The 57,671-nt window shown below is 43.2% G+C and carries 58 protein-coding genes (1 of these 58 running past the window's edge); 36 read left to right on the forward strand and 22 right to left on the reverse strand.

All coding sequences use genetic code 11. The annotated features are described in order from the left end of the window. From FXF70_RS17005 to FXF70_RS17015, 3 genes are all read left to right on the forward strand, one after another. Positions 1 to 1,092, forward strand: a 1,092-nt coding sequence (locus tag FXF70_RS17005) for an isopeptide-forming domain-containing fimbrial protein (protein ID WP_148780812.1), incomplete at its 5' end; no start/stop codon positions are given. Between the two features lie 6 nt (positions 1,093 to 1,098). Beyond that, positions 1,099 to 1,659, forward strand: coding sequence for a class D sortase (locus tag FXF70_RS17010; RefSeq protein ID WP_148780813.1), 561 nt, complete (start codon positions 1,099 to 1,101; stop codon positions 1,657 to 1,659). A gap of 109 nt (positions 1,660 to 1,768) precedes the next feature. Next, positions 1,769 to 2,053, forward strand: a complete 285-nt coding sequence (locus FXF70_RS17015; RefSeq protein WP_041508244.1) for an AbrB/MazE/SpoVT family DNA-binding domain-containing protein — start codon at positions 1,769 to 1,771, stop codon at positions 2,051 to 2,053. Positions 2,054 to 2,091: 38 nt separating this feature from the next. On the opposite strand, the gene FXF70_RS17020 is transcribed toward FXF70_RS17015, so the two are convergent. Genes FXF70_RS17020 through tcyA form a run of 3 tightly spaced genes read right to left on the reverse strand, consistent with a single transcriptional unit; the run spans position 2,092 to position 4,342 of the window. Continuing rightward, the gene (locus FXF70_RS17020) at positions 2,092 to 2,835 is read right to left on the reverse strand and encodes an amino acid ABC transporter ATP-binding protein (RefSeq protein WP_007498183.1); all 744 of its coding nucleotides are present in this window, start codon (positions 2,833 to 2,835) and stop codon (positions 2,092 to 2,094) included. Between the two features lie 12 nt (positions 2,836 to 2,847). Beyond that, positions 2,848 to 3,540: an amino acid ABC transporter permease gene (locus FXF70_RS17025; RefSeq protein WP_017366604.1), complete on the reverse strand. Its 693-nt coding sequence runs from the start codon at positions 3,538 to 3,540 to the stop codon at positions 2,848 to 2,850. Further along, entirely contained in the window at positions 3,527 to 4,342 is an 816-nt protein-coding gene (gene tcyA, locus FXF70_RS17030; RefSeq protein ID WP_007498178.1) for a cystine ABC transporter substrate-binding lipoprotein TcyA, read from the reverse strand. Before tcyA ends, FXF70_RS17025 begins: the two co-directional genes overlap by 14 nt. Positions 4,343 to 4,666: 324 nt before the next feature. Between tcyA and FXF70_RS17035 the strand changes: the two genes are divergently transcribed. After that, entirely contained in the window at positions 4,667 to 6,100 is a 1,434-nt protein-coding gene (locus FXF70_RS17035) for an amino acid permease (RefSeq protein ID WP_008347282.1), read from the forward strand. Positions 6,101 to 6,144: 44 nt separating this feature from the next. Here FXF70_RS17035 and FXF70_RS17040 read toward each other — a convergent pair whose 3' ends face one another. Continuing rightward, positions 6,145 to 7,638 carry a peptide MFS transporter gene (locus tag FXF70_RS17040; protein ID WP_148780814.1) on the reverse strand — a complete coding sequence of 498 codons (1,494 nt, stop codon included), beginning with the start codon at positions 7,636 to 7,638 and terminating at the stop codon, positions 6,145 to 6,147. A gap of 263 nt (positions 7,639 to 7,901) precedes the next feature. Here FXF70_RS17040 and FXF70_RS17045 point away from each other — a divergent pair, with 263 nt between their 5' ends. The 9 genes from FXF70_RS17045 (at position 7,902) to FXF70_RS17085 (ending at position 17,343) form a co-directional block, all read left to right on the forward strand. Beyond that, entirely contained in the window at positions 7,902 to 9,686 is a 1,785-nt protein-coding gene (locus tag FXF70_RS17045) for a right-handed parallel beta-helix repeat-containing protein (RefSeq protein WP_148780815.1), read from the forward strand. A 198-nt stretch (positions 9,687 to 9,884) separates the two neighbouring features. Then, positions 9,885 to 11,210 (forward strand): LLM class flavin-dependent oxidoreductase, encoded by a 1,326-nt coding sequence (locus FXF70_RS17050; RefSeq protein ID WP_148780816.1) that lies wholly within the window; start codon positions 9,885 to 9,887, stop codon positions 11,208 to 11,210. Between the two features lie 17 nt (positions 11,211 to 11,227). Continuing rightward, positions 11,228 to 11,731 carry a GNAT family N-acetyltransferase gene (locus tag FXF70_RS17055; RefSeq protein ID WP_007498165.1) on the forward strand — a complete coding sequence of 168 codons (504 nt, stop codon included), beginning with the start codon at positions 11,228 to 11,230 and terminating at the stop codon, positions 11,729 to 11,731. A gap of 22 nt (positions 11,732 to 11,753) precedes the next feature. Further along, positions 11,754 to 12,548: an amino acid ABC transporter substrate-binding protein gene (locus FXF70_RS17060; RefSeq protein ID WP_007498164.1), complete on the forward strand. Its 795-nt coding sequence runs from the start codon at positions 11,754 to 11,756 to the stop codon at positions 12,546 to 12,548. 24 nt (positions 12,549 to 12,572) lie between these two features. Next, positions 12,573 to 13,247 carry an amino acid ABC transporter permease gene (locus tag FXF70_RS17065; protein ID WP_007498163.1) on the forward strand — a complete coding sequence of 225 codons (675 nt, stop codon included), beginning with the start codon at positions 12,573 to 12,575 and terminating at the stop codon, positions 13,245 to 13,247. 12 nt (positions 13,248 to 13,259) lie between these two features. After that, positions 13,260 to 14,006, forward strand: a complete 747-nt coding sequence (locus FXF70_RS17070) for an amino acid ABC transporter ATP-binding protein (RefSeq protein WP_008347264.1) — start codon at positions 13,260 to 13,262, stop codon at positions 14,004 to 14,006. Positions 14,007 to 14,039: 33 nt separating this feature from the next. After that, on the forward strand, positions 14,040 to 15,197 hold the full coding sequence (locus FXF70_RS17075) for an amidohydrolase (protein ID WP_025206742.1): 1,158 nt from the start codon (positions 14,040 to 14,042) through the stop codon (positions 15,195 to 15,197). Further along, positions 15,188 to 16,522, forward strand: a complete 1,335-nt coding sequence (locus FXF70_RS17080; RefSeq protein WP_148780817.1) for an MmgE/PrpD family protein — start codon at positions 15,188 to 15,190, stop codon at positions 16,520 to 16,522. The genes FXF70_RS17075 and FXF70_RS17080 overlap by 10 nt, the downstream gene beginning before the upstream one ends. A gap of 272 nt (positions 16,523 to 16,794) precedes the next feature. After that, the gene (locus FXF70_RS17085) at positions 16,795 to 17,343 is read left to right on the forward strand and encodes a GNAT family N-acetyltransferase (protein WP_017358525.1); all 549 of its coding nucleotides are present in this window, start codon (positions 16,795 to 16,797) and stop codon (positions 17,341 to 17,343) included. A gap of 89 nt (positions 17,344 to 17,432) precedes the next feature. On the opposite strand, the gene FXF70_RS19310 is transcribed toward FXF70_RS17085, so the two are convergent. Next, complete coding sequence (locus tag FXF70_RS19310; RefSeq protein WP_255201828.1) at positions 17,433 to 17,564, reverse strand: hypothetical protein; 132 nt, start codon at positions 17,562 to 17,564, stop codon at positions 17,433 to 17,435. A gap of 146 nt (positions 17,565 to 17,710) precedes the next feature. On the opposite strand from FXF70_RS19310, the gene FXF70_RS17090 reads away from it, so the two are divergent. Then, positions 17,711 to 18,406 carry a response regulator transcription factor gene (locus tag FXF70_RS17090; protein WP_148780818.1) on the forward strand — a complete coding sequence of 232 codons (696 nt, stop codon included), beginning with the start codon at positions 17,711 to 17,713 and terminating at the stop codon, positions 18,404 to 18,406. Continuing rightward, a complete protein-coding gene (locus FXF70_RS17095) occupies positions 18,396 to 19,823 on the forward strand; it encodes a sensor histidine kinase (protein ID WP_148780819.1) in 1,428 nt (475 codons plus the stop codon). The genes FXF70_RS17090 and FXF70_RS17095 overlap by 11 nt, the downstream gene beginning before the upstream one ends. Before the next feature lie 187 nt (positions 19,824 to 20,010). Here the strand turns inward: FXF70_RS17095 and FXF70_RS17100 are convergent, their stop codons facing one another. The 5 genes from FXF70_RS17100 to FXF70_RS17120 all read right to left on the reverse strand — a co-directional run bounded on the left by FXF70_RS17100 (position 20,011) and on the right by FXF70_RS17120 (position 25,389). Continuing rightward, positions 20,011 to 20,856, reverse strand: a complete 846-nt coding sequence (locus FXF70_RS17100) for a GAF domain-containing protein (protein ID WP_007498153.1) — start codon at positions 20,854 to 20,856, stop codon at positions 20,011 to 20,013. 152 nt (positions 20,857 to 21,008) lie between these two features. Continuing rightward, positions 21,009 to 22,385: an aspartate kinase gene (locus FXF70_RS17105; RefSeq protein ID WP_008347247.1), complete on the reverse strand. Its 1,377-nt coding sequence runs from the start codon at positions 22,383 to 22,385 to the stop codon at positions 21,009 to 21,011. A gap of 174 nt (positions 22,386 to 22,559) precedes the next feature. After that, positions 22,560 to 23,993, reverse strand: coding sequence for an MDR family MFS transporter (locus tag FXF70_RS17110; protein ID WP_007498149.1), 1,434 nt, complete (start codon positions 23,991 to 23,993; stop codon positions 22,560 to 22,562). A 16-nt stretch (positions 23,994 to 24,009) separates the two neighbouring features. Beyond that, complete coding sequence (locus tag FXF70_RS17115) at positions 24,010 to 24,876, reverse strand: TetR/AcrR family transcriptional regulator (RefSeq protein WP_224559208.1); 867 nt, start codon at positions 24,874 to 24,876, stop codon at positions 24,010 to 24,012. 138 nt (positions 24,877 to 25,014) lie between these two features. Next, the gene (locus tag FXF70_RS17120; protein WP_148780820.1) at positions 25,015 to 25,389 is read right to left on the reverse strand and encodes a hypothetical protein; all 375 of its coding nucleotides are present in this window, start codon (positions 25,387 to 25,389) and stop codon (positions 25,015 to 25,017) included. Between the two features lie 123 nt (positions 25,390 to 25,512). On the opposite strand from FXF70_RS17120, the gene FXF70_RS17125 reads away from it, so the two are divergent. Continuing rightward, the gene (locus FXF70_RS17125) at positions 25,513 to 25,824 is read left to right on the forward strand and encodes an ArsR/SmtB family transcription factor (RefSeq protein WP_148780821.1); all 312 of its coding nucleotides are present in this window, start codon (positions 25,513 to 25,515) and stop codon (positions 25,822 to 25,824) included. Positions 25,825 to 25,905: 81 nt separating this feature from the next. Here FXF70_RS17125 and FXF70_RS17130 read toward each other — a convergent pair whose 3' ends face one another. Further along, complete coding sequence (locus tag FXF70_RS17130) at positions 25,906 to 26,457, reverse strand: DUF4865 family protein (protein ID WP_148780822.1); 552 nt, start codon at positions 26,455 to 26,457, stop codon at positions 25,906 to 25,908. Between the two features lie 99 nt (positions 26,458 to 26,556). On the opposite strand from FXF70_RS17130, the gene FXF70_RS17135 reads away from it, so the two are divergent. Then, positions 26,557 to 27,288, forward strand: coding sequence for a LysR family transcriptional regulator (locus tag FXF70_RS17135; protein WP_144679608.1), 732 nt, complete (start codon positions 26,557 to 26,559; stop codon positions 27,286 to 27,288). A 66-nt stretch (positions 27,289 to 27,354) separates the two neighbouring features. On the opposite strand, the gene gabR is transcribed toward FXF70_RS17135, so the two are convergent. Next, a complete protein-coding gene (gabR, locus tag FXF70_RS17140) occupies positions 27,355 to 28,779 on the reverse strand; it encodes a MocR-like transcriptional regulator GabR (protein WP_148780823.1) in 1,425 nt (474 codons plus the stop codon). 108 nt (positions 28,780 to 28,887) lie between these two features. Here gabR and gabT point away from each other — a divergent pair, with 108 nt between their 5' ends. The 3 genes from gabT to FXF70_RS17155 are packed head-to-tail and all read left to right on the forward strand — an operon-like array spanning position 28,888 to position 32,983. Further along, on the forward strand, positions 28,888 to 30,204 hold the full coding sequence (gene gabT, locus FXF70_RS17145; protein WP_017358513.1) for a 4-aminobutyrate--2-oxoglutarate transaminase: 1,317 nt from the start codon (positions 28,888 to 28,890) through the stop codon (positions 30,202 to 30,204). Positions 30,205 to 30,225: 21 nt separating this feature from the next. Next, on the forward strand, positions 30,226 to 31,614 hold the full coding sequence (locus FXF70_RS17150; protein ID WP_148780824.1) for an APC family permease: 1,389 nt from the start codon (positions 30,226 to 30,228) through the stop codon (positions 31,612 to 31,614). Then, the gene (locus tag FXF70_RS17155) at positions 31,589 to 32,983 is read left to right on the forward strand and encodes an NAD-dependent succinate-semialdehyde dehydrogenase (protein WP_148780825.1); all 1,395 of its coding nucleotides are present in this window, start codon (positions 31,589 to 31,591) and stop codon (positions 32,981 to 32,983) included. The genes FXF70_RS17150 and FXF70_RS17155 overlap by 26 nt, the downstream gene beginning before the upstream one ends. A 248-nt stretch (positions 32,984 to 33,231) precedes the next feature. Here FXF70_RS17155 and FXF70_RS17160 read toward each other — a convergent pair whose 3' ends face one another. The 3 genes from FXF70_RS17160 to FXF70_RS17170 form a co-directional block, all read right to left on the reverse strand. Beyond that, positions 33,232 to 33,828 (reverse strand): NAD(P)H-dependent oxidoreductase, encoded by a 597-nt coding sequence (locus tag FXF70_RS17160; RefSeq protein ID WP_148780826.1) that lies wholly within the window; start codon positions 33,826 to 33,828, stop codon positions 33,232 to 33,234. Positions 33,829 to 33,958: 130 nt separating this feature from the next. Beyond that, positions 33,959 to 34,573 carry a YcnI family copper-binding membrane protein gene (locus FXF70_RS17165; protein WP_148780827.1) on the reverse strand — a complete coding sequence of 205 codons (615 nt, stop codon included), beginning with the start codon at positions 34,571 to 34,573 and terminating at the stop codon, positions 33,959 to 33,961. A 16-nt stretch (positions 34,574 to 34,589) separates the two neighbouring features. Then, entirely contained in the window at positions 34,590 to 36,224 is a 1,635-nt protein-coding gene (locus tag FXF70_RS17170; RefSeq protein ID WP_148780828.1) for a copper resistance CopC/CopD family protein, read from the reverse strand. 506 nt (positions 36,225 to 36,730) lie between these two features. Between FXF70_RS17170 and FXF70_RS17175 the strand changes: the two genes are divergently transcribed. The 4 genes from FXF70_RS17175 (at position 36,731) to FXF70_RS17190 (ending at position 41,873) form a co-directional block, all read left to right on the forward strand. Beyond that, positions 36,731 to 38,173: a PTS mannitol transporter subunit IIBC gene (locus FXF70_RS17175; protein WP_148780829.1), complete on the forward strand. Its 1,443-nt coding sequence runs from the start codon at positions 36,731 to 36,733 to the stop codon at positions 38,171 to 38,173. Between the two features lie 95 nt (positions 38,174 to 38,268). Next, positions 38,269 to 38,703 (forward strand): PTS mannitol transporter subunit IIA, encoded by a 435-nt coding sequence (locus tag FXF70_RS17180; RefSeq protein ID WP_019743148.1) that lies wholly within the window; start codon positions 38,269 to 38,271, stop codon positions 38,701 to 38,703. A 1-nt stretch (position 38,704) separates the two neighbouring features. Then, positions 38,705 to 39,826, forward strand: a complete 1,122-nt coding sequence (locus FXF70_RS17185) for a mannitol-1-phosphate 5-dehydrogenase (RefSeq protein WP_148780830.1) — start codon at positions 38,705 to 38,707, stop codon at positions 39,824 to 39,826. Positions 39,827 to 40,124: 298 nt separating this feature from the next. Beyond that, positions 40,125 to 41,873 carry a methyl-accepting chemotaxis protein gene (locus FXF70_RS17190; protein WP_148780831.1) on the forward strand — a complete coding sequence of 583 codons (1,749 nt, stop codon included), beginning with the start codon at positions 40,125 to 40,127 and terminating at the stop codon, positions 41,871 to 41,873. A 45-nt stretch (positions 41,874 to 41,918) separates the two neighbouring features. Here FXF70_RS17190 and FXF70_RS17195 read toward each other — a convergent pair whose 3' ends face one another. Genes FXF70_RS17195 through FXF70_RS17205 form a run of 3 tightly spaced genes read right to left on the reverse strand, consistent with a single transcriptional unit; the run spans position 41,919 to position 44,197 of the window. Next, entirely contained in the window at positions 41,919 to 42,782 is an 864-nt protein-coding gene (locus FXF70_RS17195) for an RnfABCDGE type electron transport complex subunit D (RefSeq protein WP_148780832.1), read from the reverse strand. Continuing rightward, positions 42,740 to 43,717, reverse strand: coding sequence for an FAD:protein FMN transferase (locus FXF70_RS17200; protein WP_148780833.1), 978 nt, complete (start codon positions 43,715 to 43,717; stop codon positions 42,740 to 42,742). Before FXF70_RS17200 ends, FXF70_RS17195 begins: the two co-directional genes overlap by 43 nt. Positions 43,718 to 43,732: 15 nt before the next feature. Then, positions 43,733 to 44,197, reverse strand: a complete 465-nt coding sequence (locus FXF70_RS17205; protein ID WP_007498114.1) for an FMN-binding protein — start codon at positions 44,195 to 44,197, stop codon at positions 43,733 to 43,735. A 350-nt stretch (positions 44,198 to 44,547) separates the two neighbouring features. Between FXF70_RS17205 and FXF70_RS17210 the strand changes: the two genes are divergently transcribed. Continuing rightward, on the forward strand, positions 44,548 to 44,940 hold the full coding sequence (locus FXF70_RS17210) for a RidA family protein (RefSeq protein WP_007498112.1): 393 nt from the start codon (positions 44,548 to 44,550) through the stop codon (positions 44,938 to 44,940). Positions 44,941 to 45,184: 244 nt separating this feature from the next. Here FXF70_RS17210 and FXF70_RS17220 read toward each other — a convergent pair whose 3' ends face one another. From FXF70_RS17220 to FXF70_RS17230, 3 genes are read right to left on the reverse strand one after another with little or no spacing between them, the layout of a single operon-like run. Then, a complete protein-coding gene (locus tag FXF70_RS17220) occupies positions 45,185 to 45,427 on the reverse strand; it encodes a DUF2651 family protein (protein ID WP_148780834.1) in 243 nt (80 codons plus the stop codon). Positions 45,428 to 45,458: 31 nt separating this feature from the next. Next, a complete protein-coding gene (locus FXF70_RS17225; protein ID WP_019743141.1) occupies positions 45,459 to 45,752 on the reverse strand; it encodes a DUF5316 family protein in 294 nt (97 codons plus the stop codon). 25 nt (positions 45,753 to 45,777) lie between these two features. Next, positions 45,778 to 46,155: a VOC family protein gene (locus FXF70_RS17230; protein ID WP_113747478.1), complete on the reverse strand. Its 378-nt coding sequence runs from the start codon at positions 46,153 to 46,155 to the stop codon at positions 45,778 to 45,780. Positions 46,156 to 46,339: 184 nt separating this feature from the next. Here FXF70_RS17230 and FXF70_RS17235 point away from each other — a divergent pair, with 184 nt between their 5' ends. The 8 genes from FXF70_RS17235 (at position 46,340) to FXF70_RS17270 (ending at position 53,014) form a co-directional block, all read left to right on the forward strand. Then, on the forward strand, positions 46,340 to 46,606 hold the full coding sequence (locus FXF70_RS17235) for an excalibur calcium-binding domain-containing protein (protein ID WP_008347196.1): 267 nt from the start codon (positions 46,340 to 46,342) through the stop codon (positions 46,604 to 46,606). Between the two features lie 103 nt (positions 46,607 to 46,709). After that, the gene (locus FXF70_RS17240) at positions 46,710 to 47,489 is read left to right on the forward strand and encodes a Cof-type HAD-IIB family hydrolase (protein WP_370539173.1); all 780 of its coding nucleotides are present in this window, start codon (positions 46,710 to 46,712) and stop codon (positions 47,487 to 47,489) included. A 173-nt stretch (positions 47,490 to 47,662) separates the two neighbouring features. After that, positions 47,663 to 48,421, forward strand: a complete 759-nt coding sequence (locus tag FXF70_RS17245; protein ID WP_007498099.1) for a LamB/YcsF family protein — start codon at positions 47,663 to 47,665, stop codon at positions 48,419 to 48,421. Positions 48,422 to 48,445: 24 nt separating this feature from the next. Beyond that, positions 48,446 to 49,663, forward strand: coding sequence for an NRAMP family divalent metal transporter (locus tag FXF70_RS17250; RefSeq protein ID WP_007498097.1), 1,218 nt, complete (start codon positions 48,446 to 48,448; stop codon positions 49,661 to 49,663). A 4-nt stretch (positions 49,664 to 49,667) separates the two neighbouring features. Continuing rightward, positions 49,668 to 50,459: a putative hydro-lyase gene (locus FXF70_RS17255; RefSeq protein WP_060780776.1), complete on the forward strand. Its 792-nt coding sequence runs from the start codon at positions 49,668 to 49,670 to the stop codon at positions 50,457 to 50,459. A gap of 19 nt (positions 50,460 to 50,478) precedes the next feature. Beyond that, complete coding sequence (pxpB, locus tag FXF70_RS17260; RefSeq protein WP_017366632.1) at positions 50,479 to 51,225, forward strand: 5-oxoprolinase subunit PxpB; 747 nt, start codon at positions 50,479 to 50,481, stop codon at positions 51,223 to 51,225. After that, entirely contained in the window at positions 51,222 to 52,226 is a 1,005-nt protein-coding gene (locus tag FXF70_RS17265; protein WP_046342681.1) for a 5-oxoprolinase subunit C family protein, read from the forward strand. Before pxpB ends, FXF70_RS17265 begins: the two co-directional genes overlap by 4 nt. Before the next feature lie 14 nt (positions 52,227 to 52,240). Further along, positions 52,241 to 53,014 (forward strand): IclR family transcriptional regulator, encoded by a 774-nt coding sequence (locus FXF70_RS17270; RefSeq protein WP_007498093.1) that lies wholly within the window; start codon positions 52,241 to 52,243, stop codon positions 53,012 to 53,014. 34 nt (positions 53,015 to 53,048) lie between these two features. On the opposite strand, the gene FXF70_RS17275 is transcribed toward FXF70_RS17270, so the two are convergent. Beyond that, on the reverse strand, positions 53,049 to 53,684 hold the full coding sequence (locus tag FXF70_RS17275; RefSeq protein WP_024720223.1) for an FMN-dependent NADH-azoreductase: 636 nt from the start codon (positions 53,682 to 53,684) through the stop codon (positions 53,049 to 53,051). A gap of 414 nt (positions 53,685 to 54,098) precedes the next feature. Between FXF70_RS17275 and FXF70_RS17280 the strand changes: the two genes are divergently transcribed. The 3 genes from FXF70_RS17280 to FXF70_RS17290 all read left to right on the forward strand — a co-directional run. Then, positions 54,099 to 54,725: a GDSL-type esterase/lipase family protein gene (locus tag FXF70_RS17280; protein WP_050826966.1), complete on the forward strand. Its 627-nt coding sequence runs from the start codon at positions 54,099 to 54,101 to the stop codon at positions 54,723 to 54,725. Between the two features lie 92 nt (positions 54,726 to 54,817). Beyond that, complete coding sequence (locus tag FXF70_RS17285; RefSeq protein ID WP_148780835.1) at positions 54,818 to 55,900, forward strand: C45 family autoproteolytic acyltransferase/hydrolase; 1,083 nt, start codon at positions 54,818 to 54,820, stop codon at positions 55,898 to 55,900. Between the two features lie 121 nt (positions 55,901 to 56,021). Further along, positions 56,022 to 57,671, forward strand: partial view of a BglG family transcription antiterminator gene (locus FXF70_RS17290; RefSeq protein WP_007498087.1) — the 5' portion only. The gene runs 438 nt beyond the window's last position; 1,650 of the gene's 2,088 nt are visible here — the first part of the coding sequence; it begins with the start codon at positions 56,022 to 56,024; its stop codon lies beyond the right edge, outside the window.

The following is a 57,671-nucleotide window of genomic DNA, read 5'->3' on the forward strand; positions in this document are numbered from 1 at the left end:
AACACGCCACCAGATGAGCCGACAACCGAAACAAACATTGATCCAAGAGATCCAAAGCTTGAATCAGAAAAAACATCTGAGATCTCTCAAAAAGCAAAAGGCAATACAAATGAAAAACAAGTTCAGGTAGGCGACACTCTCCTTTACACGATCAAAACAAAAAATAGTGTAGAAGACAGTGTCATCAAAGATTTAGTCATCGCAGATCAACTGCCAGAAGGTCTTGAATACGTCGAAGGGTCATTAAAAGTAGATGGACAAGCTGTCACAGACGCAAAAGATGATGACAACGGAGACTACACAAAAGGCACAGTGACCGGTCAATTTGGTGATATCAAAGACACGGACTGGCATACGGTGACGTTTGAAGCGAAGGTCGCTAAAGGCCAAGCGGATAAAACCATTCAAAACACAGCAAAAGTAACAGGCGAAAACACGCCGCCAGATGAGCCGACAACCGAAACAAACATTGATCCAAGAGATCCAAAGCTTGAATCAGAAAAAACATCAGAAATTTCTCAAAAAGCAGAAGGCAATACAGATGAAAAACAAGTACAGGCAGGCGACACCCTTCTTTACACCATCAAAACAAAAAATAGTGTAGAAGACAGTGTCATCAAAGACTTAGTGATCGCAGATCAACTGCCAGAAGGTCTTGAATATGTCGAAGGATCATTAAAAGTAGATGACCAAGCCGTCACAGATGCAAAAGATGACGACAACGGAGACTACACAAAAGGTACGGTGACCGGTCAATTTGGAGATATCAAAGACACGGACTGGCATACGGTGACGTTTGAAGCGAAGGTCGCGAAAGGATCTGAAGGTAAAACCATTCAAAATATCGCAGTTGTGAAGGGTGATAATGTTGACGAACCAGACAAACCTGAAAACTCGACAACGGTAGTACCGCCGCATGTGCCAGAGGTGCCAGCAAATCCAGAGCAGCCTTCTCATTCAGAACCGGATACACCTGGTCATCATCTTCCGAACACTGCAACAGAGATGTACAACCTTTTACTAGCAGGATTTGCACTTGTACTAATAGGTGCATCCCTTATTGTATGGAAAAGAAGAAAAAGAAACGGATAATCGTCCATGTTTCAAAAAATCATCTCAGCTCTATTGATTACAGCAGGTATTTGTCTTGTGATTGTAGGATATATGAAAATCGTTGATGGACAAAGACAAGTAGATCAATCATTCCAGTCTGCGCAAGCAGCCATCCAGCAAAAGGGGAAAATGGATTCCTCTTTTGTGCCGGAGGCTGGTGAAACCATTGGGCTCTTGCACATTCCAAAGTTAAACGCTGAGTTACCAATTGTAGAAGGAACAGCGGCGGAGGATTTGGCAAAGGGAGTTGGTCATTATCACGAGAGCTATTTTCCTAACGAACAGGGACAAATCGTTTTATCTGGGCATCGTGATACTGTGTTTAGACGAACAGGAGAACTTGTGAAAGGGGATCAACTTGTCATAGAGCTTTCATACGGTCTGTTTACCTATGAAATTGAGAAAACAAAGATTGTGAAAAAAGATGATCAAAGTATTATTACACTACAACAGGAAAAGGAAGAACTTATCCTCACCACATGTTATCCTTTTTCTTTCATTGGTCCTGCGCCAAACAGATATATTATATATGGGAAGCGTATTTAGCCACTGGATCAGCCTGCAGCTCATTCTTTCATTAACCGATTAGAGCGCTTAATCCCTTGATAAACAGGGAATCTTCTATATCATATCTAGAGATGCAGGGGGGGTCAATTTGTTAAATAAAGAAGATGTAAAGTATATAGATAACGTTGGAAGAATTGTCCTGCCGACAGATATAAGAAAACGGTTGAAAATTCACCCACAAGATTTTATTGAAATCTATCAAGAAGAAAGTCACATTGTGATAAAGCCTTATTGGCAGGATAAACCTTGTATCGTTACAGGGCAAGTCACCTGTTCCAATAAGGCGCTGTCAGGCGGTGTAGTTGTCAGCCCAGAGGGAGCGAGATTGCTCCTGCAAGATTTACTAGCGCTGCGGCTGCAAAAAGAGATATAAAAAAGGCTGTTCTCACATGATGAGAACAGCCTTTTTGATCATACTGGATTCAAAATCCGATTTAAGAATTGTTTTGTTCGTTCTTCCTTTGGTCGTTTGAAGATTTCTTCAGGAGGACCTTGTTCGACGATGACGCCGCCATCAATAAAAATCACTTCGTCTGCTACTTCTTGGGCAAACTTGATTTCATGTGTAACAACCGCCATCGTCCAGCCTTCTTTCGCTAAATCCTTCATGACCTTTAAGACTTCTCCGACAAGCTCAGGATCTAGCGCAGAGGTTGGTTCATCAAAAAGCATAAGCTCTGGCTGAATGGCAAGTGCACGGGCAATGCCGACACGCTGCTTTTGACCGCCTGACAGCTGGAAGGGATACAAATCTTTTTTATCCTCAAGTCCTACCTTTTGCAGGAGCTGAATCGCTTCTTTTCGCACCGCTTCTTTCGGACGGCGCTGGACTTGGACTGGACCTTCCATCACATTCTCAAGAACAGTACGATGCGGAAACAGGTGATAATCTTGAAACACCATGCCTGACTTCCGGCGAAGTTTGAGCAAATCAGCTTGTTTATTTTTTTTAGAAAAATCAATCGAGAAATCATCGAAGGTAAAGGAGCCGGCATTTGGAATTTCAAGTGCATTTAAACAGCGAAGCATCGTTGTTTTTCCTGAACCTGATGGACCAAGAATCGCCACAACCTGCCCTTTGTTGATCGTAAAATCAATCGACTTTAAAATCTCATTTTCACCAAAGGATTTGTTTAAGCCTTTGACTGTTAGCATGTCGTTCCCTCCTTACCTTGCGACATATCGATCAAGTCGTTTTTCAATTTGGTGTTGAACGAGCGATAGAATGAAGCAGAATACCCAATAGATTAGGGCTGCTTCCATATAAATAAATAAAATTTGATCCAAGTTCGCCGCAGCAATTTCCTGTGATTTACGGAACATCTCTGCCACGAGGATTTGGGAGGCAAGCGATGTATCTTTCACCAAACTAATGAATGAATTAGATAGTGGCGGAATCGATACACGCACTGCCTGCGGTAAAATCACGCGGACGAGCGTTTTGCGATGGGTCATCCCAATTGAATACCCCGCTTCCCATTGTCCTTTTGGAACAGATAGGACAGATGCACGAATAATTTCCGAAGCATACGCACCTACGTTTAAAGAAAAAGCGATGATAGCACTAGGATATGGATCAAGTGTGATATTAAATGTCGGAAAGAAATAGAAAATAATAAACAATTGCACAAAAAGCGGCGTTCCGCGAACGGCCGACACATAGATGGAGAAAATCCATCTGAGGGCTTTGATTTTAGACATTCTAGCAAGAGCTGTCACAAGCGCGATAAAAAGACCAATAATGAAGGCAATGATGGCAAGGGGGATTGTATAATAAATCCCCTGCATCACCATTGGCCAAAAAGATTGCTGAAGAAGATCCCAAGGAATGACGACTCCTAGGGTATTACTTTGTAACATCTTCACCAAACCATTTCTTAGAAATCTTAGCAAGTGTACCGTCTTTTTTCATTTCTTTTAATGCGCCATTCACTTTGTCAACGACTTCGCCGCTGCCTTTTCTGAAGGCAAAATACGTTTCTTGTGGATCTCCTGTTTCAAATGCAACTTTTAGGTTTTTGTTACCGCTTGTTTTCAAGTAATTCAAGACAGCTAATTTATCATTAAACGTCAAATCAGCACGCCCTTGCTGAATCAATTGAATGGATTGTGCAAGACCTTCAACCCCTTCAATTTTAGCGCCAGCATCTGTAGCTAATTTGTTGTAGTTACTTGTTAATGATTGTGCTGCTTTTTTGCCTTTCACATCAGAAAGTTTCTTGATGTCATTGTTATCTGATTTTGTCACAACAATGGCTTGAGATGTTGTGTATTTGTCAGAGAAATCATATTGATTTTCACGTCCAGTTTTACCAACTTGGTTCGCTACCACATCAAAACGTTTTGAATTCAGACCAGCAAACATGCTATCCCATTGTGTTTCTTTGAATTCTGGTTTTAAGTCAAGACGTTTTGCGACTTCTGTGATGACCTCGACATCATAGCCAGTTAATTTATCTGTTTTTTTGTCATGGAAGGTGAAAGGAGCATATGTACCTTCTGTACCGATGGTTAATACGCCTTTATCCTGAATGGATTTCCAAAGGTCACCTGATTCCTTAGACCCAGATTGTTTATTTGCGCTGTCATTTGCAGCTGATCCACATGCTGTGATCAATGCAACACAAGCGCCTAAAATAATGGCAAAGAACATTTTTTTCATTTTATTCCCCACTTTTCTTGTTGGTATTTACAACATATGATCTTACAGAGAAGCAACCTAAAAGTAAAGCATTTGAAACTAGCTTGAGCGAATCTCACCAACTTTATGCCTTGAACCCAATTCTTTCAAACCTCCATTCTCTACAATGTCTATTTGCTCTTAGTTGTGCGAACATTACTAAAATAAAGACTTTGTAACAGTGACGATAGAAGGAAGCATATTTATTATAAAAGATGTATAATTAGTAGGTTGTTTTGAAAATGGAATAATCACATGGAGACATGTTTTGATAACAGAACATCTTAGAAGAAGGAGGGCATCATTGTGGATGTTGGACAAAATCAGCCCGAACAATTGAAAAGGGCGATGACCTCCCGCCATTTATTTATGATTTCTCTTGGCGGTGTCATTGGGACAGGCTTTTTCCTTGGAACAGGCTATACGATTGGGCAAGCAGGGCCAGTTGGAGCTGTTCTTTCCTATATTGTGGGCGGATTGATTATGTATTTAACCATGCTGTGTCTTGGAGAGCTCTCAGTCGCGCTTCCTGTGTCGGGGTCGTTTCATACGTATGCGACGAAATTTGTGAGTCCTGCAGCAGGATTTGCTGTTGGCTGGATATATTGGCTTGGCTGGGCAGCCACCGTGGCACTGGAATTTTTATCAGCAGGGCAGCTGATGAGACGCTGGCTTCCACAAGTGGATGTGTGGATTTGGTGTCTCATATTTGGGCTGTGTTTGTTCTTATTAAATGCCAGGTCAGCGAAAGCGTTCGGGGAGTCGGAGTTTTTCTTTTCAACCATTAAGATTGTTGCCATCTTACTATTTATTGGCGTAGGCGGAGCGGCGATGTTTGGTTTTATTCAAACGACGAGCGGGGAACCGGCTCCTTACTTTAGTCATTTTGTGAGTGACGGTCTGTTTCCGAATGGCTTGCTGGCCGTTGTCGTCACGATGATCACGGTGAATTTTTCGTTTCAAGGGACGGAGCTGATCGGGATTGCGGCAGGAGAAAGTGAAAATCCAGAGAAAACCGTGCCTCGCTCGATTCATCAGACGGTTTGGCGCACCCTTGTCTTTTTCGTTTTATCTATTTTTGTCTTAGCGGGCATGGTGCCTTGGAAGGAAGCGAGTGTGCTGCAAAGCCCATTTGTCACTGTGTTTGAGAGAACGGGCATTCCTTATGCGGCAGATATCATGAACTTTGTCATTATCATTGCTTTATTATCTGTGGCGAACTCTGGCCTATATGCCTCTACGAGAATGCTGTACTCTTTGTCGAAGGAAGGAATGGCAGGGAAGGCGTTTAGACGAGTCAATCAGCGGGGCATCCCGATGAATGCCTTACTGCTCACTTTCCTGTTTACAGGTATTTCGTTATTATCAGGATTCTTTGCAGAGAAAACCGTTTTTGCTTGGATCGTGTCTATTGCGGGCATGAGTGCCCAAACCGGCTGGATTACGATTACATTATCACAGCTGCTTTTCCGCAGAAGATATTTGAAAGCAGGCGGAAAGCTGGAAAACCTAAAATTTAAAACCCCTCTTTATCCGGTACTGCCGATCATTGCGATCACGCTGAACTCGATTGTGCTAATCAGCCTTGCCTTTGATGCCGAGCAGCGGATTGGGCTGTATGTCGGCGTACCGCTCATGATCATTGGATATGTTGTCTATCACCGCTATGTGAAAAAACATCAGGTGAAAAGTGAACCGCTCCAGTTGCAAATCCACGGAGATGATGAGATTCGGTTTTAATTCAAAAAAAGAAGCCTTCCCATTTGGGAGGCTTCTTTTTCAATTTAATGCACGCCTTTCATCGCTTTCTTAATCAACGGTGTAAGCAGAAGCATAGCGCCACATAAAATGATGGCGAGCATGCCGATGATCCCGAAATAGACGGTTTCTGGCACTTTATCAAACAGCTTGACCACTTGTGCATTAATGGCTTGTGCCATTGCATTTGAAAGGAACCAAAGGCTCATCGTTTGCGCTGAGAAGGCAGCAGGTGCCAGTTTTGTTGTCGCTGACAGCCCAACTGGTGATAAGCAAAGTTCTCCGATGACGACAAGGAAGAAGCTGAGAACGAGCCATAATGGACTAACAAGTGTATTCGGACCAGACATGTAGGCAGGAATGATCATGATGATAAAGGATAATCCTGCGAACAGAAGGCCAAGTGAGAATTTAATCGGGGTAGACGGCTGTTTCTTACCGAGTCTGACCCATAACCAAGCAAATACTGGTGACAAGAGCACAATAAAGATTGGGTTCAATGATTGGAACCAAGAAGAGGCTAATGTCATGCCAAGGAAATTCAAGTTTGTTCGCTGATCTGCATATGTCGCTAAAATATTTGAGCCTTGTTCTTGAATGGCCCAGAACATCACCGCAGCTAGGAACAATGGAATATAAGCGAGTACCCTCGACTGCTCCACTGCACTCGTTTTTTGACTAAAATACATCACAATAAAATAAACAATTGGAATCAGCACACCAAGGACACTGACAAACCAAGTGAATAGATTAATCGTGAGCGCTCCTGTTTGAATGCCGATGACAGCAAAAACAGCAAGTACAATCAAGATCAATGTACCGAAAATTTTGAAGTTCTTGCGTTCAGTAGCTGATAGCGGATTTGTGACATAAGTGCCAGCAAGTCCAAGATTCGGCTTTTTCGTGATGACAAACGTAATCAGTCCAACAAGCATACCAACGGCAGCGAGTGAGAAACCAAGGTGGAAATTCACTTTTTGACCGAGTGTTCCGACAATTAATGGGGCGATAAAACCACCCATGTTGATCCCCATATAGAAAATACTGAATCCAGAATCCCTGCGAGGGTCTGTTTTTGTATACAGGTCACCGACTATGTTTGAGACGTTCGGCTTTAGGAGACCTGTCCCAATAATAATCAGCCCCATACTAATAAAGAGCGCTGTTGCTCCGCTAGGTAGTGCCAAAATGACATGACCAAGCATAATGAATACCCCGCCATAAAAGACCGTACTGGACGAACCAAATACCCGGTCGGCAAGCCATCCGCCAATAATGCCTGACATGTAGACAAGCGCACCATAGACAGACATGATCGAATTAGCGGTTGTCTGGTCGAAGCCAAGACCGCCTTTTGTCACCTCTGTGTACATATAATAAATAAGCAGTGCACGCATGCCATAATAAGAAAAACGCTCCCAAAATTCAGTGAAAAACAGTGTGTAAAGTCCTTTAGGATGTCCAAAAAACCCTTTTTGAGGAACACTTTTAACAATTTTATCGTGGTCAATTGTAGACATGGCATAGATCCTTTCTTAAAAAAAGAGATATGAGAAAAATGATATTCTTGTATAGTTCTTGTGTCAATATAAAACTATTCTAAAACAGGAAAATGTTAGTTAAATAGGCGTAAAGACTCAAAAAGATAAAAAATTCGCTCAAGTGAAAATCGTCGGAAAGTTATTCTAGAAGAATTTATATAAAATTTGAAATATCGTACAAGCAAATCTTTCCCACATGCATAGGATGACAAGAGGACATGTGTAAAAAGGAGGGGTTTTCATTGGGGGATATAAATGAATCTGATCTGAAGAAACCCATTGTCAATGTATTAGACTTTGGCGTGATTGCTGACGGGAAAACGGACTGTACAGCGAAACTGAACGAATGCCTGGAATGGACAAAAGCACAGGGCTACTCCCACGTCTGGCTACCGAGTGGAACGTATCTAATAGATGCGGTGTACAGGGGGGATCAATTTTTTCCTTTTCGTCATGCCGGCATACGAGTGCCAAGTCATATTTGTATTGAGATGGCATCAGATGCCGTTATCAAAGTGAAACCAAATGATTCGTGGGGATATGCAGCCTTTTATATAGGAGAGGTAGAGCATGTGACCATTCGGGGCGGGAGGATTGAAGGCGACCGTGATGAGCATGTGTACAAGGCACTCCCGCCAGAAAGAAAAACACATGAATGGGGCTTCGGGGTGTGTATTGAAGGTGCTTCCCATGTGAATATCGATCGTGTTCAAATCAACAATTGTACGGGAGACGGCATCATTGTCAGTCCGCACGGTTTATTGACCCATATCGAATCGTACTCGCCTGCTTCGTCTATTCATATTTCTGGCTGCACCATCACTGACTCAAGGCGAAACAATATTTCTATTACAGGCTGTGATGGTGTCATTGTGGAAGACTGTTTGCTTGAAAGGGCAGGGGTAAATGGGGTCGAGCCAAAAATGGGCATTGATATTGAAGGATACGGAGAAAATGCGACCAACTTGGAGGAACCGCTGAATATTCAAATTCGAAACAACATAGTCAGAGGCGGCGCAGCCAGCTCTATCTATAATTTCAATGGCTATGGTGTGATCATTGAAGGCAATCAAACGGACAGCAGTATCTCCTATGGCTTCGCCACTGAAATGATCATTGCGAATAATTTGATTCGTGCAGTGGGTGGGGGCGTGACAAAAGCAGGGATTACGAGCTTAGGCGTGCCGCTTGATCAATCGGAAAACAATGTGATCATTATTGGCAATATGATTGAAGGGTTTGAAAAGGGGATTGATGTGAGGGGAGACAGCGTGCACATCACAGGTAATAAAATTAGTCTTTTTGAAGATGCGGCTGTGTCTGTCTATATGGCCAATCGTATTTTAATAGAAGGAAACCATATTGAGTCAGGGACAAACACACGGCTTAGAAGTACATCGCTGCGTATTTATCAATCAGACAGCATTGTTTTTTCAAACAATACCGTCTACTCTGTCATCGATGCGGCGATGGTCAGAGGAACGAATATTCTCATTCAGCATAATCAATTCAAGGAATTCAGCCGAGGGATATGGGTGCAGGAGGGAGAAGCAGGGATCAACGGCAATCACTTTATTCAAGAAGGACATTCACAGCTCGCATCTTCGTATACGATCAGCGTGACAGGAGCTGCAAAGGCTTTCATATGGCAGAATCGTTTTAAGCACTATCAAAACTATGCCGTCTACAGCAATACGACCGCTCCTTTAGAGATTAAAGACAATTCCTTTGAAGAAACGTCCTTATATGTGGTGATGTATATTAAAAATGGCTCACCCCAAATTGGAGATAACCGCTTTTATTTAAATCGTTCGATCGGACAGCCAACAGCCGTTTTTCTTGATGAGGTTGTCTCAGCACGTGTGCTACGGAATAACATCATTAATCTCTCTCCTCAAAAAGCGATTGCCGTCCGCACCGTATCTTCCACTCATTCGGTGATTGCCCATAATGTACTGGAGCGCAGTCAATTGATGACACACTCCACGGACCGGCTCATCGGAAATATTGAAATTGATCCGCCGTAAACGCCTGTAAATCCCTTTTTTTGGAGGTTCAGAAGGCGGTTGACAATCATGTAAAAAGGGCATATAGTAATAATTATTTTTCATTTTTCACAACATTTGCCCTTTTTTTATGGATAAAACCGATTAATTCAATCAGAAAAATGTATCTTGTAAAATAATCACTTGATACAAGGAAGATATAGAAAGGATGAAGAACAAGTGTCACAGCCGAAACGGAAGCTCAAGCTAGGCGTATTCATCGCAGGAACTGGACATCATGTCGCCTCTTGGAGACATCCGAAAGCAGTACCAGACGCAGCCATGAATCTTGATTACTTTAAACAATTAGCGAAAAAGGCCGAGGAAGGGAAGCTGGATTTGCTCTTTTTAGCCGACAGCTTATCAATTAATCATACATCTCATCCAAATGTATTAACGAGATTTGAACCGCTCACCCTGCTTTCTTCGATTGCAGAGTCTACCTCAACAATTGGTTTAGCAGCAACAGCATCAACTACATACAGTGAGCCGTTCCATATTGCGAGACAGTTTGCCTCACTCGATCATTTATCAGGCGGACGAGCAGCATGGAATGTGGTCACATCTTCTATTGAAGAAACAGCGAAAAATTTTAGCGGAGAAGAGCATTTAGCGCACCACAAACGATACGAGCGAGCTGAAGAATTCGTCGATGTCGTCAAAGGTCTGTGGGATTCTTGGGAAGAGGACGCACTTATCAGAAACCAAGAAACAGGAGAATTCTTTGAGTCTAGTAAGCTTCATGAGCTGCAGCACAAAGGTGAATTTTTCTCCGTACGGGGTCCGCTTAACGTATCACGCACCCCTCAAGGACAGCCGGTGATCATTCAAGCAGGGTCTTCTGAAGATGGTCAAAAGCTTGCGGCTAAAACGGCTGAGCTCATTTTCACGGCACAAAACGATCTCGACAAAGCGAAGGAATTTTACCAAAGCTTGAAGGGGAAAGTAGAGGCTGCTGGACGAGCGAGAGAAGATGTCAGCATCATGCCGGGCATCTTCCCAATTATTGCCGAGACAGTAGAAGAGGCAAAAGCGAAGTATGAAGAATTACAAGAGCTGATTGTTCCAGAGATCGGCCTTAGCATTTTACAAAACTACTTAGGGGGTATTGATCTTTCGCAGTATCCACTAGACGAACCGCTTCCAGAGATTGATCCAAGCGCGTCAAATGCCGTGAAAAGCCGCTTTGACCTTGTGATGAATATGGCGAGAAAGGACAACCTGACCATTCGCCAGCTCTACCAATCTGTTGCAGGGTCCCGCGGGCACCATATCTTCATTGGAACACCAGAGCAACTAGCAGATGTGATGGAGACATGGCTCGTTGAAGAAGCAGCCGACGGTTTTAACGTGATGCCGCCATTATTGCCAGAAGGCCTTGATGCCTTCGTAGACCGCGTCGTTCCGATCCTTCAGGAAAGAGGCCTGTTCAAAACAGAATACACAGGACAAACTTTACGAGAAAATCTCGGATTAAAACAGCCAAAAAATCGCTACACGACATAAAGGTGAGGTGACTAACGTTGGGATATACGTTTCGTCTGGCAACTGAGGATGATATAGAAGCGCTGCTTGAACTGACAACAAGAGCCTATGAGCCGATTCGTGAGCTCGGCATTCAGTTCCAAGCAGCACATGCAGATATCGCCCTCGTTCAGAAAAATGTACAAAAGAACCTTTGCTATGTAATGGAAGAAAACGGAGAGCTTCTCTCCACCTTATCACTCCGTATGCCTTGGGGAGAACAGCCAGGACCATTCGGCGTTCCGCATATATGGTGGTTTGCTTCAGAACCAGCGGCAAAAAAAGGCACAGGCTCAGCCTTGCTTGAGTGGGTTGAAACTGAAGTGCTAAGGGACACACTAAAGGTACCATATGTCTCTCTCGGTACAGCTGATAAGCATCCGTGGCTCATGGACATGTATGAGCGTAAAGGCTATGTCAGAGCAGGTGAAAAGGATCTAGGCAAAGGCCATATCACCATTTATTTTAAAAAACAATTACGATCAGATATTACACAACCATAAGAGGAAAGAAGGGTGTACGAACATGAAAAACAAAAAGTGGCTAGTTGTTTTATTTGCGGCAATGCTTGCGGTGTTAGCGGCATGCGGCGGGGGCAATCAGAGTGAAGGAAAAGATGAGAAAGTGCTTAAAGTGGGCGCTACAGGCCAAAGCTATCCATTTGCTTATAAAGAAAACGGCAAACTAGTAGGATTTGATGTCGAAGTCACAGAAGCCATTGCGAAAAAACTAGGCTACAAACTAGACTGGCAGCTGAGTGAATTCAGCGGACTGATGGGCCAGTTGACATCTGGTAAGCTGGATACCGTATCAAACCAAGTTGCGATTACAGATGAGCGTAAACAAACGTTCAACTTTACAGATACGTATGCATACGCAGGAACACAAATCATTGTCAAGAAGGACAACAAGGACATTAAAGGACTTGACGACTTAAAAGGAAAAACGGTGGCGGCTGTTCTTGGCTCAAACCATGCCAAAAACCTAGAGAGCAAAGACCCAGACAAGAAAATCAACATCAAAACATATGAAACACAAGACGGTGTCTTAAATGAAGTTGCAAATGGCCGTGTAGATGCTTACGTCAACGGACGCAGTGTCTTGTTAGCTCAAATTGAAAAAACAGGACTTCCACTCAAAATCGTCGGCAACCCAATCGTATATGAAGAAGTCGGCTACCCATTTGCCAAAGATGAAAAGCACGACAAGCTAAGAGAAGAATTCAATCAAGCGATCAAAGAATTAAGAGAAGACGGAACACTGAAGAAATTGTCTGAGAAATATTTCAAAGACGATGTCACAGTGCCGATTAAAAAATAACAACAGCGGCGGTGAAAAGCAGACATGAATCACATTGATTGGCAGTATATGGTGACGGTTTTTCCAACCTTGATTCAATACTTGCCGATAACGATCTTCATGGCGATTGTCTCCATGGTATTTGCCATTATCATTGGTGTGGTATTCGCGCTTATAACGAAAAACCGGATACCTGTCTTATACCAATTTGCCAAGCTGTATATTTCTTTTTTCAGAGCGGTTCCAACTTTGGTTCAGCTCTTTCTCATTTATTTTGGTCTTCCGCAGCTATTCCCTGCGATGACCTCAATGGATGCCTTAACAGCGGTCATTATCGGTTTAAGTATTAAAAACTCAGCGTACTTAGCAGAAATTTTTAGAGCGGCTCTTAATTCAGTGGATGAAGGGCAGCTTGAGGCCTGTTTATCTGTCGGCATGACAAGATGGCAGTCTTACGTCAGAATTATTTTCCCGCAGGCCGTCAGAAATGCCATTCCAGCGACGGGGAATACCTTTATTGGTCTTTTAAAAGAAACATCGCTTGCCTTTACCATTGGGGTGGCAGAAATGTTTGCGCAAGGAAAAATGATTGCATCGGCCAACTATAAGTACTTTGAAACGTATTTAGCGGTTGGCATTGTGTATTGGGTGCTCACCATCATTTATAGTTTCCTGCAAGACCTATTTGAACGAAAAATCAGCAAACCTTACCGGAATTAAGGAGGTGTGGACATGATCAAGCTCACCAATTTGAAAAAATCATTCGGCGACCTTGTCGTCTTAGACGGAATTAATCTTGACGTGCAAAAAGGGCAGGTTGTGGCCATTATCGGACCTTCTGGCTCCGGTAAATCAACATTGCTGCGCTGTCTAAATCTATTAGAAACGCCAGATGAAGGTACGATTGAAATTGGCGATGCGAAGCTGAATGCGTCTAAATATACACGTAAAGAAGCCCATCACCTGCGTCAGCAAACGGCCATGGTGTTTCAAAACTATAATTTATTCAAAAACAAAACAGCCTTGCAAAACATTACCGAGTCACTGCTTGTGACGAAAAAAATGACAAAACAGCAAGCAAATGAGATCGGCATGGAGCTATTGAAACAAGTAGGGCTAGAACAAAAAGCGGACAGCTATCCGGTTACACTATCCGGCGGTCAGCAGCAGCGAATTGGGATTGCCCGTGCGTTAGCGGTCGATCCACATGCGATTTTGCTGGATGAACCAACGTCAGCACTAGATCCAGAACTTGTCTCAGGTGTGCTTCAAGTGATTAAATCCATTGCCATTCAAGAAACAACGATGATCATCGTGACACATGAAATGGCGTTTGCAAGAGAAGTAGCAGATCATGTGATTTTTATGGCAGATGGTCATATCATTGAGCAGGGAACGCCAACCGAACTATTTGACGAAACGAAGAATGAACGAACAAAACGATTTATCCAAAAAGAAGCAGCGGCTGAAGAAGCATAAGCTGCTTTTTACTCTTTAGAGGGGTGAGTATCAGTGAAATCATTAGGAAATGAAGCTTTAAACAAACGTTTAATTAACATACGCCGAGCGCTTCATGAGCATCCAGAGCTGGCATTTGAAGAGTATGAAACGACAAAAAAACTACGAGGCTGGTTAGAAGAGGAAGGGATCACTGTACTCGATTTTCCAGATCTTCAAACAGGGGTCGTTTGTGAAATCAAAGGAGAACAAGAGGGACCAACGATTGCTCTGAGAGCCGATATTGACGCACTTCCAATTGAAGAAGCATCTGGCGAACCATTTTCTTCAAAGATACAAGGAAAAATGCATGCATGCGGTCATGATTTCCATACCGCTTCGATTTTAGGTGCGGCCGTCCTATTAAACGAACGGAAACATGAGCTCAAGGGAACAGTGCGCATTTTGTTCCAGCCGGCTGAGGAAGTGGCGCAAGGAGCGAAACACGTCATAGAGGCGGGCGTCTTAAATGGAGTGGATGCGATATTTGGTATGCACAATAAACCTAACCTGCCAGTTGGCACCATCGGGATAAGAGAAAAAGCATTAATGGCGAGCGTCGATCGGTTTGAAATTGACATTAAAGGGACGGGTGGTCATGCTGGAATTCCAAATCACACAATTGATCCGATTGCCATCAGCGGTCAGATCACAAGCGCCCTACAGCAAATTGTCAGCCGCCGCATTAGTTCCTTGCATCATGCGGTTGTCAGCATCACACGTATTCAAGGCGGCACATCATGGAATGTGATACCTGATCGCGTCGAGATGGAAGGGACCGTTCGGACGTTTGAACCTGAAGTGAGAGCGATGATTCCAGGTCTCATGAAACAAATCGTGAGCGGTATCGCAGAAGGGTTTGGCGCAAAGGCAGAAGTGAAATGGCATCCGTATTTGCCTTCTGTGATGAATGACGAGCGTTTGACAAAGGTTGTGGAAGAAACAGCAGGAGCGCTTGATCTCGCAGTAGTAGAGGCAGAGCAGTCACCAGGCGGAGAAGACTTTGCTCTTTACCAAGAGCGCATTCCAGGCTTTTTCGTATGGATGGGGACGAGCGGTACCGAGGAGTGGCATCACCCTGCCTTTACGTTAAATGAAGAGGCACTCCCTGTTGCCGCTGCCTTCTTTGCCGAGCTTGCGGTTCGGGCGTTGGAGTCAAGATCATGGAACTAACGAAACAGCTCGCAGAAGCAGTGCTCTCTGCTGATCCGCTGCAAGATCAACAGGCCGTTCAAATGGCTCGAAATGGTCTGTTAGACGCTGCGGCAGCAGCGCTTGCTGCAAAAGAGGATGAAGGGATTCAGAAGCTCATGACGCTCGTGGAACAAGAAGGCGGCGCGGCTCAAATTCCCGTCATTGGACAAGGGAAGAAGGTCAGCCGTCAATCCGCAGCCATGCTAAATGGCTACCTGATTCACGCCCTTGATTATGATGATGTGCATTCTGATGTGAGAGGACACCCAAGTGCGGTGATCATTCCGGCCTTGCTTTCCCAGCTGACCAACGGGGAGGCGTACGGTGATCGATTTCTAGCAGCCTACATTACTGGCGTCGAAGTGATGGCAAGGCTAGGTGAATCCATCGGCAAGTCGCATTATGAGAGGGGCTGGCATAATACCGGAACTCTCGGAGCCATTGCAGCGGTCTGTGCGATTGGTTATTTGAAACAAGTTTCACAGAAAGAGCTGGCGAAAGCGATCGGCTTTGCAGGTGCGCAATCAGCTGGAATGCGAAAGCAGTTTGGGGCTGATATGAAACCATTACAAGCTGGCCTCGCCGCTCAAACCGCCGTATGGTCCATGGATTTAGCTTGCTCAGGTTTTGGCGGGAGTGAATCGCTTCTAGATGGGGAGCTGGGCTTCTTTTCTCTCTATGGGGATCAGAAACTGGCGGAAAGACGTCTGCTAGAGGACTATGGCACTGCATGGCGTATCGTGTCGCCAGGTCTATGGTTTAAAGTGTATCCGTTCTGTTCAGCGGCGCATCATGCAGCCGATGCGATTGAGTCATTAGTACAAGAACACTCTTCCTTACAGGGGAAGATCGAACAGGTCGACGTCATGTTTCCGCCTGGCGGAGATGCCGCACTAACGGAGCGGGCACCTTTGACAGGAGAAGAGGGACGATTTAGTGTCGAGTATGTCATCGCACTAGCGGTGTTTGGACAACCTTTATCACTGGATGCTTTTACGAAAAAAGCCATTTCACCGGAGCTGCGTACATGGATGAAGCGGGTAAATAGAGTATATGATCAAACGATAAAACCCCATCCAGACGCAGTACCAAAAGGGCGATTTACGATTGTAAAGCTCACCTTATCTGACGGGTCCACCATCAGCAAACGAGTCGATATCCCCCGGGGAGCACCAGGCTGTGCATTATCGACAGAAGACATCATACAAAAGTTAAGCAGCGTCACCAGCACATCACAGGCAAAGCAGCTTTTACAGGCGGTTGAAGAGGGGAATGACGCTGCTTATCTGAAGTTGCTCGTGTGATATGAAAAAAGCTCATCTTTGGAGATGAGCTTTTTAAATGTCCTTATTTTTATAAGAGTGAATATACTCTATGACGTCAAAGAAGATATTCCTTCGTCAGGTGAACAATTGATCTTGATCTACAACAATCACATTTAAAAACGACCCTATTCTATGACAGAGGCAAAACGAGTTTTATCTTTTAGGTTTATTTTTAAAGGTATCAAATCGCAAATCGACGAATTTAGTAGTACGTTCAAAGATTTAAATCATTGAAATGAAGGGAGTATGAAATGTTAACTATTCGTCGTATCTATCAAAAAAATTATCCTAAAGGAAAACAAGTATATTATCAATATACATCTGAAAAATACTATGAAATTCATATGGAAACCAGTCACAATGGTTGGAACATCTCCCTTACAGAAGAAGTATTTGAAGCGCCAGTTAAAAAAAATCTAAAAGAGGAGATTTTCGATCCATATAAAGAGGGTTCAGAGGTTTACGTGTCAGAGATGAATTGTGAAGAAACTGGAATTATAGTCATTCAACACATGAAATGGAATAATACATTACTCATTCATGATTTATATGTGGATAAACAATTTAAAAGAAAAGGTATTGGCAGCACTTTCATTAAAATGGCACAAAAACGAGCTCGTGAATTGGGAGTTAGAATGATTGTATTAGAAACCCAATCATCCAATTTTCCAGCTATCCAGTTTTATTTGAAAAATGGCTTTCAACTGATTGGATTAAATGTCAACTCTTATTCAAATGAAGATATAAAGAAAAAGGAAATTCGCATCGAAATGGGGTGCCTTATAGAAAATCACAATTAACTTCGTTAGGGCACACCGCCCTCGATATGCATGTCCAGTTCCAAACTGTTTTATATAGACCATTTATAACGATCAGGAAGCGTGTCATTTCATTCTTTTACTACAGGGGAGACTTCTTCATCTGAAAGAGTGTAAATGACACTGTCCTCATCTAGACTATCCTCTGCAATCCCTTCATTTTTCCATTCTACTATATTAAAAAGAACAATGTGATTCTCCAAAATTTCAGCTCCATCAAAAAGTATGAATAAAAGATGACCAAAGCATGATAAGTTCATGAAATCGTATCAATCCAATTGAGATTTGAGAAGGAACATGTAAAATAAAGCTACATAAAGAAAAACAAAGGCAACAGCGGAGGCTGATGATGAAAATATTAATGATTGAAGATAACCAGAGTGTTTGTACAATGACGGATATGTTTTTTCAACGAGAAGGATTTCAAGCGGAATTCGTCCACGATGGATTAGAAGGATTGAATCGATTTAAGCAAGAGGAGGACTGGGATCTGCTCATTTTAGATGTCATGCTTCCTTCAATGGATGGTCTGACCATTTGTCAAAAAGTACGGCAGATCAGTGATGTTCCGATTATTATGCTGACAGCAAAGGAAACGGAATCTGATCAGGTGCTGGGCTTCGATCTTGGGGCTGATGATTATGTGACAAAACCCTTTAGTCCGCTCACCTTAATGGCAAGAATCAAAGCAGTGAAACGACGTTTTGCTCAAACAACATCTACTCAAGAAGCAGCGAAAGAGGGTGAACGGCTAGAGACCGAACATTTTCAGTTAGATAAAAAAACGAGAGAAGTGTTTCTAGAGGGGAAACGGATCGAAAATTTAACACCAAAGGAATACGATTTGCTGTGCTTTTTTATACAGCATCCTCGGCAAGTATTTTCACGAGAACAATTGCTTGAGCAAATTTGGGGATACCAATTTTATGGTGATGAACGAACGGTTGATGTTCATATTAAACGATTGCGCCAAAAAATCGGAGACGGACCTAAGCCCTTTCTGTATACGGTATGGGGCGTAGGGTATAAGTTCGATGAAGATTAAATATTTTTACCAGTTGCTGATTAGTCACCTTGGGTTATTGCTCATTGCCATCATTATTATCAGCACCTTGATGTCTCATTTTGTGAAAGATATTGCTTATCAAAATAGGGTAGACGAAATGAGTTCGTATGGGAATGAAATTTTGGAGAATTTTAAACAATTGTCGAAAGCCGAGATGAACTTCCGTTTGCGTCCATTTGAAGACATTCTTTCGACGAGACAAATCCGTTTTTTCGTCTTTGATGAAAAAGGGACTGTGCTATCTCAGCAGCAAGAGATGCCGCCGCATGAAGCGTTACTCACAAAAGATTTGTGGGCCAAGCTCGCAAAAGGAGAAGAAATTATTGTCAAGCGAAGTGATTCACGCCGGCTTGATCAAGAAGCATCACTTGTGGCACTTCCTGTCATGGAAGACGGAAAGCTGAAGGGCGGGGTGGTGCTCATAGCTCCTATTCAAGGAGCAGAAGAGCTGATTGCTCAAATGAACCGGTATTTATATATCATCGTGTTTGTGGCATTGACGATTACCTTTATTCTCAGTCTGTTTCTGTCGAAGTTCCATGTGAATCGTATCAAAAAACTGAGAGAGGCAACTGAGAAAATTGCGCATGGTGACTACAACATTCATCTTGAAAACAAACACCTTGATGAAATTGGTACACTAGGTGAGGATTTTAATATGATGGCCAATCGTCTTCAACGGTCAAGAGAGGAAATTGACCGGCTTGAAAAACGGAGACGCCAATTCATTGCGGATGTGTCTCACGAATTGAAAACACCGCTGACGACCATTCGAGGGTTGGTCGAATGGCTGAATACTGCGGATGTGCCGGCAGAAGAGAAAGAGAAATGCTATGCGCTCATCACTGATGAAACAAAACGAATGCTTCGTCTCGTCAATGAAAATATGGATTATGAGAAAATCAGGTCGAATCAAATCACCCTTCAAAAATTTCACTATCCACTCATTGATACGTTTGAAGTGATTAAGGAGCAGCTGAGCCGAATGGCTGAAGAGAAAAACAATCAGCTCATGGTAGAGGTTCACCCTGAACAAAAGGTATACGCAGATTATGACCGGCTCATTCAAATTCTCGTCAACATCACAAAGAACGCCATTCAATTTACAGAAGGCGGCCGTATTTCTTTGAGAGGGAAAGGAGAGAATGGGGAAACGATCATTGAAGTAGAAGACACGGGAATCGGCATTGCACCTGAAGAAGTCAAACACATTTGGGAACGTTTTTATAAAGCGGATATTTCGAGAACGAATACACCATATGGAGAATACGGACTTGGATTGTCGATTGTCAAGCAGCTTGTGGACTTGCATGACGGACAGATTGATTTAAAAAGCGAAAAACATAAGGGAACAACATTTATCATTCGTTTACCGCTACCACAAGAAAAGGGCTAAACTCCGTTTAGCCTCAGCGTGTAGACAAACCCTCGCATTCGGTGTCAGTCCTGCGTGCCGGTGCTCACGAATGTGAAATTCGCTCCGCGCCGGTACTCGTCTTTCCTAGGGCTGCAAAGGTTTTCTATCACGCTGAAAAGAAGAAAAAGGGCTAAACTCGGTTTAGCCCTTTTTGGTGTATCATCACTTATTCTGTTTTGGAAAACGTTAGGCCGATATGAGCAAGTGCCTGCGGTAAATCCTTACGAATGGTGATGTCTTTAAATGAAATATTCGATTGAATCGCATTTAGCGCAAGGTCTTGCTTTATTCCTGTTAAAACAGCTGAAATGCCTAAAAGTCTTAACGTTTGCGCATAGCTGACCAAGTATTGAATGCTTTGTTCATTGAGTCGTTTTGTCCCTGAAACATCAATGACCAAATGAGAGAGCGACAGCCTGTAGCTTTCCTGTAAAATGGTTTCTAAAATATGCTGCGCACGTGTCTCTTCGATATCACCAAGAAGAGGGAGCACGGCGACACCGTCAACAACAGGTACGATCGGTACAGATAATTGCTGAATCTGCCGATTGGCCTGGTCGAGTTCTAAGACGTAACTCAACAAAGATGCCATCGTTTCAAACATATGAACATGCTCTTCTGTAAATTGCTGCGGCCTTAGATCAAGTCCACAAATGGTTCCATAGTTCGTACCATCAGTAAAATCGATGGGAACCCCAATAAATGATCCGCCTTGCAGCTGTTTCGTGACGTCTAAGTTTTTTGAACGCTCGTCCAAGCGGATATCAGGGATCAACAGCGTATCGCGATGATCGACCGCCAGCTTGCAAAATGTCTTCTCGTAAGGATTTTCTTCCCCTTCTTCAAGAAGCTGCTCGTCGTGATTTAGCACCTTCACAATCTGATTGGTGTTTTGATCATTTTTAGCAATAAACAGTGTATTCACATGAATGAATTGACTCATCATGTTTAAAATACTTGTAGAAGCATCATGAAAATTGCGAAACTGTTTTAATAGTTGTTGACGAGGCATGGATTAGGACTCCTTGTAGCTCCGATCAATGTCCGGAACAATAGTTGATTTGTCTCTATCATACAAAATCAAACGAGAAATAGATATACTTTAATGCGCAAATCGTGCGAGATCAAAAAGACTGCCGATCCGGAGATCTGACAGTCTGCTGATTAAATGGAGACAGGCACCGTGGACATAGAGAAAAATTCCTCATATAAGGCTTGAACGGCTTCTTTTTCTTGAGCCGCTTTGACGCCAAACATCATGCTCACCTCTGAAGAGCCTTGGTTGATCATTTCAATATTCACTTTGGCTTTTGACAGCGCTTTTGCCGCTCTTGCTGTTGTACCAACATTATGACGCATCGCTTCTCCTACGACCATAATAAGCGAGAGGTTCCGCTCTAGAACCACTTCATCTGCATCAAGTACAAGCTTTAATCGGTCTAAAAGCTCTTGTTCAATCTGCTGCTCCTCCAGCTGATCCTGTCTTAAAATAATGGTCATATCATCAATGCCAGAAGGCACGTGTTCATACGTAAGTCCATATTCCTCTAACGTTTGCAACACTTTACGTCCAAAGCCCACTTCTCGGTTCATCAAATACTTGGAGATATAAATACTGCAAAATCCATTGTCTGATGCGATTCCCACAACAGGGCCATTCGTATGATCCCGTTGATTTACAATTTTCGTGCCTTTGGCCGTTGGATTATTGGTGTTCTTAATCTGAACAGGAATGCCTGCCCGAAAGGCTGGAATAAGTGCCTCATCATGAAATACAGAAAAACCCGCATAGGACAATTCACGCATTTCACGATATGTCAGCTCTGTGATTTCCTTTGGTTCATGAACGATCGTTGGATTGACGGCGTAGACTGCATCCACATCCGTAAAGTTTTCATACACATCTGCCTTCAGTCCATTTGCCAAAATGGAACCGGTAATGTCTGATCCACTGCGGGAAAAAGTGACGATATCACCCGCTAGACTAAAACCGAAAAAGCCAGGGAACACAATGATGCCAGAGCGTTCTCTTAATTTGTACAAATGATCATACGATTCTGGAAGGACTTGCGCTTGACCAGGCTCGTCGCTGACAAATAGACCGGCTTCTTTTGGATTCACATAGTGCGCTTCGACGCCTTGATGCTGAAAGTAGGCTGCAATCAGCTTTGCGTTATTATCTTCACCGCTTGCTTTAATCGCATCAAGATAACGCTCAGGATGAGAAGAATCAGCCTGTAATAACGTGTTTACATCTTGCCGGATGGTGTCAATAATGTCATGACCTAACCCCAGCTCATCCGCAATCGATGCATATCGCTCGATGACAGCTTCTTGTAAATCGTGTGCTTCACCTAAACGTAAATATTGTTCACCGCAGCTAATTAATAGATCGGTGACCTTCGTATCCGTTGAATGCCGTTTTCCTGGTGCGGAAACAACGACTGCTTTTCGAGCTGGATCTGCTGTGACAATGTCAAATACCTTTTGCAGCTGCTTGCCAGAAGCAAGAGAACTGCCACCAAATTTAACGACCTTCAATGCATACATCTCCTATAGTAAAAATTTTCTCACAAATTGAATAGTTTCTATTATCAACTCTTTTCTTCAAATTATCAAGGTTTTTCTTCTCTGAACGAACAAATGTATTTTTGGGGAAGACGTTATGTGTGCATAGATGAAAAAAGAGCCGGCGATATGCCGAGCTCTTTGTCTTTATGAAGAAGAGGACGAAGAAGATAGCTCCTGCTTCATCACTTTGTTTTTACGTTTTTCTTTTAAGAAGAACGAGAGAACGAGTCCAATGACCGCAATAGCACCAGACACGATAAATGACGTATTCATGCCATGAACGGCTGACTTCATTGGATCGGATAATGCTGCATTGGCAGCAGAGCTGCTCATAATGGAGACAAGCACAGCCGTCCCGATAGAGCCGCCCATTTGTCTCATCGTATTATTCATTGCTGTCCCGTGCGGAATCAAATGCGGTGGTAAAGAGTTAATACCGGCTGTTGTCAGCGGCATCATGATCATTCCAACCCCGATTAAGCGAAGTGTGTAGGCCACTGTAATGAGGGTAATCGATGAATCAAGGCTGAGCATCATAAATGGCAGGGAAGTGACAGCTAATATCGTAAATCCGCCTAGAGCCAGCCCTTTACCGCCTACTTTGTCAAAAATTCGTCCGATAATCGGCGATAGGAATCCCATAAAGAGAGCCCCTGGCAATAAGATCAGCCCTGTATCAAGGGCAGATAACCCTCTGACATTCTGCGTATAGAGCGGCAGAATCGTCTCTGTTCCTATCAGTAAGGCAAAGACGAGCATACCGAGGAAGGTCGTTAAGCTAAAGATCGCAAACTTAAAGACGCCAAACTCAAGCATCGGTCTTTTCAAATTCGACTGACGCAGGATAAAGAAGAACAAGCTCACAGCGCCGACAATGAGTGAAATCAGAACGGTCGCACTCGTCCAACCATACGTTCCGACACTTGAAAATCCGTACAGCAGTCCGCCAAATCCGAAGGAAGACAGGATCACCGATAAGACATCGATACGAGTGTCTCTTTGCTGTGTGACATTTTTCATTAAGAAGAAAGCAAGAATGAGATCAATAATACCGATTGGAAGAACAATATAGAATAAGAACTTCCAGCTAAAGGAATCGACAATCCAGCCGCCAAGTGTTGGTCCAAGCGCCGGTGCGAATGAAATCACTAGTCCGACCATACCCATGGCTTGCCCGCGTTTTTCTTTTGGGAAAATGGTTAAGAAGATCGTTTGCATGAGCGGCATCAAAATCCCTGCGCCAGCTGCCTGCACGATACGTGCTGCAAGTAACACTGGGAAATTAGTGGCGAACGAAGCAAGAATGGTACCTGCTGTAAAAATGCTAAGAGCCGTTAAGACTAAGGAACGGCTTGAAAATTTCTCAATTAAAAAGGCCGTAATTGGGATGAGAATCCCGTTTGTCAGCATAAAGGCTGTGGTCAGCCATTGACCTTTACTGACATCAATATTGAACTCTTCCATGATATGCGGGATCGCTGGAATGAGAAGCGTTTGGTTTAAGATCGCAACGAACGCCCCAACGAGGAAAATCCCAACAATCACAGACCGGTTATACGATGTTGTTGATTGGTTCATATTATCCCTTCTTTATCTATAAAATAATGCTTTTCAGCTGTGACACGTTTTGAGATAAAACGCTGTGTTTGCCTAAATAATCAAGCAATGAGCTAATTAAAAAGGTTCTCGGTTGGTCCTTTGACAGTTCTTGACTCAGCAGTTCAAACGCAGAGAGGAGATCGTCCTTTTCTTCTCCGTTTGATAGTGTGTGAAGCTCTTGTTTCATCTTTGTTAAGTACGAGATGACAAGCTTTTCTTCATCATATTCTTCCTGTGTGGAAAGCAAATAAGAGTCCATCAGCTGATCTGTTAGCACAGGCTCAATGGAGCAAGGCTTTATTGATACACGGTCCATCACACCGATGATCATTTCGGCGGCATTTTCTAATTGGATGTTCTTGTGCTCAATCGCCAACATCAAGATGAATTCTCTCATTAATCCGTTGAGGACAATCACAAGATCCCACACATAAGGCGCAACAGATTCACCATATGTGCTTAAAATGATGTCTCTGTGTCGCTGCATGATAATGGAGCGTGTCTCACGTAAATGCTTAATGACGATGGGCGAATGCTGTGAAAAAGCTTCAAAGGACAGCATATTCAAAAATTTATGATTCTCTTTAAACTCTTCAAGCTCAAGCTTAATCTTTTTTGTGAATTTTTCCTTTTTGGACAGCGTCGTTTCGGAATGAATGATCTGAGAAATCTCTCTCATTTTGCGCTGATTGTATTTAATCAGTTCCAATAGAAGAGCTTCCTTTGAATCAAACAGTTTATAAATTGACGCTTTTGATATTTTACAGGCATCAGCAATTGACTGCATAGAGACACTCATATAGCCTTTTTGAGAAAATAATTTCTTCGATACCCGCAAAATCTCTTCTTGCTTTTCGTTCATCTTCATAAGTCCTTTCCGAATCGGCAAAACCATATGGTCACAATGGAAACCGAGTGGTCACTTTTGCTATGATAACAAAACCAATGGCACATGACAAGAAAATGAACTTAAAAAAATACCTATCTGATGACAGGTATTTTATCCTTCCGCATGTGCGGCATATATGTGGATTTGTCCGTTACGTTCGGCGATTAAAAGGTCTTCTCGCTCCTTGACAGAGTAAATAGGTGTTCCTTTTTTCAACCGAGAAGCTGTTCCATGTTCAAAATGTGTGGTAGCTGTTCTCTGAATGACACCTACTTGCTGATGTTTTGTTACATTTAATGATTTTGTCCAATCTATGTTTGTTTCATAGATCGTTTCTTCCCATTGAAATAAATCTGCCTGTGGATCGAGAGCTAATAACTCTTCTGCACTAGGTGGTTTTGACTCAAATTGCTGAACAGATTGGCAGGCGCATAAGCTCGTTGTCAATAAGAGCATGAATAAGCAAGTCCATATTGTACGTGTCAAATAAGGTTCTTCCCTTCAAAATAGTGTCTATGAGTCATAGTCGTTTCCAAAGGTTGTCGCGTTACAATGTCATAGGCGAGTAACGAGATTGTATGTTAGAACAAAATACGATACATTTATCGTATGAATAATCCAAATCATCCAACCCAAGAAAACATGAGACTCATTTCTGTGCTGCAAGCATTGGCTGACCCTGTTCGGCTGGAGATTGTCCGCTGCTTAGCAGAAGCGGGTGAGAGAACATGCGGTACATATCATATGAACATTGCCAAGTCCACACTGTCGCATCACTTTAAAGTACTAAGAGAAGCAGGCATCGTGAAAGTGAGAATTGACGGTAAGCACCGTTACTACTCTCTCAGAAAGGACGACATTGATACCGCTTTTCCAGGCCTCTTGTCATCCGTATTAGCTGTAGACAAGGGGCGGTGGTAAGAGAATTTTGCATCAATAAATGACAAATCCCCAAGGCATTGTAACCTTGGGGATTTGTGATGCGTCTCGTGTAAAAGGGAATTAGGCCATTGAATGATCCATAGACAGATGGATAATCTCATAAGTGTGAATTTGCTTCTCTATATTCACTGGCAATGAGTCTAGAAAAGAATATTTGACGCATTTCCATTTATCGGGGTTATATACGATGACTTCACCCTTATTGTCGTTAAAATGGGAAAAGAGTTGAGCGATATCTAGGTTTTCCAGACAATCAGTAGGATGAATCGTCACATACTCTTCAAGAACGAATGTGCTACGATGAAAATCATCTGTTAAACGAACGGAATACGTGATGCCAATATTGATTTGTTTCCAGCCAAAAGAACGTAAAATCTGATCAAATGACCCCTTAAACACAAAATCCGTCATGCCCTCAGATTGTTTCCAAATATACAATGGGCAATAGCCATTGTGTAAACTCCTATGTTTGTCTTTTTCAGTGATCAAATAAGCTTTAAATAATAAATCCTGATATCCATCTGTTTTCCATCCATTGTTTCGTACTCTTTTTCTAATGATATTCATATCATAATCCGCAGGCAGATCCACATGATATTGCATGGCATGCATAGAAACACTCCCTTTCAATAGCCATCATAATCGACTTCAAACCAGTTGAATAATACATATTTGTGTTATTGTTATCACAAAAAGTGATAGGTGATCATGATGAATATAAATGATTTGATTATTTTTATAGAGGTGTATCAAAAAGAATCGATTAACCAAGCGGCTAAAGCTTTAGGGTATGCGCAATCCAATATTTCTCAAAGAATCAAAGCGCTTGAAACTTTATATGATGCAACATTTTTTATCCGGCATCATCATGGAATCAGTTCAACAGGACAGGGGGATTTATTTTATCAATACGCTCAAAAAATCGTAAAAGAAACGAAGGCCATTCAACAAAAATTGACTTCAAAGAAAAAGACCGTTTTATGCTCTGAGCTTCTATTTACCGTTTTATACGAGCAGCATGTTTTAGAGGATATTCAAGCCACTGATTTTATCATTGCTTCATCAAGTACGATCAACAAAAAATTAACAGAGGATGTGTATGATCAAATTATTTCTTTTAATCAAATGGAAAAAGCGGAATATCAATTAAAAGAGGTAAAGAGCTTGGCATTGAACGTATATGGAAAATCTAAAGAGATATACGATGATGATATTTCATTGGTCGTGAATCGTGATCAGCTTTGCCCATTAAGACATGAGGCCAGACGTATGCTGGGTGATCGAACCCTATTTGAGTTAGATTCGTTTGAAGGAATGATCAAAATCGTTGAACAGGGAGATGGTATTGCGTTACTTCCAACCAACTTAAAAAGCCTTCAAACACTCGTGAAATTGCTAGAAAAAAATATTCACATCAACTATTACGTTTATGAAAGAATGTGATCGTAACACTCCTCTATGGGGATAGTCCCGTCAAAGGAGTGCCACGATTCATCTACATGAGCTGTTTCATTTCCCATAAATCGAGTCATACAGGCGTTTCACCGCTGGCTTAATATCCTCTGGCCGCATGTGCGAGAAACCGAGGACGAGCGGGACAAAACCTTCTTTGTGACCAGGCACATGCTCATCAAGGGTAAAACGGTCCATCCCGTACATTTTCAGCTTTCTTTCTTTCGCTCGCTGTAAAATCTCATGTTGCGTACGATCTGAGCGGAATTCTGCGATAAAATGAAGCCCTGCATTTTCCCCGATAATCCGTACGTTGTCACGAAAGACAGTGTCGAGCTCTCCAATGAGCTGTTTTCGTTTTTCCTCATATAGCCCATTCATTCTTTTAATATGCCGCTGATAGGCGCCATCTTTTATAAAATAAAGAAGGGTGTATTGTGTAAAAAGGTTGGCTGTTTGGATGAAAAAGTGCTGTTCTTCCTTATAGCGTCTTAATAAATGCTGCGGTAGCACCATGTAGCTGATCCTCAAGCCGGGCAGCAATGATTTCGAAAAGGTCCCCATATAAATGACTTTGTCATAGCGGTCAAGGCTCTGCAGCGCCGGTATGCTGTCTGTGCCGTACTTAAATTCACTGTCATAATCGTCCTCAATGATATAGCGGTCTGGCTGATCAGCCGCCCAGTTTAACAGCTGTATCCGCCGGGAAATCGGCATGATCACCCCTGTTGGGAACTGATGAGAAGGCGTAATGATCAAGACATTTGGCTCTTTCTTCTGAATATCGCTCATCCGCACCCCTTTTCGATCAATGCCAATCGTTTCAATCCGGTGATGATTGTTTTTCAGCATTTGATACAGTCTGCGATAGCCGGGGTTTTCTAATCCATATATTTGATCAGCTGGAAGGATGCTAGATAATGAATGAATGAGTGACTGTGTACCCGCACTTAAAATGAGCTGTTCAGGGTAGCATTTGACCCCTCGTGCAAGTCCAATCAGCCGGGCAATCGTTTCCCTCAGCTCATAGACGCCTTGTGGGTGCGGCAGCTCACCAAAGGCTTCTTGGTGGAGACTGATCGCCTTTTGTTCACTTTTCAGCCAGCTTTTAAAAGGAAAATTGGCTGTATCAACAGAAATATGTGAAAAGGAATACCAGTCATCTCGCTCAATCGGATTTTCCTTTAAATCTGCTGGAAGGGAAGAGGGTTTCAGTTGACCTGATTCATGAAATGTTTCCAGTGATTCCACAAAAAAGCCTTTCCGTTCAACTGAATATAAATATCCCTCGGCAAGCAGCTGCTGATAGGCGCCATTCACTGAATTGACGCTGACGTTTAAAGTATCTGCTAACTCTCGTTTAGACGGTAATTGATCGTGTGGTTGCAGGTTGCGGTTTAAAATTTCCTCTTTAATTTTCGTGTAAATTTGATGATAAATAAACCCGTTTTCCCCTGTTTGATCTAGTTGAATTGTCAGCATCTCGTCATTCCATCCTCTCTGGTACCATGAAAAAAATGATATTGGTACTTTCTATCATACCAAAAAATATTCAGAATAATAAAAAAGACATAAAGGGGATGGATGACAATGAGTCAAACGACAACAAACCGTTTTTCAACAGAGGAATGGCAGGGGAAAAGAGATCAATACGTCGCAAGAGGCGTAAGTAATGGCAACCGTCATCTTGCAGCGAAAGGGAAGGGAGCCGAGCTTTTCGATATTGATGGCAATCGTTTTATCGATTTTGCAGGCGCCATCGGTACATTAAATGTAGGACACTCCCATCCAAAGGTTGTGGAAGCAGTCAAAGCACAGGCAGACAGCCTGATTCACCCAGGATTTAATGTCATGATGTACGAATCCTATATCGAATTGGCAGAAAAACTATGCCACCTCACACCAGGCGACCACGACAAAAAAGCCATTTTCTTAAATTCAGGTGCAGAAGCAGTTGAAAACGCAGTGAAAATTGCCCGTAAATATACGAAAAGACAAGCGGTTGTCTCTTTTACAAGAGGGTTCCACGGAAGAACGAATATGACGATGAGCATGACAAGCAAGGTCAAGCCTTATAAATTTGGATTCGGCCCATTTGCGTCAGAGGTGTATCAAGCGCCGTATCCTTATTACTATCAAAAACCTGAAGGATTAAGCGATGCAGCTTACGACGAATACATCATTGATCAGTTCAATCAATTCTTTGTCGCAACCGTTGCACCAGAAACAGTCGCTTGTGTGGTGATGGAGCCAGTCCAAGGGGAGGGCGGATTCATTGTACCATCGAAGCGTTTTGTCCAGCATGTCGCTTCATTCTGTCAGCAACATGGAATCGTATTCGTGGCAGATGAGATCCAAACAGGATTCGCTAGAACAGGGAAATACTTTGCGATTGAGCACTTCGATGTGGTGCCAGACTTAATCACTGTGTCAAAATCACTTGCAGCTGGCCTGCCGCTGAGCGGTGTTGTTGGCAGAAAAGAATTGCTGGATGCAGCGGACCCAGGGGAGCTAGGAGGGACGTATGCTGGCAGTCCATTAGGCTGTGTGGCAGCTTTGGCTGTACTTGATATTATTGAAACAGAACAACTGAATGAACGATCTGAACACATTGGACAAGTCATTGAGGACAAAGCGAATGAGTGGAGAAGTAAGTACTCATTCATCGGGGAAGTCCGGCGATTAGGGGCAATGGCGGCCATTGAAATTGTGGAAGATCAAACAACGCGTACACCAGATAAGAAGACAGCCGCAGCGATTGCAGCCTATGCAAACAAGCACGGACTACTCTTATTAACGGCAGGGATCAATGGGAATATTATTCGCTTTTTAACACCACTTGTCATCACAGATGAGCTGCTGCAAGAAGGACTAGGGATTATCGAAGACGCCTTCACAGCACGCTAAACAACAAAGGGGGATGGTTGTATGCAAAAACAACAAATGGCTAAAACCATGTCGCAGTCAGACGTACTGTTTTTATCCATTGGTGCAATGCTTGGCTGGGGTTGGGTTGTACTTTCGGGAGATTGGATTTTAACAGCTGGATTTTTAGGAAGTGTGATTGCCTTTGTCGTAGGGGGCATTCTCGTCATCTTTATTGGACTAACGTATGCAGAGCTTTCCTCTGCGATTCCAGAAACAGGCGGAGGACTCGTCTTTGTCCAGCGGGCATTTGGGATCAAATCAGCGTTTGTCTCCGCATGGGGCGTATTGTTCGGTTATGTGTCCGTGATTACGTTTGAAGCGGTCGCACTTCCGACAGTCATTGACTATGTCATTCCAACACAGCATGTTGGTTTCCTATGGAATATAGGAGGATGGGATGTTTACTTTACATGGGTGTTGATTGGATCTGGCGGTGCGCTGTTTTTAACAGCTCTGAACTACATTGGCGCAAAGCCTGCTGCCATTTTTCAATCGGTGTTCACAGTGGCCATTATTCTGACAGGTTTTCTTCTATTAGGCGGAGCTACATTTAATGGAGATTTTGCAAACCTTGAGCCGATGTTTCAAGGCGGGGTTGGCGGTCTGATGGCTGTGTTAGTGATGATTCCCTTTTTATTCGTTGGGTTTGATGTCATCCCACAGGTAGCGGCGGAGATTAACGCACCGAAGAAAATCATCGGGAGAATTTTGATTATCTCCATTGTGAGTGTGGTTGTATTTTATCTGCTCATTGTCTTTGGAGTAGCGGCAGGGTTGTCAAAAGGTCAGCTTGAGGCTTCATCACTGGCAACAGCAGATGCCATGGTACAGCTTCTTGGTCATCAGGCGTTTGGGACTGTGCTTGTCATTGGTGGTGTAGCAGGCATTGTGACGAGCTGGAATGCATTTATCATTGGTGCAAGCCGTATCCTCTATGCAATGGCGGAAAGAGGCATGATTTCCAAATGGTTTGCGTATATTCATCCGAAGTATAAAACACCGACAAATGCCATTTTGTTCTTAGGTGCATTGGCCTTTTTTGCACCATTACTAGGCCGACCTGCCCTCGTGTGGATTGTCAATGCAGGGGGTGTGGGCATCATCGTTGGGTATTTGATTGTGTCCATTGCCTTTATGAGACTTCGCAAGACAGAACCTGAGCTTGAGCGACCATACCGCATTAAATATTGGCGGACGACCGGCGTTTTAGCCATTGGACTTAGTTTCCTTTTTCTTTCATTTTATTTTCCAGGGATGCCGGCCTCCTTATCATGGCCAGCTGAATGGATTTTGCTTTTAGGTTGGGCACTCATTGGGTATATACTATATGTAATGAATCCAAGAACGAAGGAGAAGGTAGAGCATGACAAACGAACTCAAAGTGTATAATCCTGCAACCGGAGAAGAAATTGCCTCAGTTGCTCAGCATACAAAAGAACAGATTGAAGATGCGATCACTCGCTCACACAAAGCATTCAAAACATGGGCAAAAACGTCAGCCCATGAACGTGCAAATATCATTCGCAAGTGGTTTGATCTCATGATCGAGCATAAAGAAAGGCTTGCAAAAATCATCACAGAAGAAAACGGGAAGCCGTATCAAGAAGCATTAGGGGAAATCGTCTATGCCGCTGGATATATTGAATGGTACGCAGAGGAAGCAAAGCGGATTTACGGCAGAACGATCCCGTCTCATACGACAAACAAACGCCTATTTGTCACAAAACAGCCAGTCGGTCCTGTTGCCGCCATTACACCATGGAATTTCCCTGCGGCGATGATTACAAGAAAGGCAGCACCAGCGCTTGCGGCGGGCTGTACGTTTATCGTGAAACCTGCTGAAGACACGCCACTTACGGCCATTGAGCTTGTCAAATTAGGCCATGAAGCCGGAATTCCAGAGGATGCCTTGCAATGGGTGATTGGAGATGGAAAAGAAGTGGGGGAAATCTTCACAGATAGTCCATTGATCCGCAAGATCACGTTTACTGGCTCAACACCAGTTGGAAAACATCTCATCAAAAACAGTGCGAGCACAGTGAAACACGTTTCTATGGAACTTGGCGGTCATGCCCCGCTGATCGTAGATAAGGACGCCAACCTTAAATTGGCTGTGAAACAAGCAGTGGCATCTAAATTCCGTAATGCAGGCCAGACGTGTGTTTGTGCCAATCGCTTAATCGTCCATGAAGAAATTCATGAAGCATTTGCGCAAAGCTTCAGCAAAGAAGTAGAAAAGCTGAAAGTAGGAAATGGGTTTGAGGAAGGAACGTCCATCGGACCGATTATCAATAAGCGAGGCTTCGATAAAATTGTCGACCAAATTCAAGATGCCGTGGATAAAGGGGCGAAAGTTCTTGTCGGCGGCGATACACATTTTGACGATGAGAAGTCGTATTATTTTGTTCAGCCGACGGTGCTAACTCATGTCGACCCTTCAATGAACATTATGCATGAAGAGACGTTTGGTCCAGTTGCACCAATTACGACATTTAGCACATTAGATGAAGCCATTGAATTAGCAAATAATACAGCTTTTGGACTTGCGGCTTATTTCTTTACAGAGAATTACCGCAATGGTCTCTATATATCTGAGAATCTAGATTATGGGATTATTGGCTGGAATGACGGCGGACCATCCGCTGTGCAGGCACCTTTCGGCGGTATGAAAGAGAGCGGTATTGGTCGTGAAGGCGGCATCGAAGGCATCGAGCCTTATTTAGAAACGAAGTATGTGTCAATTGGTTTAGACGAATAACATGTGAAAAAGACTGTCCGGGAAGCCTCGGTAGTCTCAGCGTGTAGGCAAACCCTCGCATTCTTTGTCAGTCCTGCGTGCTGGTGCTCACGAATGTCAAATTCGCTCCGCGCCAGTACTCGTCCTTCCTAGACTGCAAAGGTTTTCTATCACGCTGAAAAGGAAGACAAAGGGCTAAAATCAAGTTCATTTTAGCCCTTTATCAACAATCTGTGACTGTCCGGGAAGCCTCGGCAGTCTTTTTTATGTTAAACAGCCGGTGGGAAAAGTTGATCCACCGTTTCTTTTGTTTCTTTGAGAATCTCGTGGATGTCGTCTGCAGATGCTTGTTCCATGCTGCTGAATAAGAGCCGTTCGACAGGCTGAACGCCGATCAGATCGAAGGCGGCTGTATCTGTCGTCATGTGATGGCTGGGGGTGATGATCATATTTGAATCAAGAAAGGTCCTCGGTGCATCATGCGTATTAATAATGACCCCTTTTTTGTCTCGAAGCAGATTTTTCACCACTCCGTTTTCATTGATCTCATACGCAAACCCCTCTGAAAAAACGCGCTCTACATAACCCTTTAGCATCGCCGGCAAGCCTGTCCACCATATTGGAAAGATAAACGTGAGGACATCAGCTTGTTGAATCAGCTTCTGCTCTCTTTGAACCGGTACCGGCACATGTCCGTTTCTCATGGCAACCTTTTCTGCTGTTGTCAGCTCTGGCGGAAAGCCAATGGCATACACATCACGAACTGTCACATCATGACCATTGTTCAAAAGAGTGCTTACAACAAGATCTAATAGGGTTTGATTTAAGCTTTGCTGGGGATGAGCAAATATGATTAGATGGTTCATATCATAGCCTCCTAGGTGGTCATGTGTCTCATTATGGCATGCACGAGTATCCTATTCAATCCTATATTGGAAATGATAGGTTGGGAAAATAAAAAGCGACCGCTTGAAAAAACGATCGCTCATGTAAGGTTTATTTCTTTCTAAAAGTAAGTCCAAGTGCAATCAATGCCAAAACTAAGGCTGCAATGGACAGACCAAGAACAAGTGGTGAAGAAGAAGAAGAGGCTGTTTCAGATGCCTTTTCTTCTTTTGGTTTTTCTTGACCATGTGAATCCGTTACGGTATTAGACGCAACAATGTTTGTGATCGAATGAGGCTTATCAGCGTCCTTGTCGCCAGTCCATTCAACTACTGTTCCATCCTTATAATATTGATACGCATCCCATGCCGCTTCGCCAGCTTTTTCAGGGTTTTTTGCGACAAACACGAATTGCTGGAACTGTCCAGCAAGGACACCATCGCCAGTTGCTTCCCAAGTGACTCTTGTGACTTTTCCGTTTTTCTCTTCAGTTGTTGTTTTCCAGCCAGGCACTGGCTCGTATTGCTGGAATTCTACGCCTTTAGGCATCGTGATGACAACCTTTGTTGTCGGACTGTCGCTTTCAGAAGGTACTTTTAACGTATAGGTTTCCCAAGCATTCGTTGCAGATGTATCAGGTTTGACTGTCACGTGTGCACTTACAGGAATCGCCAGTAAAAATGAAGCGAGAAGCATTGGTAATAAAGCTTTAACGTATTTTTTCATATGATATGAACTCCTTTTAGTTTCTTCTAATGAATGTCGTATCGATGTTGTCAAAAGAACCAGTTAATGCATGAATCTCAATTTTCCAAGTGCCTTTTTCATTTAGTAAGAGGTTTTCAGCCGAGAAGTGTCCATTCTTTAATCGTTTCAGCTGAAATTCGTTTGGCGTTTCATCACCGAACAAGGAGACTTTGTGGATCTTAGCTGTCACTGATTGAATGTCTGTGATCGTTTGTCCATCCTTCTTCGTAAATGCCACCTCGAACGTGTTTTTACCTGGAGCATTCGGGGTAATGCTCAAAGACACAAGGTCACGATGCTCCACCTGATTGGCTCCAAAGAATGGCTCTGGTGCAGGCGGCGGAGGGCTTGGGATATTGGTGAATACGGCTGTTAATAGTAAAATAGCGATCCCAATGATCCACTCTGCTCGTAAAGATACGTTTCGTTTCTGCTTCTTTTCCCATCTCAGCATCAAATAATGGACGAGCCCAAGTAGACCCATGATGATAAATAAACCAAGTTTGATTAAGAAGGTGCGTCCATAGGCTGATTGGAAAAGGGCATCAAATGATTGCAGGATAAAAATCGCATTCACAAACCCAGAAAACACAATCAGTCCAACTGAGAGCAGTGCCCACGGATGAAAAGCTGTCAGGGTGCTGCGTATGAGCGGCTGATCTTCATTCGGCAGTTTCTTCATCAAAAGAAGGACAATGGCTGTTAAGCCGCCGACCCAAATAGATGCAGAAATGAGATGAATGAAGTCAAGTGACGTTGTCAGTATTTTATTATCTGTTGCGGCTGGATGACCGATTTGTGCTTTTAGCCATAGGAGCACAGTGAAAATGAGCAGTGGAAACAGCCATACCCGGAAGGAAGTGAAGTTTCCTTTTTTCATCGCCACAATCGTCCAGATCGACAGTAGAACAAATGACGCCATTAGCATCATCCACAGACTCCCGCCCGAAGTCGACGCAATGGTTTCTTGTAAAAGTGATGGTTGAAATGCCCCTAAAAAGGACACGTCTGCCGCTGACTTAGTTTGAATCGGCAGCTGGAACATGAGTGCTCCGCCCATCATGATCAATGAAACAGTTAAGAGTCGCTTCATTCGCCGAGCTAAAACGTCGGTTATGGCCGCTTTAAACCATAGAAGCCCAAATAAAATGGTTCCAAGAAATAAGCTAAATGACGTATACAGAAAGGCTTTGTCAATGGTTGAAGCCATATCGATGGATTCACTTGATTGTCCTTGATCTAATTGATCAAATCCTCCATCCGCTTTTCCGATACTAAACGGAATCATGCCAGACACAGAGTGCCCATCGGCTGATACCGCATTCCACTGAATGGTGTAAATTCCTTTTGGTAAATTCTTTTTTAAAGCTGCTTCCATGATCTTTTGCTCTTTGATGACCGTATCTCCTTGATCCACACGATCCCCTTTTGCATTGAACACCTTAATGGCATGAAATCCACTTTCGATCCCTTCACTAAAGGTGATCGAGACTGCAGGAGGCTGCTGATCCAGCTCTTCATTTGCTACTGGATTTGAGCTCACCACATATGCATGAGCAAATGCCTCTTTTGGAATGAAAAAGGAGAACATGAAGATGAGCAGCAGAAGCCACTTACGATATTTCAACAATGTGAATAACCGCCTTTCTACCTATGAAAATGTCTCATGTATCAGAAAGAAAGCGGCAGTAAACTGTGAGTCACAGAAAAAACCGCTCTTTCTATTGTACCGCCCACTCTAAAAGGTAAACGAAACAAATAGTAAGATGGTTCACTTTTTCTGTGTCATGTCTTGTCTGCGCAGACGTTTCTTGAATGTTTGATCAATATAAGCCTATTCGATTTAAGTAGAGGAAACAAGAAGTGACCATTTGAAAGTTGTGAAATTCCAATGAATTTTGCGCCAAAACAACAGTAAATTCAACTTTTACCCCGCTATCATCTATGGTATGCCGAGAAGTGTCACATCATTTTTCAATTTTGTCACACACTAAGTGACAAAGTGACATTTAGTTTCAATTGAAGGGAAAGTGAAAGCGTTTTACGATAGGTATAAGGGCTTCACTGACTCTTGTTCTTATATCTTTTGACCTATAAAGCCCGAAATAAAGGGAGAGAAGAAAGGGGTTTTCACAGATGCAGGAAAAAAGCGGATTCCGCGTGAAAGTACAGCGCTTTGGAAGCTATTTAAGCGGCATGATTATGCCGAATATTGGTGCATTTATTGCATGGGGACTCATTACAGCTTTGTTCATTCCAAGTGGTTATCTTCCGAATGAGCAATTAGCTACACTCGTTGGACCGATGATTAACTACTTACTGCCGCTCTTAATTGGTTACACAGGTGGTAAACTCGTCTATGACCATCGAGGCGGAGTGCTCGGTGCTACGGCTACGATTGGGGTCATTGTTGGCTCAGACATTCCAATGTTTTTAGGTGCCATGATCATGGGGCCGCTGGGCGGTTATCTTATTAAGAAAATCGACCAGCTGTTCAAAGACCGAATCAAATCTGGCTTTGAAATGCTTGTGAATAACTTTACGGCAGGTATCCTCGGTGCCATTCTTGTTGCCATTGCATTCTATGCTATCGGCCCAGTGGTACTAGGACTGAATAAAGCCCTTGCGGCAGGGGTAGATATCATTGTCAATGCTCATTTACTACCGCTGGCAAGTATCTTCATTGAACCTGCAAAAGTATTATTCTTAAACAACGCGATTAACCAAGGTATTTTAGGGCCGTTAGGGGTCGAGCAAGCAGCGAAGACAGGGCAATCTGTTCTGTTCTTGCTTGAAACAAACCCAGGGCCAGGCTTAGGTGTTCTTCTTGCGTATATGTTCTTTGGAAGAGGAAATGCGAAACAGTCTGCACCAGGTGCCATTGTCATTCAGTTCTTAGGAGGAATCCATGAAATTTACTTCCCGTACATCTTAATGAAACCAAAACTTATTTTGGCTGTCATTGCAGGGGGAGCAAGTGGTGTCCTGACGTTCACATTATTAAATGCAGGATTAAAAGCTGTGCCGTCACCAGGAAGTATTATTGCGCTTATGCTGATGTCTCCAAAAGGCGGTCACCTTGCCGTTTTAGCAGGTGTTGTCGTAGCAGCTATCGTATCGTTCCTTGTCGCATCGGTCATTTTGAAAGCATCTAAAGAAGTTGACGAAGATTTAACAGCAGCAACAGAAAAGATGCAGGACATGAAAGGCAAGAAAAGTGCAGCAGCTGCTGCTCTTACGGCACAAAAAGAAGACACTCAAGCAAACGAGCAAGCAGCATCTCCAAGTGACGTCAATCCAGATGAAGTGAATAAAATCATCTTTGCCTGCGATGCAGGGATGGGTTCAAGTGCAATGGGTGCGTCCATTCTGAAAAACAAAGTGAAAAAGGCAGAGCTTGATATCGATGTGACAAACACGTCGATCAGCAACATCCCAGACGATGCGGATGTGGTCTTTACTCATAAAGATTTAACAGACAGAGCCAAGGCAAAGCTGCCAGGCGCTGTGCATATCTCAGTGGATAATTTCTTAAACAGCCCGAAATATGATGAGCTGATTGAGAAATTGAAAAAATAACATGACGAAACGGGTTGAGTCCAATTTTTCCTAATTGAACTCCCCGTTTTGGTTGTTTTCCTGATTTTTATTCTAAAAAAGGTGTGTGATCATGTATGAAACAAGTACTTTCTAAAGACAATATTTTTCTAAACGAACAAGCAGGTTCTAAAGAAGAAGCCATCAAAAAAGCAGGCGAAGTCCTCGTAGCAAACGGCTACGTCACAAGTGATTATGTCGACAAAATGTTTGAAAGAGAAGAGATCTCTTCTACATTTATGGGGAACGGCATTGCAATCCCTCATGGAACAGAGGATGCGAAAGCGGCAGTCCTTCATTCAGGGATTTCGATTATCCAAATTCCAGATGGTGTTGAATATGGTGAAGGAAATGTGGCGAAAGTCGTCTTTGGAATCGCTGGGAAAAACAACGAGCATCTTGACATTCTGTCTCAAATTGCGATTGTCTGTTCAGAAGAAGAAAATGTAGAACGTATCATTCATGCAAAGGATCAGGATGAACTGATCGCCATCTTTAACGAGGTGAACTAACATGTTGGCACTTCATTTTGGAGCAGGGAATATTGGCAGAGGGTTTATCGGATCTTTGTTAAAGGCATCAGGCTTTGAACTTGTCTTTACCGATGTGAATGAAGCGGTCATCAATGAGCTGAATGAAAGAGGAGAATATACGGTTGAACTCGCAGCACCAGGGCAGAAGCAAGAAATCGTCGGGCCCGTATCAGCGATCAATTCTTCGCAAAATCCAGCAGCATTAACAGAGGCGGTTGCCACAGCCAATTTGATTACAACAGCTGTTGGGCCAGCCGTATTGAAGATCATTGCCTCATCGATTGCTGAAGGATTAAAACAAAAAGAGCCTGACCATATCATCAACATCGTGGCATGTGAAAATATGATTGGGGGAAGTGCTCATTTAAAAGAAGCGGTGTTCTCTCATTTAACAGCAGATGAGCAAGCAGCGATATCACAAACCGTGGGCTTTCCAAATGCTGCGGTTGATCGCATTGTTCCGATTCAGCACCATGAGGACATTCTCAAAGTGTCGGTTGAACCATTTTTCGAGTGGGTCATTGATGAGACGGGCTTTATTGGAGATGTTCCGCAAATTGACGGAGCGATCTTTGTCCAAGATTTGACGCCGTATATTGAACGGAAGCTCTTCACCGTCAATACAGGACATGCACTAGCGGCTTATGTCGGGTATCAGCAAGGCGTAAAAACCATTAAAGAAGCTGTTGATACACCAGACATTCGTCAAGTGGTCGAAGGTGCCCTTCATGAAACGGGCAGTTATTTAATTGACGCGTATGGCTTCCGAAAAGAAGAACATGATGCGTACATTCAAAAAATCATCAAGCGATTTGAGAATGCTTTTATCTCCGATGAAGTGACTCGTGTCGCACGCTCTCCTCTTAGAAAGCTGGGAGCAGATGACCGTTTAATCGGTCCAGCGAAAAAGATCAAGCAGCCAGTGTACTTAATCAAAGGGATCGCTGCCGCTTTGGCTTACGACTTTGCAGAAGACGAAGAAGCGGTCCGCTTGCAGGCATTAAGGAAAGAAAAAGGCATTGAAGGTGTGCTTCAAGAGGTATGTGGACTCAAACCTGAAGACGATCTCTATCAAGCTATCCTCAAAGAAACCGAGCTTTAATCAAAAAATCCCTTTCTAACGTGAAAGGGATTTTCAGCGTATAGACAAACCCCCGCATTCGGTGTCAGTCCTGTGTGTCGGTGCTCACGAATCTCTCATTCGCTCCGCTCCGATACTCGTCCTTCCTAGACTGCAAAGGTTTTCTATCACGCTGAAATGAAGACAAAGGGCTAAAATCAATTTTAGCCCTTTGTCAACAATCTGAGATCCCTTTCTCTAACGTGAAAGGGATTTTTTCTATGACTTTTTTAATACTTTCCCCTGCATGACGATATATGTAGTAAGGGGGAATTAGAACATGAAAAAGAAAGCGTTTGCTTCAAGGAGTGTCTTTTTTCAATTGATGTCAGCCATTATCGTTATTACAATTTTAACAGGCGGACTTGTAGGAACAACGGGGTATTTTTTAGCGAAAAATGTCTTAATTGATGCAGGGAAAGCAGATTTAAAACACATCGTAAATGGAGCGATGGCCACTCTTGAACAATTGAACGACCGTGTGGAGAACAAAGAACTGACGCTTGAACAGGCGCAGGAACAAGCCCGTATTTACTTGAGCGGGCCTAAAAATGACAACGGCAAAGGGTACCAATTTCAAAAATCAGATTTTATCTATAAAAATAAAGGCTACCTTGTCGCATATGGAGCCGATTATTCATCACAGGTTCATCCGGTTAACGACATCGGCGTCATCCCAGATAACACGACAAATCGTCAAAAAATGGTCGCTGGCGCCACAGCAAAAGGCGAGGATGCACACTATATCACCTATATGGATAAAGACGATGCCACAGGGGAAGAAAAGCAAAAACTCGCTTATATGAACCAGTTTACACCGTGGAATTGGAGTATAGGAATCGCCGTATTTCAGGATGAATTTTATAAAGAACTAGAGCAGATGAAGCTTTATATTATTCTCATTACAGCAGGTGTCGCTCTTTTAAGTATGGGTGTCTTTTATTTGGCAGCCCGAGGTAAAGTGAGACTGCTCAAGCAAGTCACGGCTGCTTCAAAAGAAATTGCGGCGGGCAATATTGAACGCACCAGCTTAAAAGAAACCTCGGATGAAATTGGACAGCTAGCAAAAGGCTTTAATCATATGTCAGGAGAGCTCAGAGCACTTGTGAGCGGTTTGCAGGAAACGAGCAGCCAGCTCGTCGAATCTGCGACAGATCTATCCGCCATCTCTGAAGAAACATCCGCCAGCAGTGAAGAAATTGGCCGAGCAATTGGAGATATCTCAACTGGGACCCTTCATCAGGCATCAGACCTTGAGGGAGCCAATCAACAAATGACTCAGTTCAATCAATCCATTGAAAACGTCAAAGAACAAAGCGACCAAATCAAACGAATTTCAGACCAGTCGAACCAATCTTCCCAGCAGGGTCAGCAAATTGTCCAGCAATTAAAACAATCAAATGAGCAATCCATTCAGGCATCTCAAGGCATTCGATCAGGGATTGAGCAGTTAAGTACAAAAGTACAAGATATTTCTCAAATCACAGATACCATTGAAAGCATTTCAAATGAAACGAACTTACTGGCCCTGAATGCGAGCATTGAAGCAGCTCGTGCAGGAGAGCATGGCAAAGGATTCTCGGTTGTGGCGAGTGAAGTGCGGAATTTAGCTGAACAGACAAAGCAATCAGCTGTTCAAATCCAGCAGATGATTCAAGGCATTAAAGAAGAAACGACGTCTACAGCTGGCATGATGTCCAAAACAATGGATCGTTTTGCCGAGCTTGATGAAGCGGTTCACGCAACAGAACAAGAATTCAATTCCATCTCTACATCGATTTCACAAACCATCGTTGAAACGAATGCGATGGCAAAAGAGCTGAACACATTACTGGAACAAAACGACCTCATCACAAAAGCGATGCATGGTGCAGCGCATATTTCTCAAGAAAATGCTGCAGCGATTGAAGAAATCACTGCATCTACAGACGAACAAGTCACCGCCATCTCCAATGTGGCGAAGGCAGCAGAAAGGCTCAATGAGCTAAGCATGCGATTGAATCAAGATATTGCACGTTATCGTTTATAAGGTATGGTCAAACGGACGTCGAAAAGTCGATGTCCGTTTTTTTATTTAGACGACTTTCCGTATTGCCCGTCGCTTTTGATTTGTTTGGTACGTTCGATAGGCTTTCCAAGCATTGGCACATAAAAGCCCTGTGAGTAAGTAAGATAAGCTGTTAAATAAATAGAAGTCCACACATGAAACGACAGCACACAGGATACCAAAGATGATTTGATCACGATTCTTTGCGGGTGAAGTAGGTGGATCAGTCAACATAAAGAACGCAAGAAACAAGACAGCATTCAAGTAGGGCGTCATAAAAGCAGATGAAGCATCCGTTAAGCCAATGAACCCCAATATGAGGTGAATAAGGCCGTATGCGGCTAGAAAGGCGAAAACTTGCGGGAACTTTTGTACGCGGCTTGTCACCAAATAACCGCCGACCATCACAAGGATTATGGTCCACCAAGGTAGAAGAGACATACCGCCCCACCAGCTTTGATTGGAAGAAAATAAAATGACTGAGAGCCATAAACCAAATGCGGCTGGATTCAAAATTGGTTTCTTTTGATAAGTGATGACATGCTTAGATAAAATGGCCGCTGTGGCTGTGAAAACAGATACAGCAAAAGAAGTGGCAGGACTTAGAACAATGCCAATAATCAGCCCTGTGAGTAGAGCTCCATCAGGGAATGTGTGTTTATTGTTTTTCAAAATCACTCTTGAAATAAAAACGTCAAGAATCAGTGCTGTCCCAATGCTAGTGGCAACTGTAGTGAGACCACTAAGAAATCCAGTGTGCAGACCCCCGGCGGCTAGAAGAATCAAAAGAATGGCGATGGCATACCGTTTCGGCGTCCGAATGTAAGTTTTTAGTGAAGGCGATGATTTCAACAGTGTTTGGTCTGTGGTTGATGCTGGCTGTAATTCCATGAGTGAACCTCCTTCATCTCCGGTGTTAGGGTCATATCAGCATCTTGATCCACCATTACGGCAGGTATTTCATGTTCGGCTAAAAATGAATAACCCTCTTCTCGACCTAATAAAAAAGCAGCTGTGGATAGACTATCGGCGAGCATACCGAGTGGTGCAATGACGGTACAGCTTAACAAACTTTGTTCAGACTGTTTCGTTTGAGGGAGAATCAAATGGTGCGTATGAGGATCATAACGGCTGATCCGTTCATAGCTTCCAGAGGTACAAATCGCACAATTTGTGGTTTGAATGACCGAGATGTTGGTCTGTTTGTGAATGGGATGCCGAATCCCAATTGTCCACTCTTCTTGTTGTTCGTTAAATCCAGATACCAACACATCTCCGCCAGCATTCATCATAAAGCCCTCCCATGCTTCAAGTTCTTTTGCTGCAAGATCGCACGCGAACCCCTTTGCAATAGAACCAAAATCCAAGATAAGCGGTTTGTTCAAATAAATCGTCCGATTCATCTCGTTTAACTGGACGTCACGGTAATGAACAGCTGTATGTGGTACGTCATCTGATGAAAAAGTTTGTCCTGTCGTGTACAACCGATTGAATCCTTTTTGTTCCATGACTTTCCCGATGGTTGGATCATACTTTCCATTTGTTAATTCAGCTAACTCTAACGCATAGGCTGTTAAATCGAAAAGCATTTCACTGACTAATACCTCTTGCTTTGAACGATTGGCTAACTTCATGACTTCAGAATCAGAGCGGAAACGGCTAAAACGATGCTCGATATCGTAAAAAATGGAAAAGGCACGGTTGATGTCTTCTAAAACAGCTCGTCGATCTTCTTCAAAGGCAACCACTTGAATATTGATAACAGTTCCCATAGCCAGCATGGATTTTTGATAAGTTATCAGTTTTTGTTGTCCTAACCATTTCATCATAGTGTCTCCTCTCTATGCCTTTGCCTGCTCTAAAGCCTGAGCAACGGCTGTTTCAAAATCCTGAGTACTTAATGTTGCACCGCTCACCGTATCTACATCAGCACTTTGTCTGATAACCACTTCATTGGGTAATGATGAAATGGAGCTTTGCCCGTATCTAGTGTTATCACTCGTAATCTCGACAGAAGTGATATTTCCTTGTTTGATGGTAACAGATACACTAATAGAGCCAATCTCATTTGATCCAGTACCAGAAAAAGTACCATCCTTGAGTTCAGTTTCTGAAGTGGTATCTTCTGTTTGAGTGGCGGTAGTATCTGATGTGAGAGATGTATCGTTTGAAGAAGCGTCTGCTTGTGTATTTGATTGTGCTGTCTGAACGGCTTGCGCATGATGGGTAGTTGCATAACCAGTGATGTATAAGCTGCTGATAGCTGCGGTGCAAAGACTAATCATTTTCTTATTTATTTTTGCCATGATGTATCCTACCTCCTATTACGATCTACTATATAGAAGAAATTTGAACAAACCATGAACAAGAAAAGAACGATTTTAGATAATAGGCAATAAGAATCAAGATATTGCACGTTATCGTTTATCATTTATTTTTGACTGTGGTTCATTTATCAGGTAGGATGAAATGAATCTAAACCTTGCTCACGCAATCAAAAAGGAGTGTTTCGTCCATGAAAAAGAAAATATTGATGTTCTTACCTTGTGGCTACGGATACTCCACTGCTGTTTTCTTTTAGGATAGACAAAAATTGGTGAAGTCTGTCTACAGGAAGAAAAACACGCAGAAAAACCATAGTGAGTGAGGGATTTACATGGAGAAAATCACGAGAAAAAATCCAGAAAGTATGCCGAAACCCGTTGGCAACTACAGTCATATCACAAGGGTGCCAAAGGGTGCGGGGTTATTTGTGACATCAGGTCAAGTAGGGACAGGAGCGGATGGACAGATCCCATCAAGCTTAAACGACCAAGTCACCAATACGTTTGAAAATATAAAGAGAATCCTTGCATCAGAAGGATTGAATGAAGAACACGTCATCAAAGTCAATATTTGGGCAACAGAAGAAATTGATTGGGATCATCTATATCCACAGTGGGATGCAATCTTCAAAACGGCATATCCATCAATGACCGTTGCCTATGTGACGGCATTAGGGTGGCCAGAGCTGAAAATCGAAATAGAGCTATGGTGTGCGGATATTTAATCAAAAAAAGAACAGTGCAAACTGTTCTTTCAGCGTGTAGACAAACCCTCGCATTCGCCCGCAGTCCTGCGTGCTGGTGCTCACGAATGTCAAATTCGCTCCGCGCCAGTACTTGTCCTTCCTAGGGATGCAAAGGTTTTCTATCACGCTGAAAAGAAGACAAAGGGCTAAAATAAAGAATCATTTTAGCCCTTTGTCAACAATCTGAAAGAACAGTGCAAACTGTTCTTTTTTTGATGAGTATTTATGAAACAACTTGGAATCGCTTTGTAATGAATGCACCGAGAAATGCACAGGCTGTGTAGATGATGACCCAAATGAGAAAGGTTTTATTTCCATCAATAGAGGTGAACATTAGAATCACACTCGCTACCAGCACAATCAATGTAGGAAACCAAATGTTCTTTAAAAACAATGTGCCGAAAATGCCAATCAGCACAGAGATCATAGGTAAACCAAATATAACGAATAAGACAAAAACAGCCATGTTGATCACTCCTTTGAACCAAATCAACTATTTACATAAAAACATATAATAGTGCAGCACCCATATGCGGAAGGGCAAAGATGATGAAAAGAAACGCCGTATCAAGACGAAACATCCGGTGTTCTTTTGTTTCAGAGTGATAGGCCGCTCGTGCCTCGTCCCCGTTGGTCCATGCACCCATAAGAAATCCAGACACGACGAATGCAATAATAGAGATTCCACCACTGACAAACCCAATCCATTCATGGTGCTGTAATATGAGCGCCGCACTGCAAATCACCAGCATGGAGCAAACACCAACAAAAAAAGCATGTTTCTTTCTCATTACGCTTCACTCCTTCGGACAGCTATTAGGAGACCGCATCACATATTTCAATGAAATGTCCATCAGGATCAGACACATAACTGACCGTTTGTCCCCACGGCTTCTTAGCAGGTTCCTTGATGACAGGTACCCCTTTTTCCTTCAAGGACGCAATGGTTTCATTCACATCATCCACAACAAAGCCAATCTCAAACGTTTGTGATGAGCTGACTGCCTCTGGAACAGGCAGCCCAAGTGCCTCTTTCACATCTTGGCGTGAATTAATCGATAGGGTGACTTCTCCTGTATCAAACTCAACATAGGATTCAACCCTCAATTTAATCGGCAAACCGAGGATATGATGGTAGAACTGAATACTTGCCTCAACATCGTTTACATATAGAATGGTATATTTCATTTTCATATGGAAAGCTCCTTTCTTCATATACGTGTCAAAACCGGAAAGGTTTCCCACTCATTTTACCACATAGGTCATAAGATTCATTGAATTCCAAAAAAACCAATATTTTCACCTCGATCGTCTTGAAAAACAAAATGTGGTGACATATGATAAAAATGTAAAATGAGAAAAAATAGGGGGAACTTACATGTTAAAAAAAATCATGGTCGCTGTCTTGTCTTTCGGTCTTTTACTTAGCTTTACACAAGTTGACACACACACAGCGGATGCAAAGACAGTCAAGTACAAAAACTGCAAAGCACTCAACAAAGTATATAAAGGCGGCGTGGCAAAAAGCAAAAATACGAAAAACAAAGGTGGAAAAACGAAGTACAAGCCTTATGCATCAAAAGCACTTTACTTAAAAAATAAACACCTTGACCGTGATAAAGACGGCATTGCGTGTGAACGTTAAGAAGAAGTAAAAAGACCTGTCACAAGGTCTTTTTTCTATGGGATCAAACTCGTCCCTTTGTGCCATCTTCATCTTTATATTAAAATAAAGATAGATTCAAAAAATGATACAAAGTGGGGTACTCAATTTGTCAACACAAGCTGATAAGAAAGACATCCGATTGATTGCCATTGATATGGATGGCACGCTGTTAAACAGTGAGCACGTCATTCCTGAGGAAAATAAACAAGCCATTAAAGAAGCAGAAGCCAAAGGGGTCCATGTGGTGATTAGCACAGGACGTACGCTGATGACATGCCGAGAGCTGGTCGAACCGCTGAAACTCTCTTCCTATCTTGTCACAGCGAACGGAAGTGAAATTTGGGATTCAAACTTCCAGTTGATCGAACGAGAACTACTGCATCCCGATCACGTTCAGATGATGTGGGATCTAAAAAACAGATACGAAACCGATTACTGGGCATCTACTGTGGATAAAGTGTGGAGAGGAGAATTCCCAGAACGCATTCATGACCACGAATGGCTGAAATTTGGTTTTGATATTCATGACGATGCTGTTCGTGAGGAAGTCCTCCATACATTGAAAACAAATGGACAGCTAGAAATCACGAATTCCAGTCCAACCAATATCGAAGTCAATGCAGCAGGCATTAACAAAGCGGCAGCTCTTGCAAAAGTTGCAGAACGCATTGGCTGTACAATGGACAACGTCATGTCACTTGGCGACAGCCTGAATGATATGGCGATGATTCAAGAAGCCGGATTAGGCATCGCAATGGGCAATGCACAAGAAGTTGTGAAAGAAGCGGCTGATTGGATTACGGCTCCTAATACAGAGCATGGGGTAGCAAAAGCCATCCAGCATTGGGTGCTGTCTAAATAAATGAGTAGAAAAAGTGAGAGGATATGACCTCTCACTTTTTTTGTTTTCTCCTAGTTCTATTGTTATATTTTCTGACAATTTCATGTGCAGTCTATCCAAAGTTGGTATAATCAATATAAATTCGAATATTCGGACTTTATATTCCGCAATTCGGAACGACAAGGAGGGGTTCTATGTATCAAGTGGATATTAACTGTGATTTGGGAGAAAGTTTTGGTCAATACACGATCGGTTCAGATGAACAAATTCTTGAATATGTCACCTCAGCCAATATTGCATGCGGTTTTCATGCGGGAGATCCAACTGTGATGAGAAAGACGGTTAAAATGGCACTGGATAAAGGGGTTCAAATTGGTGCACATCCAGGTCTGCAAGATTTAGTCGGTTTTGGCAGACGTCCAATCGCGATCTCAGCAGAGGAAGCCTATGATCTTGTGATCTATCAAATTGGTGCACTATCAGCCTTTCTGAAAGCAGAAGGCGGCATGATGCAGCACGTCAAACCACACGGCGCCCTTTACAACATGGCGGCTAAAAATACTGAATTATCTGAATCGATTGCGAAGGCTGTGTATGATATTGATCCTAACCTTGTGTTATTTGCGCTGTCAGGTAGTGAACTTGCGTCAGCAGGGGAAAGAATCGGTCTTCAAGTGGCACATGAAGTTTTTTCTGATCGCACGTATCAACCAGACGGGACACTGACATCCCGCCGTGAACCTCATGCACTTATTGAAGAGGATGAAAGGGCAGTTCAGCAGGTCATCCGTATGGTAAGAGAGGGGAAAGTGCGGACAGTGCAAGGGGAAGATGTTCAGCTCAAAGCAGATACGGTGTGTATCCACGGGGATGGCAGTCACGCGCTTCAATTTGCAAAAACCATTACAGCGAAGCTAAAAGAAGCCACTATTCAACTCAAGGCCTTTCGATAAATCGTCATCAAAGGGGGAAACAGCATGAAAAGAGAGAAAGCCAAACAGATGAAAGCTCCAAAAGGGAACCGTTCTATGCTGATGGGCGCAGCCTTTTTAATGGCAACGTCCGCCATTGGACCGGGATTTTTAACACAAACAACGGTGTTCACACAGCAGCTCGCAGCTAGCTTTGGGTTTGTCATCTTGATTTCCATTTTGCTAGACATTTTTGCGCAAACAAATGTATGGCGTATCATTGCCGTCTCGGAAAAAAGAGGACAGGACATTGCCAATATGGTTCTGCCGGGTCTTGGATATGTGTTAGCCTGTTTGATTGTCATTGGGGGGCTTGCCTTTAATATTGGAAATATCGCCGGTGCGGGTCTCGGTTTTCAGGTCATATTCGGCGTCGATCCCCGCATAGGGGCTGGGGTCAGTGCAGTCATTGCCATTCTCATTTTTGTCATCAAAGAGGCAGGAAAAGCGATGGACCGATTCACACAAATCGCTGGTTTTGTCATGATTGGTCTGATGCTGTATGTGGCTATTTCCACAGCACCGCCAGTTGGAGAAGCTGTCATGAGAACTTTCGTGCCAGAGAAAATTGACATGTTATCGATTGTGACACTTGTCGGCGGGACAGTTGGTGGCTATATCGTTTTTGCTGGTGGTCATCGTCTGCTGGATGCTGGCATTAAGGGGAAGGAAGCATTGCCCCAAGTGACGAAAAGTTCCATTTTCGGTATTTTGATCACATCCGTAATGCGTGTGGCTTTATTTTTAGCCGTTCTAGGAGTTGTCTCAAAAGGATTACAGATTGATCCATCGAACCCGCCTGCGTCTGTTTTTCAATTAGCATCTGGAAATGTTGGATATAAAATGTTCGGGATTATTATGTGGGCTGCCGCCATTACCTCAGTCATTGGAGCAGCATACACCTCCGTTTCCTTCTTTAAAACCTTCTCACCAAAAATCGAGAAAAATCAACGAGGCATTATCGTTGGATTCATTGCGCTCTCGACCATTTGTTTTATCACGATTGGAAGACCTGTGAACATATTGATTTTGGTTGGGGCCATCAATGCATTGATCTTGCCGCTTGCACTCGGAACATTGCTGATTGCTGCCTATAAAAAAGAAATTGTCGGTGATTATCGCCATCCATTCTTTTTGACAGCAACAGGTGCGTTTGTTGTTGTCATCATGGCAATCATGGGCGGATATACCATCATGAATGAAATTCCAAAACTATGGAGCTGATCACATGAAAGCATATCAAACCTATGAGCCGTCACAAATAAGGGAATTGATTCGTAAGCAGAAGATCACAGGCCCAACGGCTGGCTTTGCTGAGGGATTTGCGCAAGCCAACTTAATGATCGTCAAAAAAGAGCTGGCCTTCGATTTTCTTTTATTTTGTCAGCGGAATCCGGCTTCGTGCCCATTGCTTGATGTGCTCGACCCAGGTGTTCCAGTGCCAAGGCGTTCAGCACCTGATGCGGATATTCGAACGGATTTCCCTAAATACCGTGTTTACAAAAAAGGGGTTCTTCAAGAAGAGGTAACAGATATTTCTTCCTATTGGGAGGATGATATGGTGGGCTTTCTCATCGGATGCAGTTTTACATTTGAGCATGCACTCATGCTGAATGACATTCCTGTCCGCCATATTGAAGACGGTCATAATGTACCAATGTATCAAACGAACATCCCATGTGAAAGGGCAGGTGTATTCCATGGTCCGATGGTTGTCAGCATGAGGCCGATCCCAGCACATCAAGTCACAAGAAGTGTTCAGGTGACGTCTAGATTCCCATCTGTACATGGCGGTCCTATCCATATAGGTGATCCAGCTGTGATTGGCATTGAACATGTAGATCAACCAGACTTTGGAGAACCATCTGTGATCAAAGAAGGGGAAGTCCCGGTGTTTTGGGCATGTGGTGTGACGCCGCAAGCCATCGTCATGCACACTAAGCCGGATATTGCGATCACCCATGCACCCGGTCATATGTTTATCACAGATGTAAGAGATCAAAAGCTCGGTGTCCTGTAGAAAGAGAGGTGTCATAAAAGTGGCATTTTCAACGATAAAAGATACGATCACGTTCCACCCGCTAGGAGACGCAGCCATTGTCATCCAAGCCGGGACTGACATAAGTGAAGACATTCATGAGCGTGTGAAGCAGCTGTTTTCATGTATTGAACAGCATCCATTTGAAGGATATGTGGAAGCTGTTCAAGCTTTTACAAACGTGACCGTCTTTTATGAGCCCTATACGGTCTATCAATCTGCTCAGCTTAAGCAACGTGCGATCTCTCCGTATGAATGGGTCAAAGACTATATTGAAAACCTCCTTGAAGACAACTGGCAGGAGGGGAATCAGGCAAAGCGCCGGATCGTCGACATTCCTGTATGTTATGGAGGAGAGCTCGGTCCTGACTTAGAAGAAGTCGCCCGTATCAATGATTTGACGCCTGAAGAAGTTGTACGCATTCACACATCCGGGACGTATCTTGTCTATATGATTGGGTTTGCTCCTGGGTTCCCGTTTTTAGGCGGACTTTCTGAAAAAATTGCAGCTCCGCGCAGACAAACACCAAGAATGTCGATTCCAAAAGGGTCTGTGGGTATTGCGGGGAAGCAGACAGGGGTTTATCCGATATCTACACCCGGAGGCTGGCAGCTCATTGGACAAACCCCTTTGTCCTTATTTCGGCCGAATGCTGAGAGACCTAGTCTACTAAAGGCAGGGGACGAGGTTCGATTTGTTCAACTGTCTGAAAAGGAATTTTTCAGCATGAAGGAGGAAGATCGTTGAGTATTCATGTCATCAAGCCAGGAATGTTCACCACCATTCAAGATAAAGGGAGAATAGGCTATCAGAAGTACGGTGTTTTAACGAGCGGCGGCATGGACCCGCTCTCGCTCCGAATCGCCAACATCCTCACTGGGAATCAAGAAAACGAAGCGGTGCTGGAAATCACATTAATGGGGCCCGGTCCAGTGTTGACATGTCAGAAGGATCAGCTGATCGCCGTGACCGGTGCTGATGTGGAGGTTGAGATTGACGGGGAACAAGTGCCTCTATGGAAACCGCTCTTCATTCGAGCAGGAAGCACGATCACCTTTGGCCCTTGTAAGAGGGGATGCCGCTCCTACCTCGCTGTAGCCGGTGGATTTGATGTTGAGCCGGTGATGAAAAGTAAAAGTACGTACGTCAGAGCGAAGATAGGCGGGGTAGAAGGGCGTCCGCTAGAAAAAGGAGACGTCCTGCCGATTGGAGAACCGTCACCACTGGCGGTGAGCCTCGTTCACATGTTAAAAAGCAAAGGGGAACGTGCGCCAGACTGGACAGTCAATCATGCTCATTTTTTGCCTCTCGGGAAATCACCAGTCATTCGGGTGCTGGCAGGGAGACATCTGTCTCATTTTCAGGAAGAATCGCAGCAAGCTTTTTTCGAACGGTCTTATCAGGTCACTCCCCAATCTGATCGTATGGGATGCAGATTGAAAGGAGAACCGATACGTTTAAAGCAAAAGCTTGAATTGATTTCAGAAGCGGTTGCTTTTGGCTCTATTCAAATTCCTCCTGACGGCCAGCCGATTATTCTGCTCGCAGATCGCCAGACGACAGGTGGATATCCCCGTATTGGTGAGGTGGCAACAGTCGATTTGCCGCTCATTGCGCAGGCGATGCCTGGAGCGAATCTCACGTTTCAACAAATTGACCGCCAAGAAGCAGAGCAAGCCTTATTCACACAAGAAGCAGAAATGAAGGACCTGACGGCAAGATTAAAACTCGAAGCATTTTCGTTTTAGAAAAGGTGAGAAACATGCAGAACACAAATAAAACCGTTGTGAAATCAATGGAGATATTACGGCTTTTTATCACACACGAACAATTAACGTTAAATGACATGATTGAGCTCTCGAGCATGCCCAAAACATCTGTACACCGAATGGCCAACTCGTTAGCCGATATGGGATTATTAGAAAAGCATCCTTCAGGTGTTTACCGATTAGGATTGATGTTCCTTGAATACGGTCAGCTTGTCGCCGATCGCCTCGATATCCGTAGAATTGCAAGGCCCTTTATGGAAAACTTGCGTGATGAGGTAGGTGAGGCTGTTCAGCTCATTATTCGTGAAGGAGATGAAGCCATTTATGTGGAGAAAATGGAAGGAACGCAGCCTGTCCGGCTCTATACCGCCGTCGGAAGAAGATCCCCATTATATGCGGGAGCTTGTGCGAGAAGTATTCTTTCCTTTTTGCCAGAGGAAGAGAGACTTGCCTATATTGATTCGGTAGAGCTCGGGAAAATTGGGATCGGAACCATTACCGATAAAGATGTCCTGCGAAACATGATCGAAGAATCAAACAGGCGCGGATATACGTTAAGCTATTCAGAGCTTGAAAACTATACTGCCGCTATTGGAGCGCCCATTTTCAATCATCACGGAGAAGTGGCAGCAGGCATTAGTATTGCAGGGTTTGAGGCCGGCTATCAAAAGGAACGGCTTCCTTATTTAATTGAGCAGGTCAAAAAAGCGGCCAGCGGCATTTCAAAAGAATTAGGTTTTGCATCTGAACAAATAAAAAGCCAATGACCGTTAAGATCATTGGCTTTTTGCGTGTTCATGATTAGAAAGTTTTACCTAAAGCTTTTGCACGTTCGATCGCATCTGCTTTAATTTGTTCTGCTTTTGCAGGCTCAGCATTGTGACCTTCAACAATAAGACCTTCGAAAGAAGGAATACCGAAGAAGTTTGCAATTGTTCCAAGGTAACGGTGACCTGCTTCTAGTTCAGCAGCAGGACCTTCAGTGTAATATCCGCCACGTGCTTGGATGTGTAGCGCTTTTTTGTCTGTTAGTAATCCAACAGGACCTTGCTCAGTGTATTTGAATGTTTTACCAGCTACAGCAACAGAGTCGATGTATGCTTTAAGAACTGGTGGGAATGAGAAGTTCCAAAGTGGTGAAACAAATACGTATTTGTCAGCAGAAACGAATTGATCGCTTAATTCGTTTAGGCGAGCAACTTTCGCTTGCTCTTCAGCTGAAAGTGTATCGAAGCCAGCACCAGATTGAAGCTTGCCCCATCCAGCGAATACATCTGCATCAATGTGAGGAATGTTTTCTTTGTACAAATCGATATGTACAACCTCGTCACTTGGATTTGCTTCCTTATAAGATTCGATAAATGCTTTAGCAGTAGCCATACTGTAAGAAACTGTTTCATCATGCGGATGTGCAGTGATGTATAAAACTTTTGCCATGTTCATTCAATCCTTCCTGTTTCAATGATTTTTTTAGCGTATCCCAAAGATACACTGAATATGTGGCATCTTTAATCATATTGGAATGCTATGAAAAAGATGTAACAAGCACAGTTACATAAAAACTGATATTTTCATTGTAATCACTATATAGTTTGAAGTCAAGGTATAAAGTCTTGAAATCAAGATAAAAAGTTTGTAAATTTTTCTGAAACGCTTCAAAGCTGCGATTTAAGCAAAAAAACCCTACTCCCATTGAACAAAAAATGGATCGATATCGCAAGTAAAGTGTTTGTAAATGCGCTCATCCTGCGTCTTTGAAAAAAAGGTGGATGCCTTTAAGCCATCTGCTACAAGCATTTGTTCTTCTTTTTCGTATATATAAGAGAAGGCAGGAGAGAGTGAGGGATAAGAGTGGGACGATCCTATGTTGCGATTGGAGATTCCTTAACGGTTGGGGTGGGGGCACGTTTATTTGGCGGCGGTTTTACGGAGCGATATGCGGCGAAGCTTGAAAAGAAGCTGCATATACCGGTGAAACTGTCCGTATTTGCGAAATCAGGGTTAACAACGGAAGAGATCTTGCAGCTTTTTCAGCGGTCTGATGTAAGACGGGCGATTGCTCATGCTGACATCATCACCATCACAGGCTGCGGGAATGATCTTGTTCAAGCTGTTCTGCAGTATGAAAAAGGTGAAGATGAAAAGACACTGCTGCAAGCGTCTATGCATTGTCAGGCGAATTTTAGCAAAATGGTTCAAGAAATCGCTCTGATAAAAAGAGGGCAGCATCAACCATACTGCGTATATTTATTGAATTTATATAATCCTTTTCCTGAGATTCCGATCGCCGAGAGATGGCTGAAGCAATACAACCATCACCTTCGCCAGCTTGCTGCGAATCCACATGTAGAAGTGGTGGATATTTACGGTGTATTTGAAGGTCATCAAAGCGCATACTTATCAATTGATCAATTTCATCCGAACCACAAAGGATATGAAGTAATGGCAGAAGCGCTGTTTCAACAATCCTTTAAGTAACTGTGATCCCGCGGGATTACAGTTTTTTCATTCTTTTAAATAAAGGGCTGTTTCGATATGATAAAAGAAACAAAGACAAAAGAGGTGGATACATGCAGGAGATGAGCGCGTATTTTCATGAATTGAAAGGAACAGCTTATGAGGTAGGAAAGCAGCAGGCTATTTGGCTGAAGGAGCGCCCTTTGCTTAAGAAACAATACATTCAAACAGAACCGTTATCAAAAGAGGCTGTGAAGGAAACAAAGCAGCTGATTCGACCATTTCTTCCTCAGTTAGAAGAAGAACTCTCGGGATTTTGTGATGAAATGCAAATAGATGAAAGCGATTTGACCTTTTTCTATTCTTCGCATCTTCAGCCAGGCTGTTCCCATTGTGTGATGCAGGGGAATGAGGCTGCCAATCAACAGACGGTGATGCTGCGCAACTATGATTTTTCTCCGCTGTTTGATGATATGCGTCTTGTATCTACGCATGTGAAGGGCTCAGCAGTCCATACAGGCTCATCATTAATCTTATTTGGTCGATCGGATGGGATGAATGAGCATGGTCTATCGGTAACATTTTCTGCATGCGGTCCGCCTATTGGCAACGAACCAGGCTTAAAGACGCCGGCTGTTGCTGGCTTGCAAGTATATCATGTTATTCGTGCTGTGCTAGAGTCCTGTAAAACGGTGGAGGATGCCGTCCGTTTGGTACAGGAAATGCCCGTCGCGTCTAATGTTCATCTCATGCTTGCTGACCGGAAGGGAGAGGCGGCTGTGATTGAAATGATTGATGGGCAAAAAAAGGTGAGAAGGCCGGAGCGTGGATTTATTGCGGCTACGAACCATCCGCTTGCTGATCACTCGGCAAAAGGGTTGACGAAACATCATTCTGTTGTCAGGTACGACATGTTAATTCAAGCTTTAGAAGAACAGCCGTCAAGCGAGTCTCTTACGGAACTATTTCAGGCAGAATACCCTGCTGGTCTGACTGTGCACAATTATGAAGAGCTGTTTGGGACGATGCGAACCGTCATGTTTCGGCCGGAGGAAGGGACGATGGAGTATTGCTTTGGCTCTCCCGTCTATCATCCTACCTATTCATTAAAGGTCGGGGGCACACTGCCATTTCATGAACTAACGATTCAATTTCATCAAAAGGATTATGGACCTTCCTTTTGGAGAAACGTGTGAGTCTTTCATTTTGTCACAGCCTGTGTGCCAAATTTAGATCAACTTCAGGTTGCATCGATCAGTGAAAGCGTTTTATATTAAAGTGTGACAATAGACCTATTTAAGCAGAAGGAGGCATTTCATGTACATAACGGCACGAGAACAGAAAGTAATCAAATATATGATTCAGCAAAATCGTTATGTCACCATTCGTGAGATCGCCGATTCTGTTCAAGTAAGTACAAGAACCATTCATAGAGAACTTAAATCCATTAAACCTATTTTAAAGAATTACAACCTATCACTTGATAAACAGCCGGGGAAGGGCTTGAAGGCGGTCGGTGAACAGGAAGACAAACAGCGGCTTCTGTCTCATATTTCAAATGAAGATCAAATTGAATATAGTTCTGATGAACGGAAGCTCTTAATCCTGTGTGCCCTGCTTGAAGCAAAAGAACCGGTGAAATTATATACACTTGCAGCCGACTTGCAGGTCACAAATGCGACCATCAGCTACGACTTAGATGAACTGACGGACTGGATCGCTCCTTACGGTTTACTGCTTATCCGCAAGCGTGGGTACGGCATTGAATTAAAAGGGCCTGAGGAAGCCAAACGAAAAATTGTCGGCAACCTGATCGTTGACCGTCTCGACATTCAATTATTTCTCGAAACGATTGAGATGAATATTAAACATCGAACGAAAGCGACTGAAAAGGTGTTTGGGGTAGTCAGTCGAGGACAGCTGCTCAAGGTAGAAAGGCTACTCTTTCATTTGAAAAACAGACTCTCTCTCTCGTTGTCAGATAGTGCCTATATTGCACTTGTCGTTCACTTAACCTATGCCATTGAACGCATTCAAATCGGTGAAACCATTCGGATGGAAGAGGAAGAATTGCTTGAATTAAAGCGGACGAAGGAATTTGAATCTTCACTCAGAATCGCACGAGCATTAGAACGCATGTTTAATGTAGAGATTCCTGAAGCGGAGGTCGGCTACATGACCATCCATTTGCGTAGTGCAAATCGAAGCTTTACGGCAGAATACCGCATTGATGAGATTGAGTTAGATATTGCGCTGAGAACGAAGAAACTCATTGACTTTATTTCTCATAAAACAGGCTACCATTTAAATGAAAACGATTCATTGTATGAGGGACTCGTGTCTCATCTTGAACCAGCTATGAACCGTTTAAAAGAAAAGATGCGGATTTATAATCCGCTCACACAACAAATAAAAAAAGACTACTTCTTGCTGTTCATGGCGATTGAAGAAGGTGTGGAGCGCTTCTTTCCTGAGATCGAATTTCCAGAGGATGAAATTGCCTTTATCGTGCTTCATTTTGGTTCGGTGCTTGAAATTAAAAAAGAAGAAACAAAGATTCATGCATTGGTCGTTTGCTCAAGCGGCATCGGTTCGTCCAAAATGCTCGCATCACGATTAAAAAAAGAATTGCCTGAGATCGCCAAATTCGATCTATCTTCCTTAATGGAGCTAAAGGAAATCGACGCTGCGAGCTATGACATGATCGTATCAACCGTGCCGATCCCCTATGAGCATATTGATTACATTATGGTCAGCCCGCTCTTAAACGAGGATGACGCAGTGCGGGTCAAGTCTCATATTAAACGAAAAATTCCTTATCTGATTGAGAAAAAAAGAGCGCAGGAATCTGCAAAAGAATCGGTGGAGGAAACGGTTGATATGATAGGAATGGCAGAGCAAATCACGAATTATATGTCAGTGATTCGCAGCATCTTGTCCCATTTTACAATCGAAAAAAAGAGGACG

The organism is Bacillus sp. Y3 (assembly GCF_008123875.1).
GTDB lineage: Bacteria > Bacillota > Bacilli > Bacillales > Bacillaceae > Bacillus > Bacillus altitudinis.

Excerpts from the sequence above, each read along its gene's own strand:
- FXF70_RS17010 (WP_148780813.1), top strand. The coding sequence starts at position 1,099 with ATGTTTCAAAAAATCATCTCAGCTCTATTGATTACAGCAGGTATTTGT.
- FXF70_RS17020 (WP_007498183.1), bottom strand. The coding sequence starts at position 2,835 with ATGCTAACAGTCAAAGGCTTAAACAAATCCTTTGGTGAAAATGAGATT.
- FXF70_RS17025 (WP_017366604.1), bottom strand. The coding sequence starts at position 3,540 with ATGTTACAAAGTAATACCCTAGGAGTCGTCATTCCTTGGGATCTTCTT.
- tcyA (WP_007498178.1), bottom strand. The coding sequence starts at position 4,342 with ATGAAAAAAATGTTCTTTGCCATTATTTTAGGCGCTTGTGTTGCATTG.
- FXF70_RS17040 (WP_148780814.1), bottom strand. The coding sequence starts at position 7,638 with ATGTCTACAATTGACCACGATAAAATTGTTAAAAGTGTTCCTCAAAAA.
- FXF70_RS17060 (WP_007498164.1), top strand. The coding sequence starts at position 11,754 with ATGAAAAACAAAAAGTGGCTAGTTGTTTTATTTGCGGCAATGCTTGCG.
- FXF70_RS17065 (WP_007498163.1), top strand. The coding sequence starts at position 12,573 with ATGAATCACATTGATTGGCAGTATATGGTGACGGTTTTTCCAACCTTG.
- FXF70_RS17070 (WP_008347264.1), top strand. The coding sequence starts at position 13,260 with ATGATCAAGCTCACCAATTTGAAAAAATCATTCGGCGACCTTGTCGTC.
- FXF70_RS17080 (WP_148780817.1), top strand. The coding sequence starts at position 15,188 with ATGGAACTAACGAAACAGCTCGCAGAAGCAGTGCTCTCTGCTGATCCG.
- FXF70_RS17085 (WP_017358525.1), top strand. The coding sequence starts at position 16,795 with ATGTTAACTATTCGTCGTATCTATCAAAAAAATTATCCTAAAGGAAAA.
- FXF70_RS17090 (WP_148780818.1), top strand. The coding sequence starts at position 17,711 with ATGAAAATATTAATGATTGAAGATAACCAGAGTGTTTGTACAATGACG.
- FXF70_RS17095 (WP_148780819.1), top strand. The coding sequence starts at position 18,396 with ATGAAGATTAAATATTTTTACCAGTTGCTGATTAGTCACCTTGGGTTA.
- FXF70_RS17100 (WP_007498153.1), bottom strand. The coding sequence starts at position 20,856 with ATGCCTCGTCAACAACTATTAAAACAGTTTCGCAATTTTCATGATGCT.
- FXF70_RS17110 (WP_007498149.1), bottom strand. The coding sequence starts at position 23,993 with ATGAACCAATCAACAACATCGTATAACCGGTCTGTGATTGTTGGGATT.
- FXF70_RS17115 (WP_224559208.1), bottom strand. The coding sequence starts at position 24,876 with ATGAACGAAAAGCAAGAAGAGATTTTGCGGGTATCGAAGAAATTATTT.
- FXF70_RS17125 (WP_148780821.1), top strand. The coding sequence starts at position 25,513 with ATGAATAATCCAAATCATCCAACCCAAGAAAACATGAGACTCATTTCT.
- FXF70_RS17130 (WP_148780822.1), bottom strand. The coding sequence starts at position 26,457 with ATGCATGCCATGCAATATCATGTGGATCTGCCTGCGGATTATGATATG.
- FXF70_RS17135 (WP_144679608.1), top strand. The coding sequence starts at position 26,557 with ATGAATATAAATGATTTGATTATTTTTATAGAGGTGTATCAAAAAGAA.
- gabR (WP_148780823.1), bottom strand. The coding sequence starts at position 28,779 with ATGCTGACAATTCAACTAGATCAAACAGGGGAAAACGGGTTTATTTAT.
- gabT (WP_017358513.1), top strand. The coding sequence starts at position 28,888 with ATGAGTCAAACGACAACAAACCGTTTTTCAACAGAGGAATGGCAGGGG.
- FXF70_RS17150 (WP_148780824.1), top strand. The coding sequence starts at position 30,226 with ATGCAAAAACAACAAATGGCTAAAACCATGTCGCAGTCAGACGTACTG.
- FXF70_RS17155 (WP_148780825.1), top strand. The coding sequence starts at position 31,589 with ATGACAAACGAACTCAAAGTGTATAATCCTGCAACCGGAGAAGAAATT.
- FXF70_RS17160 (WP_148780826.1), bottom strand. The coding sequence starts at position 33,828 with ATGAACCATCTAATCATATTTGCTCATCCCCAGCAAAGCTTAAATCAA.
- FXF70_RS17165 (WP_148780827.1), bottom strand. The coding sequence starts at position 34,573 with ATGAAAAAATACGTTAAAGCTTTATTACCAATGCTTCTCGCTTCATTT.
- FXF70_RS17175 (WP_148780829.1), top strand. The coding sequence starts at position 36,731 with ATGCAGGAAAAAAGCGGATTCCGCGTGAAAGTACAGCGCTTTGGAAGC.
- FXF70_RS17180 (WP_019743148.1), top strand. The coding sequence starts at position 38,269 with ATGAAACAAGTACTTTCTAAAGACAATATTTTTCTAAACGAACAAGCA.
- FXF70_RS17185 (WP_148780830.1), top strand. The coding sequence starts at position 38,705 with ATGTTGGCACTTCATTTTGGAGCAGGGAATATTGGCAGAGGGTTTATC.
- FXF70_RS17190 (WP_148780831.1), top strand. The coding sequence starts at position 40,125 with ATGAAAAAGAAAGCGTTTGCTTCAAGGAGTGTCTTTTTTCAATTGATG.
- FXF70_RS17195 (WP_148780832.1), bottom strand. The coding sequence starts at position 42,782 with ATGGAATTACAGCCAGCATCAACCACAGACCAAACACTGTTGAAATCA.
- FXF70_RS17200 (WP_148780833.1), bottom strand. The coding sequence starts at position 43,717 with ATGAAATGGTTAGGACAACAAAAACTGATAACTTATCAAAAATCCATG.
- FXF70_RS17205 (WP_007498114.1), bottom strand. The coding sequence starts at position 44,197 with ATGGCAAAAATAAATAAGAAAATGATTAGTCTTTGCACCGCAGCTATC.
- FXF70_RS17210 (WP_007498112.1), top strand. The coding sequence starts at position 44,548 with ATGGAGAAAATCACGAGAAAAAATCCAGAAAGTATGCCGAAACCCGTT.
- FXF70_RS17220 (WP_148780834.1), bottom strand. The coding sequence starts at position 45,427 with ATGGCTGTTTTTGTCTTATTCGTTATATTTGGTTTACCTATGATCTCT.
- FXF70_RS17225 (WP_019743141.1), bottom strand. The coding sequence starts at position 45,752 with ATGAGAAAGAAACATGCTTTTTTTGTTGGTGTTTGCTCCATGCTGGTG.
- FXF70_RS17230 (WP_113747478.1), bottom strand. The coding sequence starts at position 46,155 with ATGAAAATGAAATATACCATTCTATATGTAAACGATGTTGAGGCAAGT.
- FXF70_RS17235 (WP_008347196.1), top strand. The coding sequence starts at position 46,340 with ATGTTAAAAAAAATCATGGTCGCTGTCTTGTCTTTCGGTCTTTTACTT.
- FXF70_RS17240 (WP_370539173.1), top strand. The coding sequence starts at position 46,710 with ATGATACAAAGTGGGGTACTCAATTTGTCAACACAAGCTGATAAGAAA.
- FXF70_RS17245 (WP_007498099.1), top strand. The coding sequence starts at position 47,663 with ATGTATCAAGTGGATATTAACTGTGATTTGGGAGAAAGTTTTGGTCAA.
- FXF70_RS17250 (WP_007498097.1), top strand. The coding sequence starts at position 48,446 with ATGAAAAGAGAGAAAGCCAAACAGATGAAAGCTCCAAAAGGGAACCGT.
- FXF70_RS17255 (WP_060780776.1), top strand. The coding sequence starts at position 49,668 with ATGAAAGCATATCAAACCTATGAGCCGTCACAAATAAGGGAATTGATT.
- FXF70_RS17270 (WP_007498093.1), top strand. The coding sequence starts at position 52,241 with ATGCAGAACACAAATAAAACCGTTGTGAAATCAATGGAGATATTACGG.
- FXF70_RS17275 (WP_024720223.1), bottom strand. The coding sequence starts at position 53,684 with ATGGCAAAAGTTTTATACATCACTGCACATCCGCATGATGAAACAGTT.
- FXF70_RS17285 (WP_148780835.1), top strand. The coding sequence starts at position 54,818 with ATGCAGGAGATGAGCGCGTATTTTCATGAATTGAAAGGAACAGCTTAT.